The organism is Flexithrix dorotheae DSM 6795 (assembly GCF_000379765.1).
GTDB lineage: Bacteria > Bacteroidota > Bacteroidia > Cytophagales > Flammeovirgaceae > Flexithrix > Flexithrix dorotheae.
Genome location: NZ_KB903449.1, coordinates 57,672 through 99,654, shown reverse-complemented (window position 1 = coordinate 99,654; position 41,983 = coordinate 57,672). Strand labels below are relative to the sequence as shown.

Sequence of the window (41,983 nt, the reverse complement as noted above, 5' to 3'; positions counted from 1 at the left end):
GGCACTTTCAAATCAGTTGATTCTCCATCAATGGTTAATGAATTTTGATCTCCAAGTACTAATCTAATTTGGGAAAGATTTCCTGCAGGAAGTTCTATTTCTCCTAAAAAAGCCTCTTCACCATTGGTTAATTTTAAAATATCGAAAATTCCGGTCTCGGCATTTTCCAAGGACTGCCATCCTTCTTCTTCATCTCCTACATTAATATTAACTTCCTGAATATCAATGAGTACTTCTTCGTAATCGGCTGGGGCATCCACCAGTGTTACCTGGATTTTTGCCATGTTATTATCATCTTCACTACAAGCAGAAATGACCACAAGTATCAACCCTAAATACCAAATTTTTTTTAAGTAAGCCAACATAAATTATAATTTTAAAATGTTTAACAGGGGCATCTAAATTTAAAATAACCCACATGTACCAATGTATTAAATAACTGTTAATGATTTTACAATTATTATTCCATTACTTAATTAATTCTTCTAGGAGATACCGGGAGAGTGGATGTGAATTGTTCTAATCAGATTATTCAATAACAACTAATTTTTCTCTTACAATCTGTTGATTAGTAATTAATTCTACCAAATAATGATTTTGACTTAATTTTGGATTAAATTGTAGTAACCCGGATGAAGATTGATTCTGAATTATTTGAGAACTAATTAAATTTCCATTGGAAAGTTTATAAATATTGACTTGAATATCACCTTCATGTTTTTCGGAAAGGTCGATAAAGAATTTTCCGCCATCTTTATTTAAAGTGGGATAAATTTTAATTTCCTTTTGTTTTTCTAATTGGATAAAAATGACCTGGCTAAACGTAAAGTTTCCATCTTTATCCGCACTTTTTAATCTATAATAATTCTGGCTACCTCCTGGAGTATAATGGGTATAGGTAAATTGGTTTATATTATGGTTATGCTCAGATATATTAGTTATGGTTTTAAAATTAAGTCCATCCTTGGAATGAAGTAGCTCAAAATTGTGGAATTTACTTTCCGTACTTGTTTTCCATTCAAGCAAGACATTAGTTCCTAATTTTTCTGCTGAAAATTCTGCTAATTCAAGGGGTAATAATATTGAACTTACCCCATTTTCATCAAGGGAAACTACTCCCGTTAATCCAGTTCCATTCATACAATATGGAGGAGCATCCCCTACACTTGGCGGGTTATTAGTATTGCAACCTCCTCCGCCTTTTGCAATAGTATTTCCACAAATTCTCAATTGATTACTGGAGCTATTTCCTTTAATATATCCACCTGAAGCAATAATTATATAATTACCACAACCACTACCACCATCAGTTAAATCGAGTTTATTACTACTAGAAGGAAATTCCAAAATTCCTCCACTTTCAATTTTTAAACTACCATCAAATTTCTCATTGGAATCAGTAACCTGAACGGTCACCCCATCAGTAATAGTGATTAAATCTCCATCTTGTGGAGCTGAACCTGTTTCATCACAAACCATGTTATCCCAATCAATTGAACAAGGAGATGATCCCACACACGAAATCGTACAATTTTGTGCCGAGGCAAAGTTTTGAAAGATTGATATTGAAATAAAAAGGGCTAAGGTCATTAACGTTTTCATGTGTTGATAATTTATAAAGATAAAATTGTTAGTTTAGCCATGATGGCATTGAAAACTTATTGACAAAGGGTGTGCTTAATTTAAAATTGACAATAATTGATAAAAATCCAGCTAAAAAAACCCTTCTATCTGGATTAAGAGGGTTATTTCTAAATACAGGACAAAATTCCATATATTAGAAATAATCCCAAAAAAGGATTTGATTCTAAAAATGAGATAAAATCTCAAATATGGATTAGTTTTGAACTGCAATAAATTTGACTCAGGAATTACCATAACTTCATCAAACTAACCTATAGAAAATAATGAAATATGGCCAAAACGATTTAAATTTTTTCCATGATCCTACGGTTTACCCCTCCTAATTAAGAAGGATTATTTGTGTTTTAAAAATCTGGTAAAAAGCTTCACCATGGTTTCCAACTTTTCCATAGGATCTTCTATTGATGGATTTGTTAGGTTGATGTCAAATTCGCCAAAAATTTCTGTTTGCATTGGATAGACTAATATAAAATTAGTTTTAGTAAAATTTTGATGTAAATACTTAGGGATTGATAACATATAGGGTTGGTAAGAGGGTTGATCTTTTCTGGCTAATATAACCATTAGATTATCATTTGGTTTTAATTCTTTTTTAAGCGTAACTAAATTGTCCCAATCAAAGAATTCTATCGTGGGACAATCTATTTGATGTTCTGATTGGATTTTGGAAATATAATTCAACGCATTTGGATGCCCGTAAAACAGCATTTTTCCTTTAGTGTTGAGGGCCATGTTCCACATTTTAATAAGCCATAAGGGAAACCCTATCTCTTTTTCGGCATTTTCCGGAATTACTACCAAATGTCTTTTTATTGTACTGAGTGTTTGATAGGATTTATAAATAAAAATATTGGCATTGCATTTAGTGAGAATTCCTTCGGTAAGTTCGCCCAGGAAGGTATCTGAAATTCCTTTCTTAATATGAAAACCCAAAACCAGATCTGTCACTTTTTGCTCTCTTGCCACACTTACAATTCCATTTATAATATTTATATCGAATCGGATTTGTTCTTGTAAATAGTTATCAGTTTCCGAAGCCTTTAGGGTCGCTTGAAGAAGAAGTTTCCTGGCCTGTTTTTCCGATAGTTCATCCAGGCTATTGGTATCCACAATATTCAGCGCCATTAAACCATTTTTGTTCTCTTTGGATTTCAGTGCAATACTCAGGTTTATTAGTTCATCAATGGTATCCATGTTGCTCAGGGAAATTAAAATCCTTTCAGGTTTTCCTGTATGATCGGATTTTACGATTGAGGTGATTTCCTGCAAGGCAATATTTTTTGCCCCTTTTTGTGTGACGAATGAGGCTATAGTACAGGTTATTAATATCATTAATATTGTCCCATTTAATACATTTTGGTTGAGTAACCTCAAAGGTTCACCATCAGCAGTTTCTCCAATAACAATATTATAACCTACTAATACAGCGGCTAAAGTAGCTGCAGCCTGTGCATTACTCAATCCAAAAAAAATTCGTCTTTCATTTACCGAAAATCGAAATGTCTTTTGGGTTAGCCAGGCAGCTAAATACTTTGCGCTTGTAGCAATAATTACCATTACTGAGGCCACTTTTAAGGTATTTAAATCTTTAAAAAACACTTCATAATCAATCAACATTCCGACACTCAACAAGAAAAATGGGATAAAAATGGCATTCCCTACAAAATTGATTCGATTCATTAATGGAGAGGTATGAGAAATAAGTGGGTTGAGGGATAAACCTGCTAAAAATGCTCCGATAATAGCTTCTATCCCGGCAAACTCGGCTAAAACTGCTCCTGTAAAAACCATTACCAAAACGAAAATATATTGGGAAATGCTATCATCATTTTTTTTGAAAAACCAATAAGCAATCTTTGGAAATAAAAACATGACTATCAAACCAAAAACAGTAATTGAAAAAATCAACCTTACCCAAAATTCAGTATTTACTTGTCCTTTAACCATGCCCACAATCACAGCCAATACCAATAATGCCAGTACATCCGTAATAATTGTCCCTCCAATAGTGATGTTTACCGCTCTATTATTTGTAATGCCAAATTTGCTCACAATGGGATAGGCAATCAATGTATGGGAGGCAAACATGCTCGCCAGTAAAATTGAGGTAATAACCGAAAAGTTTAAAATGTAGGAACCCGCTATAAAACCTAAACCCATGGGAATGGAAAAAGTATACATACCAAAAACTATACTTTTAAACCTATTCTTTTTTAATTCGGGAAGATCTATTTCCAAGCCGGCTAAAAACATAATGTACAGTAATCCGGCTGTACCCGAAAGGATAATACTACTATCTCGTTCTATTAAATTAAAGCCATGATTTCCTACTATTGCACCAGCTATTATCAAACCTAAAAGATGTGGAATTTTTAGCTTATTAAATAAAATAGGTGCGAATAAAATAATTAATAAGATGAGCAAAAATTTGGGCACTGGATTTACCAAAGGAAAGGTAAAATCGATTGAACTGAACACTATCATTAAAAAAAGTTTAAAAAATGATATTTGTGATGTTCTGCTACTTATTCCACCCCTCACCTGAAGTTCACCAAAGTTTTAACCATTTTGTAATTAATGTCTAAAATCTCTTTAGAAAAGAAACCGGGCATTAGCTACTAGAAAATGGTCACTTTTAGACGACTTCCTAATCAAAGCTAATTTAAATATTTGACAGGAGGAATTTTTTTATTTAAAAGGAAATAAAACAAGTTTAATTTCCAGCCCTGCTCTTTCTACTAACTAATAGATTTTTAAAAAATAAACTGTCTGGTATTTAGTGACTTAACCATTGTTTACCGTCATATTTTTACATACAAAAATGAGTATAAAATAGAGGAAAACCAGTAATATCCCTTGTTAAAACTGGCTAAAATTAAACTGGCTATATAATAGACTTCGCCTTTAATTACCTGTTTACAAAACTTATTTCCTGAAATGTTTAAACTACTACTTTTACCTGTTATTCTAGTGGGATTAAGTACCCTGGAATTGTATTCCTTTGAAAATATTCCGGATAAAAAAGAAGCAAAAATAAACGCTTTTTTGCCTAGCAGTGATTTTAAGGATGAATTGGTTACATCGGGATTAGAACAACCTACAGACATCAAATTTTTACCCGATGGCAAAGCGCTGATTTCCCAAAAAAATGGGGAAATATATTTTATAGATCCTTATACAACCTCCCCAAAGCTTTCCTTATTTTTAAAGCTTCAAAACATCAATGCACAGTTTGAAAGAGGCTTGTTAACCATGGCCATTGACCCGAGTTTTTCCTCCAATAAATACTTGTATGTTTATTATTCTACTGCGGATGGAAGGCTACGCCTTTCCCGGTTTACCTCTTCGGGTAGTACTGCTTCTTTGTCTAGTGAATTTATCGTTTGGCAAACAGCCACAAATTATCTCAATTTGGCCGTGCATATCTACCACATTGGAGGAGCTATGGATATTTCCGATGATGGCAAGATATTTTTGGTAATTGGTGATTTACTTGAACAGGACAAGGCACAGGATTTAAAAAGATATAATGGCAAATTATTAAGGATAAATAAGGATGGAAGTGTTCCCACTGACAACCCATTTTACAATGGAGGTGCTTCTACAGGACCCAATGGGGAACTGAAAGAGATTTATGCCTGGGGATTGAGAAACCCATTTAAAGGTCATTTCGATAAGGTTAGCAAAAAGTTTGTAATGGGAGAAGTTGGAGGCAACGACCATTCAAAATCCTGGGAAAATATAAGGTATGGCATTAAAGGCGCTAATTACGGCTGGCCTCACTGTGGTGATGCAAACAGAGACAGCAATGGCAACTGTACTGATCCCAAATATGTAGACCCAGTATTTGCTTACAAACATATTCCCAACAGGGGTAATTCAATTACCGGGGGATTTGTCTATAGAGGGGGAAATTATCCCTCAAATTTTCAAGGTGTCTATTTTTTTGCAGATTATGCTCAAAGCTGGATCAGGTATTTGGAGATGGATAATAATCTGAATATTACTGCCGCAGGGACTGGAGAGAACAGGGCTAAAGAATTTCTTTCCCCTAAAGGCACTTTTGGAATGGTTGACATAGAGCAAGGACCTAGAGGAGAAATCTTTTACTTAATGTTTAACAGAAACAGTGTCAATACAGGAGAATTTCGCAAAATCTACTATACCAAAGGAAATGTCTCTCCTATTATTACCAAGGCAATTGCAGATAAAACTACCGGAAAAGCTCCGCTTACGGTAAAATTTACCGGAGAAGTATCTTATTCGGGAAGTGCAGCTTTAACCTATAAATGGGATTTTGGGGATGGAACGAATGCGAATTCACTTGTAGCTACTCATATTTACTCTAAATCAGGTACCTATAAAGCAAGATTTAGCGTAAGTGTACCCGGTATAACCGTGCAATCTGAGGAGATAACCATAAAAACCGGGCAGCCTCCTATAGTTAAAATTACTTCTCCTGTAAATAAGAGTAAATTTATAGCAGGGCAAAAAATAGTATTTGAGGGCACTGCCACAGATGATGGTCCTTTATCCGAAAGTAATTATATCTGGCAGGTTTTATTTCTTCATAATGATCATACTCATCCTTTTATCAATAGTTATGCTGGGAAAAAAGGGGAATTTACCATTCCTAAAAGTGGGCATAGTTTTCAAAGCTCCACCGGGTATATTATAGTACTTACCGTAAAGGACAGTGAAAATTTAACCACTTCGGAAGCCGATACACTTTACCCTCAAAAAAGCAATGTGTCATTTGAAACAGTGCCTGTTGGCTTGCAGGTTAATTTAGATGGTTTACCAAAGTCCACTCCATTTGTTTTGGATGAATTAGTTGGTTTTGAAAGTCAGGTTAATGTGGCATCTCCCCAGGTTTTAAATGGGAAAAATTATCAATTTGTAAGCTGGTCTGACAATGGCGCAAAAACCCATAATATATCCATACCATCAAGCCATACGAAACTTACAGCATATTTTGAAGAAACTAGCTTACCGGTCGCTTCTTTTATAGAAGCTGAAGATGTTTTTCAAAAAAAGACAGATATGGGAAATAATCCCATAGGTAAAGTCTATGCCAGCATTTTAAGTAAGCAATCGGGTGTTTCGATATTTGATAAAAATGACAAGGTGGGTTTGAGTTTTAACATTTCGACCGCCTCCAAATATCAACTAAAGGTACGTTTACGATCAGGCTATAATGGAAATAATAAGGCTTACTGGCCTGGTGGATATAGCTTTAACCTGGACGGTAATTCCATCACCTTTACCGGAATTGAGAGTACAATTTCCAGTTTTTCAGGTGAACTGGGAGGCATTTATCTGGGTATTATGTCATCCCCAGAGGTTCACTTAAGTCAGGGAGCTCACTCGCTTGAAATAATGGCCAATAGCAGTTGGGGTTTCATAGATTATTTAGAACTCATAAACCTGGGAAGTACAGAAAAGAGCGATCCAATTGCAAATGCTGGAATAGATAAAACGGTATTTCTTCCTCAGAACTCTGTATCCATTGTTGGAAATGGAAGTGATCCGGACGGAGGCCTTGTTAGCTTTAACTGGACTCAGGAATCAGGACCTGGTTTAGCCACACTTACTGGTAAAAATGCCAGTACCCTTATTGTTGGTAGTTTGATTGAAGGCGTTTATAAATTCCGCCTTACTGTAAAAGATGATGAAAATGTATCCGCGTTCGATGAAATGCTGGTTACAGTAAAATCCAGTCCATCTGGTGGAGAAGTAATTCAAAGTCTAACCTTAATAAATACCATAAACAATCAGCCAGTTTCGGGATATGATCCTATTGCTACGAATGCAGTTATCAATTTGCAAACACTTCCTAGTCAAAATATCAGCATAAGGGCCAACACGGCAAGAAGTGTAGGCAGTATCAAATTTAATCTGTCGGGTTTTAATGGAGGATTAAACCATACCCAAATTGAAAGTAATGCACCATATGCTTTATTTGGGGATAATGCAGGAAATTTCCATCCCTGGCTTCCTCAAAAACCAGCCGCAGGCCACCAGTATGATTTACTGGTTAATGCCTATGACCAGGCGGGAGCAAAGGGAAATATCATTGGTGCTTATGCCATCAAAATTTCCTTTACAAGCCAAAACCAAAGTACAGATGGTGGAGTAATTCAGGGAGTTTCCCTGATAAATGCTGCGAATAACCAACCCATCGCAGGTTTTGACCCTATTGCGCAAAATGCCGTGATTAACTTAAATGTTTTGCCATCTCAACAACTCAATATCCGGGCAAATACAAATTCAACTGGTATTGGTAGCCTAAAATTTGAGTTAAAAGGATCCGGTGGCGGAACAGATCATCAGAAAATAGAAAGTGCTGCACCTTATGCATTATTTGGAGATAATGCAGGTAATTACAATCCTTGGTCGCCATCTGCTCCTAAGAGTGGTTTTAATTATAATTTGTCCATAAAAGCCTATAATCAATCAGGTGCAAATGGAAGTGAAATAGGAAATTTTACCATTAGTTTCTCCTTTAGTAACGGCAGTTCAAGTGCCAGGTTTGTAGCTTCAAAAGAAGAAGGAAATTTATTCCAGGAAGAAGTGGTAATCTACCCCAACCCAAGTTCAGGGGAATTTTTTCTCAATCTGAACGTGTTGGAATTTGACCAAATTGAAATTACAATTTACAACGCTATTGGACAACAGTTTTTCTTTGGCAGTTATACCGGACCACAACAAACTAAAATAAACCTGCAAGAAAAGGGAGCTGTAAAAGGTATTTATTTTGCCAGAGTAACTAAAAACCAGCAATTATTAAATAACTCAAAAATTCTAGTTCAATAATTCCGGATAGAGGCTATAACATAGCCATGTGGAAGCAATGATTAATTCAAAGGCCTTCTGTTAGGTTAACAGGAGGCCACCTTCCACAGTCCTTAAATTCAAATGATATTTCTTTTTTTATAATTCACTTCTAGAGCACTTTAATTAATTGCTCATCTCCTCCCTCCCCTACTCTGCTAAATTGATAGCAAATCATTTGTGAAACTCAAAGACCGATCAAAAACACCTTATAACAATGAAAAGCATCGGATTGCATTAAAATTTATTACCTTAGTAATTATAACTGGTTTTCATTCATAGCCTGATTGTTTTGTTTGGAGAACAAGTTGAACAAAATTGGAAGATTTTAGAACAACAATTATCTCTTCCGTTTCCCTAAGCCTGTAAAAATTTTTTTGAACTGTTTTATGATAAAAAACTATCTAAAAACCTCGCTCCGAAATATCCTTCGACACAAGTTATACACTTTCATTAATATCCTTGGATTAGCCGTAGGAATTACTGCAAGTATTTTCATACTTCTTTGGGTAACAGATGAATTATCATACGACCGATTTCATGAAAATTCCGATCGCATTTTCAGTGTTCTAATCAATAATTCTTACCCTGATGGTAGAATCGAAACGTTTCCTGCAACACCGGCTAAATTGAAAGAAGTTATAGAAAGTGAGATTCCAGAAGTGGAAATGGCCGCTCAATATAGCTATGATACCAGGATGTTAATTCAGTATGAAACCAGCAGTTTCAACGAGACCGGATTATATGCTGACCCCAGTTTATTTCATATATTTAGTTTTCCCATTGTAAGGGGTAACCCTGCCAAACCCATCTCTGATATTAATTCCATAGCTATTTCTCAGAAATTGGCCAAAAAGTTATTCCCACAAGAGAATCCTCTGGGTAAAACACTGTCAATCGGTAATGTGCACGATCTCACTATTTCGAGCGTCTTTGCAGATATCCCTAAGAATTCAAGCCTTCAATTTGAATTTATTATTCCTTTTGAGCTTTTTGTAAAAGAAAATCCCTGGACCCAAAATTGGGGTAGTGGTGGTAATCGGACAGTGGTTATGCTGAATACCGATAGTAAGGAGGCAAACCCTAAATTTTCAAATCTCATTAAAAAGAACTGTCCTGAATGTACCACAACGCCTTTTCTTTTCCAATTCCAAAAGTCAAGGCTATATTCAGATTTTGAAAATGGAATAAATGTAGGTGGACGAATTCAACAGATTTATCTGTTTGTGGGAATTGCCATCCTTATTCTCATAATGGCTTGTATTAATTTCATGAACCTCTCCACAGCCCGATCAGCCAGTCGAAGTAGAGAAGTGGGTATCAGAAAATCAATTGGTGCTCAAAAAACAGGATTGATAATACAGTTTATTACAGAATCAGTGCTTTTATCATTTATTGCACTTTTGTTCGCCTTATCCTTTGTGCAATTGTTGCTTCCTTTCTTTAATGATATTACCGGCAAATCCATTCAATTAGACTTTACCCATCCCATATTCCTTTCAGGAGCCTTTATCATTACCTTAATTTGTGGATTGCTGGCAGGAAGTTATCCCTCCTATGTTTTATCAAGATTTAACCCTGTGAAGGTATTGAAGGGGGATCACCAGTCAGGCCTTACAGGTAGTAAATTACGTAAAACGCTTATTGTCGTTCAGTTTGCCACCTCAGTAATACTTGTAATTGGAAGCATTGCTTTGTACAAACAAATAACCTATATCGGCAACAGGAATCTTGGATTTGACAAAGACAATGTTATGGTTCTTGACCAAAATGAGGGAATAATTAATAATTATGAAGTGATCAAGAATGATTTATTACAGCTTCCTAATGTTAAGCACATTGCTTTTGGTGGAAATAATATTTTTACAGTCCCTATCACTACTACCGATCCCATTTGGCCTGGCAAAGTTGAAAACTCCTCTATTAGATTTAAAATTTATCGGTGTGACCAAGCATTTATTCCCACGCTTAATATTAAACTACAAAAAGGGCGAAATTTCATTGAAGATCAGGATGCGTCCAATTATATTATAAACAAAAAGGCGGCTGAAGTGATGGGATTAAGTTTAGAAGATGCAGTCGGTTCAGAATTGGAAATGTGGAATGGAAAAGGGCGAATTGTGGGTATTACTGAAGATTTTCATAATGATAATCTCAAGTTCGGAATAGAACCTATGATTTTTATGTATTCTGAAAATATTGGTGCACATTACTTCATCAAGTTATCGGGACAGGCTCCAATAACTAAGCAGGTCGCCCAAATAAAAAGTGTTTTCAGGAAACATAACCCCGATTATCCATTTGAGTATACTTTTCTCGATGATGTTTTTAATATGGAATACCAAACTGAAAGGGTTATCGGGAAACTCTCTTTAAGTTTTACTTTCATAGCCATCCTGATTTCATGTTTGGGGTTATTTGGTCTGGCCTCATTTACAGCAGAAAGAAGAAAGAAAGAAATCGGGATAAGGAAAGTATTGGGCGCTTCAATTGGAAACTTAACCTTTATGGTCTGCAGTGACTTTGCATACCTTGTATTTGTGAGTTTATTTATTGGTTATCCAATCGCCTGGTTATTCACCAATCAATTCATGGCTGGTTATTTTTATCATACAGAAATAAGTTTCGCCACATATGCATTAACAGGATGCTTTATGCTACTGGTGACCATATTTTCTGTGGGATATCAATCCATTAGCGTGGCCACATCAAATCCAATTGACTCTTTACAATCTGAAGGTTGACCTGAATGCGGCCATGGGATTCTATGAATTTAACAAGGCTATTGGGCTGACATTTAGGGTGACACAAATTTGGATTTGCCAATGGTCCTCCAACCAATAATTGGACTTTTCCCTTATGCTTGTATCTTTTCTTAACTCTAAATTTTTCTACGTGTTGAGCAGGATTCCATCCTAAATTGTTCCCACAAACAAATGGAAAAGCAATTAGGGTCCGTAAAGCATTAAAAGAAATTTTTCAATAATTCAAAGTCTTGGCAACCACATACCCATTGTAGCCGAAAAGGTACCTACAGCTATACAGCAGGTGAGAATTAAAATGAAAATAGATATTATAAGTCTTGGCTTACCTGATTGAGATTGTTTCGCTTTAAAGTAAAAAGTTGCCAATATGACGGGCAAGATATAACTAAAAGTATATAACATATTAAGAGCAGGACCTTGAAATGTATTCATATCAAAACCTACAGGGGCCTGATGAATAGTGAGCCACAACATTAAAAACACCCTAAAAAACCAAACCCCACTCATCGCCAGGAATAAACATATTGCCCATTTTCTATGAACCTTAAGGTTTCTTTCAATGGCAAATTTTGCCGTGTAGAAAGCACATACAATAATCAGGACTCCATTAATGGTGATAAAGATACCCCCCGGCAATCCGCCAACAGCATCTCGAATCCATGTCAGATATAAACCGGCAATACTTATCAAAAAAGCTGTACCTATATAAATACGACCATTTATCCTATGAAACTTTGGGAACCTGGAACGCACTTTTTTTATAAGCTGGAGTGGGCCCCCAATAGTAATTATAGCTGCTAAGGCTATGTGTATGCCAAAAACAATGTTCCCTAAAATGTCTTTTTCAACATAACCGTGAGCACTAGCTTCATTCCACCGCTCGAAGTCACCCGCAATACCACTCACACCATAAAGCCCAAGAATGTAAAGCGCAAAAAGGAACTGTCCGAATACCACAACAGTAAACCAAATGTTGACAGATATTTTAAGAAATTTTGAGTTTTCAGTTTTCGAAATTAGGATTGTAGATTCCATCTAAATAATTTTTGATGATATACAAACCTAAAGTTTATATGATCTAAACTACTTCACAAATGTGAAGAAATTAAGATTGTCTTCATCGGCTCAAATCCTTTCTAATTCGGCTCAAACTACCTGGATTGATTCCTAAATAAGAAGCTATATATTTTAAAGGAACGTTTTGAATGATAGTAGGATGGTTTTTTTGCAGTTTCAAATACCGTTGTTCAGCCGAAAGGGTAGTAAGGTCCACAGCTCGTTGTTTGTTAATTTCCAGTTGCTGTTGTAAAATTTGTATGGTGTAATCCCTTTGTGTTACGCCCAGTTTTGCAGTAATATCCACATCGTTTCTTTTAATTCGGAGTAGTTCACAATCGGTAATGCAATGTAAATTTTCATTTGATGGTGTTTTATTAATAAAATGATCATAGGAAGTGAAGAATCGGGGTCCATCATTGATATCAGTAGTAATTTCCTGACCATTTTCGTCTAAATAAAAATTTCGCATATAACCAGAAACAATAAAGTTATGATATTCTGGCACTTTTCCTGAGGGCTCAATTATGGTATCTTTCGTAACGAAAGCAGGCTTAAAATACTTTCGGCATATTTCCTGATCAATCGGAGGAATATCTATCAGCAAACTTATATAGTCAAAAAGTATTTCAAAATTAGCCTCCATTGGTATTTAGATTTTAGATTTTCAAAAAGTAGATTGATGTTAGCTTTTTATTTGTCAAATAGAAATTCTAATGGAATATTAAGCCTTTTATTCCAAGCATTTTCACTATGATTTTCTCCGGGGAAATATTTAGTAAGCCAATTACTTTGGTCATATCCCTTTTCTATCATTATCTGGTCTACTTTCTTTTGGATTTCCGGGTAAAAACTATCTAATGTTTCATCGCCACAATCAAAGTAGATTTGATGGTTTATGGGATTCGGTAGATTCTGCTTTAAATATTTCAGGAATGCATCAGGTATTGGATTATTTTCAGCAGTAAATGTCCCAATCCAATGTGTAGACAAACAAGCTGCCCCGCCAAACAATTTAGGATACTCGCAAATGGCATACATTGAAATCAGTCCTCCCATGCTGCTGCCTGCTACATAGGTATTTTTTCTATTTGTATAAACCGAATATTTTTGGTCGATATAGGGTTTTAATTCTTCAGCCATAAATTTTAAATAGTTATCAGACTGGGGACTAAAAATTCCCGATATATCCATGGAAGCCCTTTTTAATTGTGCGGTGACTGTGTCCTTTTCAATTTTCGATAATGATAAAAATGGCTTCTGTGGGAAATAATCCGGGTGTCTTGTTTCTCCTCCATTCCAAATACCCACAACAATAAATTTCTGGAGCTTATCGGTTGTAAATAATTCAGCGGCTACATCATCTATATTCCATGCTTGTTTATTCCAGGAGCTTTCAGGGTCATACAGCATTTGTCCATCATGCATATACAACACAGGATATTTTTCCGATGCTGCATAGCCTTCTGGAAGCCAGATATCAATATTTCTTGGAGTTACATATTTTGATTCAAAATTTTCAATACGTTCAATTTTACCACTAGCTACCTTAGGAAGAGGATTCTGTGCGGTTGCAGAAAGGGTTAAAGCTAAAATAAATAAGGTCCCAATTATTTTTTTCATTTTCCAATAGGTTAAATATCAAAAAACTATTTACCAGTAGTATATCTGCTTACAGTTAAGATAAAGACTGGGTAACCATAAGGGTGGTGAAATTAAACATGGAGTCTATTTCTGATTGACCAACCCTAAAGATAAAAAAATTGGGTTAAAACTGAATTGGGAAATAATTATAAAAAGTTGTTACCATCAAAATCCCCCACCCCACTGGAATCTGATCACAAATTATTAGGCTTTTTAAACCATATTATTACTCCATTTAATCCCTTTATCTTAATGGTCATCACTTTTAGTATTTCTGCTCATACCATCTGATCAGTAATATTAGCCTGTAGAGGATGCTGAAAATCCATTCCCAACCACCAAACTAAAAAGTTTTATTGTTGAGAATAACTACTAATGGCAATTTTCTTTTCTGAATATTTTTGGGTGCTCCAAATATGGAGTTTACCCTTTTTATCCACCTGTAAGCCTGCTGCACCATTGAAATCCACATTATTTTTACAATGAAAAGCTTTGGAATCGACTTTTTCCATTATGGCTTTAAATTCCCCAAGCTTACTTACTAAAATCAGGTCAGCAAATCCCCTTTTCTCTTTTTGATAAAAGCCAATAGCATAAATTGCTTCCTGGTCTTTAATAAGATTGATCGATTGATAACTTCCCCAATCTTTTGGGGCTTCAAAACTATGTACCATTTTATGCTTATCCTGATCGGGATCAATCTGATAAAAATCCCAATTTCGGCAATCCCAATTTCCAACCACTGCCAGGAATTCGTTTTCCATTTTTAATAAACCCAATGCACCGGCTGTATATCTTTTCTCTTCCCCGAACCGATCTATTTTTATTATTGGATTACTGTTTTCAAAGCTTTTATCATGGATATTGTACAAACAAACCTTTGAGGTAGTTTTAGCAAAATTATCTTCAATGCCAACTGCTAAAAATGTATCACTGGCCTGTATTCCGCCTGCGTGTCTGTAAGGGTCCTCCATCAGCACAATAATTTTTTCTGACTTTTGGGACTCAAAGTCCACCTGTAAAAGGTACGATTTGGAAAGTGAACTTCCTGAAATTAGTAATTTTTTCCTCCCATCTTGTTCAATTAATTGAACCCCCTGAAAGTGACCCGATTTGGTGGGTACCTTGATTTCATTTTCAATCATGAAAACCTCTGGTTCCGAATGAAGTGCTTTAAAAGCACTGGGAATATCTTTAACATACTGCCCGGATACTATGATTGGAAAATGCAATTGAATCACAAGCACGAATAAGATGACAGCCAAAAAGTTTCTTTGCATTTGGGTTGTTTTTTTGATGAAAAATTAGTCCCTAAAGTTGAATAATTATTTCACCTAAAAAAAGGAGCGGATTGTAAAATAAATAAGGCTGAGAAAGGAAAATGAATTCTACAAATCAAAATTCTACTTTATTCTTCAAAGTTTGACCCAAAAACCATGTAACCAAATATGAAAAAGTGTAACCATTTCGTGAATTTTAGGCTCTATTCGGAAATGGTTACACTTTTTTAATCTTTTTTATTTAAGGATTTCCCCTTATCGGATGTCGGAATGTCAACCCCTTTGGTTAACTAATCTTTTATAAAAGAGAATAAAAGACATTTATCGGGTTTTCATTAACCTGATTAACATTTGCCAGTTCCATCCCTTGATAACCATACCTAGATTTTAGATTATCTCATTCCTGCTTTCCCACAAAACTCACTAGTGTCTTGCCCATTTTTAATCTTCTTCCCCTGGATTGACTTTAAATATTGACCAATCTGGGGTTTTCCATATTAGTAATATTTTACTGATTTTTTGGGAATGGGTACCTCTTTGGTACCCACAATGGGACCCATAAAACCGCTCTAATTGGCTGTAAATGCTATTGTGGTACCCATTTTCATCAAAAAGTGGGTACCAAAATGGGTCCCAAAAATCAAATAAGTTGTTGATTACCAATAACTTACAAAAATAAAGGCTCGGGGGCTGCCCGATCCCATCTTGCTTACCTTTTCCCCCCGCCCGAATTGGCCAAATCTCAAGGAAAAAATAACCTCTTTTTCTTCTCCTTAGAAAAAGCGCATAAGGAAAAAGAAACCAGGAAAAATAAATGTAAGGGAATTAAACTTCTGGTAAACCAAAGTTTTTGCTGAAATTTTAAGGTTTTAAGCGCTTTTGATAACTCCAATTAGTTTTAATTACTCATAAGGTTAAAAAACAACAAAACCTCTTAGAGCGCTTTAAATTGATTAAGTTTCGTTTATGGGAGGAATCTCAGAAAATTGGGAAAGCTCAATAAAGGTTTTCATAATTGGAGAAAACCTTCAAATAGCGTAATAAATGCGTAGCGTTTCTATACCAGATATTTACTGGTACTCTATTATTCAATTTTTTTTCCGCCCTTCTTCCCTTTCAATTTTTTCAAATCTTTTTCTGCAGGTAAGTCTTCAGGTTTCATTCCTGTCTTTTCACTCAGCAAGTTTCGGACTCCCTCATTATTTTTGGAGTGATTATCATTAACCTCCTGTTTCCCTTTCAGGTCATGTTGTGTGGAATTGATGTTGGTCATCTCTGTGGCAAAACCCTTTCCGTGTAATAAAAGGGCATGCATAAATTCATCAATGCTTTCGTCCTCCCCTATTCCATACTTCTTCTTCATGTCAGTGTTATTGAACAAAGCATCATCCCCATTCCTAATAATTTCATCAAACTCTTCTTCGCTCACTCCCCTACCCTTAATATTTTCGTATAATCTGCTTTGGGATTCTTTCAACTTTCGGAATGCAGCCAGTCTTTTATTGGTTTTTTCATCGATAGCTCTTCCTCCTACTTCTGCCAGCCAGATCTTGAAAGGCTCCGCATTTTTGGATGGTACCGACTGGATGATTCGTAATAATCCTTCGTTATCCGCACAATCAGTCTTGTACAATTTTTTGTCTGAAAGAGACGGCAATTTCAGTTGTCGCCAAACTGGCGACAACTGAAGATCGGTAAAGGCTTTTTTCTTTAATTTTGACCAGTATTTCCGTGGCTCAGGGCTTTCTGTTAAAATAGCAATTACATCCACCACAGCGTAATAGCGATTCCCATCCACCATTAAAGTCCTTATTTCCTTGTCATAAAAAAGTTTTATTTCCTCCATAATTTTCCAAATCCAAAAAATGCTTTTTTATCAACTCTCGATTTAGTTAAAAAGAAGCCCTTTCAGTTCGCTTAAAGATTGAATAGATTCTTCCAGAGCCTTTTTGTCTTTCTTATTTATCGCCTTTTCAATATTGTTGAATATTTCTTTTTTCAGTTTTTGTATATTGGGAGAAGTTTGAGTTTTCTCTGATTGAACACCAACCTTTTCCACAGCCTCCTGCCAGGTTTTCCCTTTCTTTATAATATTACCCACTTTTTTAGCCCCAGCCGGATTGGCTTCTACTAATTTGGTTAACTGCGTCTTGGGAATTTTAATTTCCTTTTTCAGGATCTTTTTCCTTAGCTCCAAATCATCGCCAACCAGCGTATCTACAGCATCCACAAATTTTTCATCACGTTGGATAGTGCTACTTGAAACGTTATGTTGCTCTGCCAAAATCTGAACTGTTCTTTTCGGTTTTTTCCCCCCTTTATTTTCAGCAACCAGGTCCTTTTGTCCAACCTGCCAGCCCTGCTTTTTCTTTTCCCTTTTATACTGAAGTCCCCTCAACCAGGATTTAGTTTCTTCGGTAACATTTCTCCTGCCCAACTGGTTGTTTATCATCCAGTCTTTGGCTACTTCCACATCCTCAAAATCCTTTACAAAAATCTTAAAATCAATGCGGTGCTTTTGACAAATTTTATAACGGTTATGGCCATCTATTAAAGCATATTTGTCTTCTTCTTGCTTCCACAAAACAAGTGGTTCGCGACAACCTTCATTTATAATATTCTCTTCAAGCTGAATAAATTCCTCTTCCGATAAAGGGAAAATCAATTTTTCAAATTCCTCAAGGATTACAATATTTTCCTTTATCTGAGTATCACTATTTTGTCCCTGCTCCTTTGCCTTTTGGATGATATCTGAAATACCACCTTTATTTAAAAATTTCTTTTTCGCCATTTTGTATTTTCCAGATTCCTTTCTACGAATAATTGCTTATGCATTCGCTAATATTTCTTTACATAAATTTAAATAATCCTCAGCACCATGGCTGTTAGCATCATAATCAAAAATGTCAGCCCCTGCAGCGCTCGCTTCTTCAAGTGCTACGTTTTGCCTGATACAAGTGTTAAATACTTTATCGGAGTAAACATCTCTAACGGTATCAGCCATTTCCCTCCTCAAAACTGTTCTGTTTAATTTGGTCAGCAAAAGCCCTTCGGTTCTCAATTCCGGGTTCAGTTCTTCTCTCACATCATCCACTACATCAATTATGGTCTGTAGTCCCTTCACCGACAAGTAAGCTGATTCCACCACTACCAAAATACTATTTGCAGCAATCAGGGCATTAAGTGTCAAAATTCCCAAACTTGGTGGGCAATCAATGAGGATATAATCGTAGGATTTTGCAAATTTATTGAGCGCCTTCTTCAGCTTAAAATACCCGTTAATCTCCGATTGCAATTTTTGCTCAGCATTCATATAAGAAAGTTCTGAGGGCACAAGATCCAGATTCTCTGATATTTTAATAACAGGTAAATCTTTATTCTCGCACATGGTATCATAAATGGATGTTTCTACATTTTTTATACCGGTGGAAACGGTCAGGTTTGCCTGGGGGTCATTATCTACCATCAAAACTTTTTTCCCATTTATAGCCAGGGCTTTTGATAAATTTTGTACAGTAGTGGTTTTCCCCACTCCTCCTTTATGATTAACTATTGTGATGACTCTCATCAATAAATTTGTTTGTTTCTATTTATGATTAATTTTTCAAACTTATGAGATTTTAATATGTATTCAAATTGAATACATATTAATTTTAAGAATAAATTTCTTTATTTGATTTTTCCATTTCTCAAAAATCGAATAAAGAAAATAAATTATTTATAATGGATAAATTATTTAAATTATATGGGTGAAAAAATTTATATAAGCATCTGTATATCAACGTTTTAAACGTAACATTATTTGCAGACTATCGCCAACTATGTTACACTTTATAGCCAACCATGCTACAGATTATCGCCTGAGCTGCTACAAATCAAGGACAACCCAGCTACAAACTATCACCAACCCTATAAATGAGGTGAAATTTTTATAAACTTACACACTATCGCCAACCGCCCTGGAAATAAAAATTCTTACTGATTAGCGAATAAGAATAAGGGAAACAAAGAAGTTTTACAAATTTTTGTTACAGATTATCGCCAACTAAGCTACAAATAGGGACACACTTAGTATGAGTTAGTTTTTGTTACCAACTATCGCCACCCTCAATTCTTTTTGTGGCTTTAAATTCTTCTATTTGCTACAAACTATCGCCAACTCCAGTTTCAAGTACCAGCCCTCAGCCTATTTATGAGACCCTTTTCTATGTTACTAACCATCGCCAACCTTAAATGTTACCAACCATAGCCAACCTCCGGAAGATTTTTTTAAATTATGCACAAAGTATTTCAACTTTTTATAAAACTAAGCTACAGATTATCGCCAACTTTTAGAAATTAAAGCATTAAGTATCTCATGGTTTTTGAAGTAAATGACTGAGAATTAGAGGATAAGAATTAATAACCATTTTGTTACTAACTATCGCCAACTTTAAAAATTAATATGCTACAAAAGAGGACTGGAAATTTGAAATAACATCTGTTTTTGAAATTATCAGTAACTCTTGTTTTTTGGGGATGCTACCAACTATCGCCAACCAAAAGATTTCATGATTTTTTATGCGCACTAGAAGGGCATTTAGGATTAATAAGTTACAAACTATCGCCAACCATGATATTCAAAAAAATTCCCTTGGCAATCTTAATTGAAAGTTGGAACAAGTCGGGGAGAAGATGGTTTCAATGCAGATGCTAACTAAATCTTATCTGGTTTGGAATATGAGACTGGTATTTTAAGTTTCAGAGTTTCTAACATAGGAAAAGAGTTCATTTGTTACCAATTATCGCCAACCATTAAAATTTTGCTAATCTTTGTGCAATGAGCTGAGTAAAAAGAAACCTGGGTGTTACCAATTATCGCCAACCTTGTAGAAACAACTATTCAGAGAGTTAAAAAAAGAAAAATATGCTACCAACTATCGCCAACTTCTATCCTTAAAGTAGCTGTCATTAATATGAAAAATATATTTCTGTTCCCCCCAGTTATTTACCGTCTCTTCATATTTGGTAATTATCCCCAATTCGATAGCACATTGGAAAGCCTGATTAAATCGATCGAGAATTCTGGATTTCTGCCTGGACTCCACATATTTCTCCAACCGCATTACAGAAATCATGGTATCATATTTCATCTCAATTTTTTCATTGGTATTTTTCTGAGCATAAGCCAATAAGTTTACAATGAAAAACTGAATAGCAGGGGAGACCCTTTTCCCCCCAAGAGCTTTCACAATATCCTTATTCAGGTATTTGGGTACATTAAAGTAATTCCGTTGAAGGCCTTTTAAAAACACACCATCAATCACTACTTTCAGACTATCCGATACTTTCGTTTTATTGGTTGATTTATTGTATTCCTCTGTTTTTTCAATATTCTTAATATCAATTAACCTTCGGATTCGGATGCCCCTAATGGTTTTTCTGACATTCTTATTTTCAGTACGGTATTCATATGGCAGTACGAATTCCCTGTTATGCAATTCTAATAATGCTTTCTTAGCTTGTTCACGGGCTCTTCCCCCATATCTCATTTTGCCATCCTTTTCCTTCTTTTTGGTTAAGCCGAATAAATCATAATACTCGGATAAAGTAAAATTCATAATGGCCGAATCCAGCTCGTCCACATATTTAATACTATTTTCCGAAACTGCTTTGTTCACAATGCCATTGACTGCCTGAAGCGCTTTTAATTCATTGATAGAAAAATCCCGGGTAATGAGCTGCAGGGTATCATCCGGAATTCTTTCTTCAATAAAGGTGGGCAGATCTAAAGATTGCTTGGGATTATTGGGATCCTGAACTTTATTGTTTTCAAGAATCTGGGTAATTTTCTTATTGAATAAATCCAGATCTTTTTGTTTTTCAATGGTATCCTTCTCAGAAAAAATGGAGAGTTGTTTATCATTCAAATGTCTTCTGGTCATTACCTTTAATAATTCATGACCATGACGAATCACATTTTTAGAAGGATCTTCCTTTAATTCCTCCTCCGAAAATTGTTTTTTAAAAGCTATTGCCAGAATATGGGCAAGTGATTTTATATAATCCTCTTTATCCGATTTTTCCTTTTCTCCGTTAAGTTTTAGCGCATCACTATTGGCAAACTTTTCCAGTTCTGGTTCCAGAGGCCCCATCTTTCGCATTACCTCCAAAAACCTCTTATATGCCCCAACAGCCTCGGTTACATCTTCCATTTTAGATACGGAAATTCCATTATCTAAAACTTCAAGTACTTGTTTGGTAATAGTGGTAGAGTACCCATTTTCCTTTAAAAAATCCCCAATGTTAGTCTTAAAACTTTTATCCATTCTAGCGTAAAATTCAACTGAGTACTTGTTTTTATTACTATAGAGTAAAAAAACTTTTTACTTTAAAGTAAATATAGATAATAATTAAAATAGATGATAATAATAATTTACTGCAATTTTAATAAATTGTGGGAGTATGGTTCACTATGGCTATTAAAGTTTTTATGTATATCAGGAATTTTTTTCTATATGTATTCAAATTGATTACATATGAAATCAGGTTAATAAAGGTGAGGTTTGGCCCTTTGATTAACTTTCAGGCACGATTCCATCCATTATGTAATCAGGATAGGTTGTCTTTCATTTTTTGGATTACTTATTTGCCTGAGCTAAATTCACCATGCAAGGCAAACCCCCTTGGTAAATATTCAAAGCTATACAAAGCTCAAAACACAGGGCTTTGTCAGGTTTACCAAACAGCTCAATACAGCCTATTCAGGAAATGAGAAATATCCTTAAAACATTATTTTTTAGTTTAACTGTAATCGCTTGTCAAAGCGAGAAGAATGTGGGTGTTTTAATTACGGAACATTTGCCAAATACTAAAGCTGAATATCAACAGACAATAGTTGGCCAATTATCAGGAAAATACACATTGGGGAATAATACAGTAATTAAGAGTCGTTGGGCTAATGCGGAACGTGAAATAGCAAAAAAATATCTCAAAGAACTCATCACCACTTTGGGCACTGAGGCTAATGAACATCAGTACACCTCACCAAATCTCAATCCGGCAATTGATTTAATTCTTGATCCTTTTAAAGGAACTAATATTTATGGAATTCTTCCTTCTACAAATAAAAGCTCAGAATATGTTGTACTTGGAGGACACTACGACAGCGGAAAACGAAATGCACCAGGGGCTATTGACAATGCTACCGGAATCGCACTGATTTATAGTGTTGCCAAAGAACTTTCGGCACTTCAAAATAGAAATAAAAACATAATTATCGTTTTCTTCGACCAGGAAGAGGAAGAATTAATAGGCAGTAAGGCCTTCGCCAAACTATTAAAGCAAAGACAGTGGGATATACACTCTGTTCATTGCTTTGATATGGTTGGTTGGGATGCGGACAAGGATAGGGCAATGGAAATTTTTTCCGGTTCGGCATCTCTGATAGAAATTTACAAAACTGTGGCTGATCAAAGAAAAATTCCCTTAAAAGATATACTTATTGATCCGGTTGGTTACCATAATAATTCAACTGATTTTGATGCATTTGTCCCTTTAGGTTTCAACGTAATAGGTGCTGGGGAGTGTTTCTATCACCGGGACTCAACTCCTTACAAAGATAGTCCGGATGATACCTTTGATACCGTTGACTTCGAGTACTTGTTATCTTGTTCGAATTTAATAGAAAACATCATAAAAAAGATAATTTCAGAATGAATGAGGTACAACATAAAATCTTGAGTATTTTTAAAGCGCATTTATTTTACGGAATTGTATTAGCTTTCTCGTTATTTTTCTTCTTTTACAAAGGCTTTTCTTATTTAGTTATAGGTAGTTATGTTCCACTGATTTTAATATCAGCAATAATGGCACTGTTTATTTTCAGTTCACGTAAATCAGAAAAATCATTTAGGAAAACAATTGGTCTTTGGGCAATTTTAGTTATCATTTGGTCTTCGATCAGGCTATTATTGGGTCTGGTAAATCAATTTATAAAACCAGTTCCTGAAAGTCATGTAGCGGAACAACTTGGCCTTTTTGGCTCTTTATTTAGTTTGCTATTTCTATTCGGAGCTATTTATTTATGGAGGTATAAAAATAGATTATTTGAAAAAAAAACTGACAATTGTAGTAGTGGTTATGATTCCAGAGGGTCATGGGTATCCCATTGAATTTTCCTGAGTGTTAAAAAAACTATTGAGAATTAGGCTTGGGAAAAGTCAGGTTTATTTTAATTGAGAACATATAATAACCTGGTTTTGCTTTAGAAAAAGCTAAGGTTAATAAATATGGTAGGGTAGGGGAAGCACCCTTTATTTTTGTAATAATTGTTATTTTTTTGATTTTATTAAGACATAGAAAGCCTCAATAAACAAGAAATAATAGTCTTTGACAATTTTCTACCAAGTATTTCCCATTTCAAAATATGGCTTCTTGGTTCCATTAGTGATTATATCCCCGGTGAAAAGTTCGTCTTTTACTATGTTATTAGGGGTAATCGAATCACAAGATAATCGCTATTATGCTGAAATAATATCAAGGGGTTATCCTTTACCGATTGAACCATAAAAGAAAATGTTCCTGCCCTTTACATTAATTCGTACAAAATTTTAATCCCCTAATCTGATGGGTTATTGGTCTTTAAAAATTAATTGCAACAGAGTTGCATTAATAAGCTAAATTATCTATTCTTGCAACCATGTTGCATTTGAATACAGCTTTTAATTTTTCAAAAACTGCAACAAATAAAGTTAAAGAAATAAGCCAAACTTCACTATGCTTGAAGCAATGTTGCCGCTTTTTTTTGCAGTTTTCATAGGAATACTATTTCATAAAAGTGATGTCCTGGTAAGCGGTATTGCGGTGGCAGGTTTTACGGCAACCTATCTATATTATTTTATCATATTGATCTATTTCATCGAATGGGAGTTTTCCAAAGCTTTTTCAGGGGGATTTATTTACAGCCAAAAAATTGTAGTCTTTAAATGAATCGTGAAAGCCTTATGTTGATTTTGAAGTTGTTCATAAAAATTGCCTCATGGAACTCCTATCTGCATCCACAAACTAAAAAATAAATAAAGGACTACAAAAGCATAGTCTGAAAACTGGAAGGTTAGATACAATGATGAGTAGCCTGTTTAGATATGAAAGAAATCGCTGGAAAGCTTACCAATTAAAAAATACACCTGAGTTTTATTACCTTAAATCGATTAATCAATGAGTGCCCAAAAAGCTATTAAATTGTTGAAGGAAAAAAAGAAACGCGTAACAGAGCCACGAGTAGCCTTATTGAATTTTCTAATGAGTCGTCCAAAAGCTTACCCCTTGAATGATATAGTTGATGCATTGTGTGTGCCAGTGGACAGAGTGACCATATACCGCGCTCTTCATACATTTGAAGAAATTGATTTAGTAGTGAGAATGGTGGATTTCAAAGGGGTTTGCCATTATATGTTCAAGCATGATATCCATCTGGATGGGGGTGCTCATCCCCACCTCCGGTGTCGAGGATGTGGGACTATAATCTGCCTACCTGACCTTCCAAACGAATACCTTGAAAAGCTTGAGCGATTTAAAATTGAAGATATTTACTTTCTCATGGAAGGCCTGTGCCCTAATTGTTTACCCTCTTGCTAAGTTTTTAATAATTAAAGATTAAACAAGATGGGACCCCTAATAGGGGAAATAATGCTATTCCTTTCCCTTTAGGAAGGCTTTATAAGATTGATCTTCCCCTATAATATTATTTTGAATGACATTCCCCCTTGGTATTTTCCCAGAGCTTTTTGCCCCGATTAAAGAGGAAAAAGGAAATCAATTCTTCTTTGGCAGAACTTTATGAGATTTAGCCCAATCCTCCCATTTTTGTTCCAGTTCCTCGACCAATTCCGGGTATTGATCAGCCAGATTTTTACTTTCTATTCTGTCTTCTTCCAAATTAAATAATTTCCAGGTTGACGCAGTGGCATCCATTGAAGCTTTCCACTTTCCTTTCCTAATGGCTTTATTATTTTGATGTTCCCAATACATGAATTCGTGAGGGTGCGTTTCTTTGCCTTTAAATATCGGGAGAAGACTATTTCCTTTCAATGAAGGAATTTCATTGCCTTGATGAAAAGTTCTTGGATAGTTAAATCCGGCAATTTCATAAAGTGTTGGAGCAATGTCAATTAAATAGCCAGGTTGATGGTTAATTTTTCCTTCCTGATTTATGATGCCTTCTGGCCAATGGGCAATAAGTGGGGTGGAAATCCCGCCTTCATCAATTTTTACTTTGTAATTATAGAATGGGGTATTGGAAGCATTTGCCCATCCTATTCCATAAGAAACAGCGCCCGAATAATTTTTTTTGTTGATATATGATTGAGGTTTACTTCCAAATTCATCATACATTTCCGCACATCCTCCATTATCGGATAAGAATAAAATCAGGGTGTTTTCATACTGGTCTTCAGCTTTTAACTTTTCCACTAATTTACCAATATTATAGTCCACACTGTAAATTTGTGCAGCATAAACAGCCATTCTATAATCACTTAAAACCTTTTGAGAGTCAGAAACTTCTACCCATGGCCTTACCCGATGGTCTCTTTCGGAAAGTATGGTTTCAGGATCTAATAATCCCATTTCTATTTGTTTTTCCAAACGTTTTTTTCGAACCTCATCCCAGCCGTGCATGTATTTACCTATGAATTTTTTAATGTCTTCCTTTTTAGCGTGAAGGGGCCAGTGTGGCGCATTATAGGCAAGATATAAAAAGAAAGGGCTATCATCCTGCTGCTCATCTATAAACTGAATGGCATAGTCTGTAAAAGCATCAGTGGTATAATATGTGGTGGAATCGGGTGGGGGAAGGTGTTCATTCATAAAAGAGACCGGACGATTGCCATTTGGCCAAAAATAACTACAGGCACCCGGGATACTTCCGTAAAATTTTTCAAAACCTCTCTGTAAAGGCCATCTCGATTCTTCATGGTAGCCCAGGTGCCACTTTCCTGTCATGTAGGTGTGATACCCGGCTTCTTTTAGTCCCTCAGCAAGGGTAAGGCAATTCCTGTTTAAATATCCCTGATATCCTTCGCTATTCCAGTCCGAATATCGGTCTGGTGCATTTGGGGGATTAGTCATGTGTCCAATTCCGGTTTGATGGGGGAATAATCCTGTGAGCAAAGAAGCCCTGGTTGGGCAACAACGAGCGGTATTATAAAATTGGGAAAATCGAATGCCATTTTTGGCTAATTGATCAATATTTGGTGTGGGTATTTCACCGCCATAACATCCGATATCAGCATATCCCATATCATCCACCATGATGAGGATGATGTTAGGTTTTTTTACTTGTGCTTTACTTGCTGTAAAACTCAGGAATCCAATTATGATGAATAGGGTTAATTTTTTCATTTCATTACTTTTTGTTCAACTTGTTTAATCAGTTTGGTCCATTTCCCGGGAATTGATTCGGCCATTGTGGTTGGTAGTTGTTTTCTGAATTTGGAAATCACACCCCGATATTTAGGGTTATCTGCCATATTGTATAATTCCCAATGATCCGTTTTATGGTTGTAAAGCTCTTCTGTGCCATCCGGGTATTGGAGGTACCTGAATTGTTCACTTCGAATACTGATCCAGCCTTTTCCAAAATAGGTCATGGAATTGTGCTCCCAAGCTGCATCGGGATTTTCTAATAAGGGTCTTATGCTGTGGCCATCAATTGGTTTAATGGGAGAAGTTCCTTTCCCGCAATAGTCCACAAAGGTGGGGTAAAGATCCTGCAGGTTCACGGGTTTTGTACAAATTTTCCCGCCAAATTTAGATCCAGGAATCCTGATTGCCATGGGTGTGATGGCAGACAGTTCCCACAAGGAATTTTTGTCGAATCGGTTTTTTTCACCCATGTGAAAACCATTGTCCGAAGTAATCACGACAATGGTATTTTCTGCATATTCACTTTTATCTAATGCATCCAGTACTCTTCCAATATTGTAATCGGCAAAAGTGTAGCAGGCATAGTAGCCTCTAAGATAGGCTTTCCACTGTTGTTCGGTAATGGTAATGGAATTGAAATCTTTGGATTTGGTTTTGATGAATTCCTTTGCCATGGGAGGTAAATCCTCCATATCATTTTCCAAATAACCTGCTGGAATTTGGATTTCATCAAGATCGTACATGTCATAAAACCGCTGTGGACAGGTATATGGGCTATGAGGCCGCCAAAGGCCATACATTAAAAAGAAAGGCTTTTGTCCACCTGTTTTCAGCAGTTCAATAATCTCATTGGCATTCTTCACATCAGGAAAGTCTTCATCTGGAAATGCCTGTATTCCCTTGAATCGACTTTGTGAAGAATTGTACATGGAATCAGGAAGCGATTTTAAGTCTTCCATACCTTCAAAAGACAACTGATGTAATGAATCCGGGAAAGGTCCAAATCCTGCTTTTCCCGTTCCTCCATCAAAGTTCTGCGCAACCCGATCCTTTGATATTTGAGAATGAAAAAGTTTTCCTTTCCCATAAGAATGATAACCAATTCGCTTAAACCATTCTGGCATTGTTTCCTGTTGTTGCATATAAATTTTATCCCATTCTTTACTTCCATTGTAATATTTGCCCGACTTATGTGGAGACATCCCACTTAAGAAAGCAGTGCGAGAAGGACTACAGGAGGGTGCTGCACAATAGGTGTAGGGAAATGAAATGGCCGTTTTCCTGAAATTTTCGATATTTGGGGCTTTTACAATAGGGTTGCTGTTGAAAAAACCATAATCATTCATGTCATCTGCTACAATCAGAATTACATTATATTCCTTTTCATTTTTTGGAGTGCAACTGCCAAACCCGAGGAAAGTAAAAATTGAAATAAGTTGAATTTTTAAAAGTATTTCAGTTTTCATGCATCGTATCAATTGGATTGCTTTAAATTTTTTAAGCTATCTATGGTATGTTTATTTGGTTTTGGTTTGGAAAGAAGGTAAGGGGAATGAAATAAAGTTTGTGAATCGCCCTGTTTTTTCATCCATTCCATAAGGGCATTTTTCATCCATTCAATATCTTTCTGGTAGGCTGGATTGCTGATTAAGTTAGCTCGTTCATCGGGATCATTTTCCAAATCAAAAAATTCCTCCGGAGGCCGCTGATAGTATTTTCTGATTATCGAAGCCGCAGTTGAATTCGTTTTTGCTTGCTGATCCCAGGAATTCCAATAGGCACCGGCTCCATTTTTTCGGAGTAAATCTGAATGGTTAGTATGATAATTTTCCGGATAGAGATTTCGGATGTACTTATATCTTTTTGTGCGTATACTCCTGATGGGATAAACGTTAAAAATTCCATCTCCAGAATGGGTGGTATAAATCACCTCTCTGAAATCTGGTTTATTATTTAGTAAAACATTGGCAAATGATTTCCCATCAATATGATCAGGGATTTTACTCTTCGTAATGTCCAAAATGGTGGGTAAAATATCTACCCAGCTTACCATTGCAGAAGTACGAAAACCGGCTTTTATTTTATCTTTCCATTTTACAATTAAAGGAGTCCTAATACCTGCATCATATAAATTCCATTTGCCAAATGGCCATTGTGCTCCATGATCACTGGAAAAAAGAAAAAGTGTGTTGGAACCAAGTAAATCCGCTGTAAATTTCATTATTTCACCCATAGTGGAATCAAATCCGGTTACATCGGAATAGTATCGGGCTCTATGATTTCGGGTTTCCTCAGTTTCAATAAAATTTGGGGGTAAATCTACCTCTTTTGGGTCATAGGAATACTTTTCTGTCCATAATACATGGGGTCTGCGGTCTCCAATCATTAGGCAAACTGGTCCATCAATTTCCTGTTGGTTTAGAAATTCCTTTACATTGTTGGCCAGATTTACCTGAGATTTGTTATAATAATTAAAACCACATGCATTATTCATTTTGCCATGTGCCACCTTTCCAAAGGCAAATATTTTATATCCTTTCTGTTGTAAATTCCTGGTTAAAATATCTACGTCACTTTTAGGATAAGTATGGTTGTTTTCAGCGCCATTTTTGGCTGGCATCAGCCCTGTAAGCAGAGCAGCCCTACTTGGCGCACAGGATGGGGATGCTACAAAGGCATTTTCGAAAACCATTCCCTCCTTTCCCAGCGCATCAATATTTGGTGTCCGAACAACAGCGGCCCCGTAAATGCCAGCATCCTTCACACCAAGATCATCAGCCAAGTAAATAATAATATGGGGGAGCTTTTGATCCTGGCCAAATGCAGCAAATGCATACAGGAAGGTTAATACTAGAAGAGGTGTTTTCATTTTTTGATTGGTGCTTTTGCGGGAGGATGAGTTCCAAGTATAGTTTTTAATTCTGCAATTATGTCAGGTTTTTCTTTTGCATAGTTTTTAGTTTCAAGTGGATCTTCTTGGTAATCGTATAGTTCATAAACTTTTTCTGTTTTGGGATTATACACATCAGTCCATTCCACCATTCTGTACCGGTCAGTTCTAATGGCACATCCTACCAATTGATTTCTATTTTTAGGGTAGGCATGGTACGCATGATTACGGATCCTTAATTGAGGATTTTTTAAAACAGGAAGCATATTCATCCCGTCAATTGGTTGTGGACAATCAGGAAGGTCAAAGCCTGCTAAAGCGGAAAGTGTAGGATAAATATCTACTGTTTCGAAGAGTTGTCCGGAAATGCTTTTTGGTTGGGTGACTCCTGGAGCGTAAATGAAAACCGGAATTCTGGTGGCCTGCTCAAAGTTGGAATGCTTAGTCCATGACCCGTGATCACCCAAATGCCAGCCGTGATCCCCCCAAAGCACAATAATGGTATTTTTGTCCAGATTCAATCTTTTTAATTCTTCAATAACTCTCCCTACCTGCGCATCCATATAGCTTATGCTGGCATAATATCCATGGATGAGGTTTCGCTTAAGTTCTTCTGAAAAAGGGGAATTGTTTTCAGGAACGGGCTTAAACTGGCAAATTTCCCCACCTTTTTTAACTGCCCATTTTGGAGTTCCTTCAGGGTCCTCCTCAAATTCTGGCAGCGGTAGTTTTTCAGGATCATAATAATCCCAGTATTTTTTTGGTGCGGAAAAAGGAAGATGGGGGCGTACAAATCCCACAGCCATGAAAAAAGGTTTGCTTGAATCTTTGGATAGTTTCCTTAATCTTTCAATTGCATGGCTGGCCACTCTTCCATCTGCGTAGGCTTCATCCAATACATCTGGAGCTTCCCAGGCGGCTCCTCTTTCCAACTCCTTATTTGGAGGAAGGTTTTTGTTATACTTTCTGGCATTGGTAAAAAAGGCTTCTTCCCTGGTCAGCTTTCTATTTGTGCTTTCAGGCAATAAATATTCAATAACTTTATCCTTATGATGTGGGATACTCCATGAAGCCTCATCATTGTCATTGCCATGCCCAATATGAAATACTTTTCCCATGGACTCCACCTGATATCCGTTGTTTTTAAAATGTTGTGGTAGTGTAGTGGCATTTGGGTAAACAGCTCTGAATTCCAACCCAAAATTGTAAAAGCCAGTACTGGTTGACCTTGAACCGAGCAATAAATTATACCTTGAAGCCATGCAAACAGCCTGATTACAATAAGCATTTTCAAAACGTACACCCATTTCTCCAAGCCGATCGAGGTTAGGACTTTTCACCACAGTGTCTCCATAAATCCCAAGACTTGGCTTAAGGTCGTCTACCAAAATCAATAAAACATTTAGTTTTTCTTTTTGGGCTAAAGTTTTAAAAGAAACAAGGGTGAAAAAAAGGAAAAACAAAAAAATGGTTCTGGACATAAAATATGAGTTTGGTAATTTTTAAGGATGAATTAAAGGCTAAATCCAAATTTGAGAAAAGGTAATTTAATTAAAAAAGGGTAAATCATATTTAGTAATAAAAAGCAAAAGGTTAGCATAATTGAGCAAAATTTGTGGATAATACTGGCCATTTAAGCCCTCTTATTACCTAAAGAAAGGAGTTTATTCCAATTTCCCCGAGACCTTTGCTTAAAGTATTCTTTTATAATAAAAACTAGGTTTTCCTTCTTTGAGGGCACTTTTTCACTAAAGGACAATCCAGCATTTTTAAAATCCAATTGAGCATAAGGAGTTGATTTCTTCATTCTAAATTAGTTGAATGAAAATACGCATGACTAACAAGTGAGACTAGCAGAAGGTCAGTCCTAAGGAAATACATGAGGTGTATCAGTGGGTTAACCAGCTGATTATTAGCGCTTAACTCCTGTTGCTTATTTAATGCCTTTGGAACTAGGTCTTCTTTCAGCGAAGCCTTAAATGTTTCACTTAAAGATTTTTTTAATGTTTTATTTAAATTAAAAATTATGAAGATGAAGAAAGTTTTTACTACCCTGATTATGCTGGCAATCAGTAGTATTTTAGCCTACTCCCAGGATAGCACCATTAAGGGAATAGTTACTTCTTCCGGAGATGGCGAGCCATTGCCGGGGGTGAGTATTGTGATTAAAGGAACCAGCAATGGCACTACAACAGACATCGATGGAAATTTTACCTTAAGCGTTCCTGTAGAGGGTGCTTTGGTTTTTAGCTACATTGGTTTTAAAACACAGGAAGTTAGCATTGGCAATCAGTCAGTTATAAATGTGGCTTTGGAATCGGATGTTTCTCAACTAGAGGAAATTATTGTAGTAGGTTATGGAACCTCCTCTAAAAAGGATTTAACCGGAGCCGTTGCAACTTTTGATAAAGAGGGAGTAGAACGCTCTCAGGCAACCACCGTTACCCAGGCTTTGCAAGGAAGGGTTTCCGGTGTTAATATCATTTCAAACGATGGTTCTCCAGGAGGGGGAGTGACCGTTAAAATCAGAGGGAATGGATCCTTAACCTCAGGAAGTTCTCCTTTATTCGTAATTGATGGAGTTCAAATTCCACCATCGGACGATCCTGACCAGAACCCCTTCAATTCCATAAATCCAAATGATATTGAAAGTCTAGAGATTTTGAAGGATGCTTCCGCAACATCAGTTTATGGTTCTCAGGGGGCTAATGGTGTGGTTATTATTACCACAAAGAGAGGAAAAGGAGCACCTAGTTTGGATGTAAGTTACAGAATGGGGTTGGCTGAAACTGCCAACAAAGTGAATTTCCTTTCAGCAGAAGAATATGCCAGAAGAAGCCAGTTCAATGCCATCCGACAAAATGCGATAGACGGGGTAAGTCAGACTTCTATTTGGGATTTGATTGTTCGGGATGAAATCTGGAATGATCCTAGAATTCAACCATGGGAAGACCAATTACTGCAAACAGCGGTAGAACAGCAGGCCTATCTGAGTTTAGGAGGAGGTTCAGATAACACCTCATACAATGTGTCAGTGGGTTACAATGATATTGATGGTATTGTAAAAAATTCCGGATATGAAAGGCTGACCTCCCGGTTGAATATCACCCAGGATATGTTTAATAAAAAGCTTAAAATTGGACTTAATGTGAGTACCAGCTCGGCCAAAACCCTGGGGCTAAGCCGTGATGGTGGTAATGGAGGGGTTTTTAACCGGGTACTTTATACGGATCCTTTCCTTCCTGTTAGGGCAAATCCCCAGGATTTTTTTGATGATATAAATGAAAATCCTGATTTGGAGCCTACTGAATCTGAACGAGAGGAAGCTTCCCGGGATAATCCTTTAAATTTTCTTACGGAACTGGATGTAGAAAAAAATGAGTCGGTGAACAGAGGTTTGTTATTCATGGACTTAAAGTTGCCAATTGAAGGCCTGGGATGGTACAATGGACTGGCCACTACCAACACAGATTTTGAAGACAAAAGATTCTATTCCAATAACTCCAATCAGGCCAGGGGGGTAAATGGCAGAATTTTATTTCAACATGACAGAGGACGATTCTGGACTTATGAATCGAGGTTGTATTATAATAAAAGAATAAATGACAATCACAGGATTAATGTGACTGCAGTGTTTGAAGCTAAGAAAAATGATATCAAGAGATCAGTTTCAGGGACTACAGATCTGGTGGATGATACCCAGGGAATCTACAGTTACAGTTTTGGGCAGGCGATTGATGCCGGCCAGGGATATTCCGATTTATTCGACAGGAATTTTTCCATGAATTCTTATTTGGGGCGGGCAACCTATGCATTTAAAGATCGCTATCTGATTACAGGTAATTACAGGTTAGATTATTCTTCTAAATTCTCCAATGGTAATGCAGGTGGAAACTTTGGCGGTTTGGCTTTAGGCTGGGTAATGTCTGAAGAAAGTTTTATGCAAAATGCCAATTGGCTGGATTTCCTTAAAATAAGGGGAAGTTATGGTATTGTAGGAAATGATCAGGTGCCTTCCGGACTTACGCTGGGAATCATGAATCAGGATTTAATTGCCGCAGGAGATGGAGAAGAAGCCAAAGTCTCCCGATGGCCTACACAACTTCCAAATCCAAATCTGACCTGGGAAACAGTGATTCAATTCAATGTGGGTTTTGACATGAACTTCTTCAATGAGCGATTCGATATGACCTTTGATTATTTCAATAAGTCAACGAAAGACATGTTGTTGAATATTACTTTGCCGGGTACAACCGGGTTTAATGAAGTATGGCAGAATCAGGGCTCTTTGGCCAACAGAGGCCTGGAATTGGGCATACATGGAGACATTGTAAGAGCAGGAGATTTCAAATGGAGAGCCGGAATTAACGGAACTTTAATTAGTACAGAAATTAAGGATCTTGGGCAGGGACTGTACGAAAGATTTTTTAACAGACGAGCATCTGACGGGACCAATGATGTCAGGATGGTAGTTGGAGGTGGAGTAGGAGAGTGGTATGGCCCTGTGATAGATGGGGTGTATAATACCTGGGCCGAATTTTTAAATTCTGGTGTTAGGGTTTCAGAATCCGGAGATGTAAGTGCCATTAACAATGAGGAAATCCATACTGTTGATCCCAACTCTTTTTTAGGACACCCTTATTTTGTGGACCTGGATGGTGACGGAATTATTGATAAAACCCTTCGTGATAAAACGACTATTGCCGTAACGGTACCCAATTTTTACGGTGGTTTTGAAAACACTTTTAGCTGGAAAGGATTCGATTTATATGGATTTTTCAGATGGAGTGCCGGGAATGATATTATCAATTCCAATATTCCCAAGTCCACATCTGTAGTCAGTAATGATAACATCCAAACAAGTGCCTGGAATTCAGCTTATAAAGATGATAATCCTTTCGGAGAATATTTAGCTTCTAATTACCAGGGAGCAGCTGGCTGGGAAAAACAAACCAGTAGTGTTTTTGTTGAATCGGGTTCTTTTTTCCGACTTCAGACACTTCAGTTGGGGTATACGCTAAGTCCTGATTTTGCTTCTAAACTAAAAATGCGAAGTGCCAGAATAGCAGTAACGACCAATAATGTTTTCACCATTACCAAATATTCATGGATGGATCCAGAGATAAATGCGGTGCAAAATAACCAGGACAATACTACTGTAAAAGTGGCTCCGGGTTTGGATAATGGAGTTTACCCTTATCAAAGAAATGTGCAGTTTTCCATTAACCTGGGCTTCTAATATGGAATTGCTCCTCCAATAAAACTGGTAAAATTTAAATATGACAAATATGAAAAAATTAACAATATTAATATTACTCACATTCTGGATGATCACATCATGTAGTGATGATTTTCTTCAGGAAGAAATTAATGGGAATCTGGAGATTTCCCAGTCTTTTAAAACTGCTGCTGATGCTGAAAAAGCGGTTTATGGCGCTTATGACCTTCTGGGAAGTTCCATGGTTTGGGGAGATGAGTGGGGAGTGAATTTTGGACATGACATGCGTTTCTCCAATCGGGGTAATGGGGATGCTCGTCAAATTTCCCAGTTAAATTACAATGCAGGTCTGGGAAGATTACAGGATTTCTGGTTGGCGAGATATCAGGTGATTGCGGTTACTAATCTTGCCTTTAACCGAATCTCAGATATAAATGAAGGAGAATTTTCGGAAAACAAAAAAGCGGAATATCTTGCAGAGTTGATAGTGATCCGGGCGCTGATGTATTTCGATCTGGTAAGGCTTTGGGGGAATGTGCCATTAGTAATTGATGAAATAAGAGATCTTGAAGATACGGATCAGATATTTGTTCCTAATGCCCCCATTACAGAAGTTTACAACCAAATTATCAGCGACATGGAGGAGTTTGTTTCTCAGCTACCTGAAGGTGGTCCTGGAGAAGCTTCTTATGAAGCGGGTAGAATTAACCGGGATGCGGGAAAAGCATTACTGGCGAGGGTTTATTTAGCCCGTGGCAGCCAATATGATATGCCGGAAGATTTTCAAAAGGTGTTGGCTTTATGCAAGGAAGTAATTGGGGCAAAGCGATTCAATTTAAATGGGTATTTCCCGGATATTTTTCATCCCAATGCCGAATTAATTCAAAGGGAAGGGTTATGGAAGCTTAAATCCAGCCCAGCAGTGGATGCTACCGACATTAAACTGGGAGATGAATGGAATGGGATTCCCGGGCTTGAGGATAACACTCAGGATTTTGGAGGAACCACGGGAGGAACACACAGAATGTCCAGATACAATTATCATATCTGGGATCCGGGGGATTCGGTTAGGATGTACTGGACAAATATCAGAGGGGGAATTTCCAATGGTACTTTTGTAAATGGTTTGGGTCAGGAAGCAAGTTTATATGCACCAGAATACCTGCAATATGTGAGGTTATCTGAAGTAGATGATGGCTCAGGAAATGTAGATTCAGTCAAATGGGAGAATGTAAGAAGGAGAACAAATGGCCGGGAAGGAAGATTATTTCTGGCCAAATATCGTCTTTATCCTGTACCAAATGGCTACCTTTCCGGCCTGAGGGGAATTGATTTACAGGTAATCCGTATGGCTGATGTTTACTTAATGTTTGCCGAAGCCTATAATGAAGTAAATGGTGGGCCAGGCACTTATACTCCAACCGGAGATAGAACTGTTGCGGACCTGGAAGGAAGCTTCGATGTTAATAGTGCCTCTGCGTGGGATGCTGTTAATTTGGTAAGAGCCAGAGCCAGAAATTCAGCGGAGGGTAGAGTAGTACATGATTATGATGCAGGATTGCCAGTTAAAACCACTTCTGAAGCTGTGCCCGACTGGAAGCCCGGTTTTTATGGTCAGGACAATAGTGGAACAGACATTACCCTGAATTGTGCTTCGTGTTTGCCTGTTAGAAATTATGGAAGTGAACAGGCGGCATTTAGAAATGAAATTCTTTATGAGCGTGCAAAAGAATTGGTGGGTGAGATGAATTCAAGGTGGTTTGATCTTGTCAGGAGAGATAAGTTTGTGGAAGCTTCGGAAGCAGCCGCTGTTTATACAAATGCCGATTATCCATCAGCACCTCTAAATATGACTCCTCGATTTTATGCGGGAAATTTTAATGCACAAAATCCTGCCGGAACTGAAGGTCAAATTGAAACCATTGCCAGGAATGCACCTACTTTTCAAAGCAGGGGATACCTGTTGCCAATTCCCCAGGGTCAGCTGGATGCCAATCCAAAACTCAGTCAAAATCCTGGTTATTAATTAGATATGGTTTAAAAACTAAATTAAATAAATATGGAAAATATAACTAAAAATATAAAATTGTGGTGGCTGATCTTGGCACTTGGACTATGTCTGGGGTCATGTAGGGAAGATGAAGCTATAGAACCATCGGCAAGTTTAAATATCGATCAGGTGTATAGAATTGAAGGAGGGCAATGGATTCCTTCCAATGGAATTATTTTGGCAGGAGATTGTGTGGTTTTTCGGATAAATCATGAAGCAGAGTTGCTTTCAATCTTTCCCGGTGACGAAAATCATGATTTTGATAAAAGTGCGCTCAATATGGTAGGCACAAATTCTGATGAAATTATTTACAGGCCAGTTCGCTCTTCTCATACCCAATTTGACATCGATTTCAGAAGGGCTGTAGCTGAACAAAAATCACCCAATGCTTTAACTTTTGAGGGAGTAATTGCTGAGCCCATTGATGATAAGGATCAGGTTACTTATGCCTATAAAATTAATGTGAATGCGGGTAGCCAGGCAAACATGGTAATCACTCCGGAGAATATTTTGGGTAATGCTGATGATGAAACCGATAGCAGAACGATTACCATAAACATGAGATTGGATCCCAATAATACATTCGATTTGGCTAATGTTTATTTTTTTCCGGAATTTAATGGGATAGGATTATCTGAAGGTGCATTGGCCAATATTGATAATTTTTTCACCATCAATAATCTGGATGGAACAGGAACTCCGAGTACCATAGCCAACACGGCTTATTTTAAAGCAACCATTGATTTGGGTATATTTTATGAGGAATGGGTAGCAGAAAATGGAAACCCTGAAGAGTGGAAACTGACTAAACTTACGACTGATTTTTCCTTTTCTGAAAGTCGTCCTGCTCCTTACGAGTCCTACTCAGGAGGCGTTTATTTTAAAACCTTAAAAGTAGGGCAAACCTATTATGGAAACTTCGATACAGGGTTTGGGATACCAATTACTAACAATGAAGGCGTAGAATTCTGGTCTTATATTTATGCTACGCCAGGGGTTTATGAAGCAACTGCAATAGCTACTAATGTGGGAGATAAAGTCTACAATGGCAGTTATGAAGAAAGTAGAGATATTGTCAACGAATATGATGTCAAGCGAATGTTTGGCAAATTACAGGTCACTATAGGAGAATAGCTATAGGCTTATTGGTAATTTAAAAGCCCTTCATATTGGAGGGCTTTTTTTTGAAAGGAAAGATACAAATCCTATCAGTAGGTGATAACCCCTTTAATTTTTTAATTATTCAGGCTATTTCAGGTTTTTAAACTACTTTTTCAAATGGAAACAAAACAGGTCCTGTTTCTTAAACTTATTAAGTATTAGTGCTCCACACCGGGTACTATTATTTCCGAGAAGAATTAATCTCTCTATCAGTCTTTTTTGGCAAAATAAGACACGATTATTTTTGAATTACTAAGTACCTTTACTTTTTTAATGGTGAGCAACTCTATCTCAGTATCAATTAGTTATGGCAAAGTATAAGATAATTATTTCTGTCCAAGCACTTACTTAACATGAATTTTTGGTAGAGAGTAGCCAACAAAGGGGATATGCAATGGGAATCCATATTTTTTTACCCCACAAAAATAAACTGAAAGTGCCTACCAAATTTATTGGCTGGTTTCCCTAACCAATTAGCGTAATTTCAGGGATTATAATTCAAATGGACTTTGGGAAAACCAATAAAGCTTCAGTTTAACTATCCAAAGACTTCTGGTTTTCCATCATTGATTTGGCATATTGGGCAGGGGTAATGCCAAATTCAGCCTTAAAGGATTTGGTAAAATAAGATTGACTTTGAATCCCAACCTGATACATTACTTCTGTAACGCTTACATCCTCACTAAGCAATATTTCAGAAGATTTTTTCATCCTCATTTTTTTTATAAATTGCCCGATTGATTCTCCGGTAATGGCTTTAATCTTATTGTAAAGTTTGGTTCTCCCCAGTCCAACCTCCCTGCATATTTTTTCAATATTTAGTTCTGTATCGCTTAATCGTTCTTCAATTATGGTCACAAGTTTGTCCATAAATTCCCTGTCTTTCTGGTTATTGGCCAGCTCTCTATATTCCAGCAATGAATTATTGACATATCGTTCTCTTAAAATTTCTCGTGATTTCAGAATGTTAGTCACCTTTGCTTTTAATATTTCCAGGTTAAAAGGTTTGGAAATATATTGATCTGCACCAGATGTAGTGCCCTCCAATTGACTATCCTCCGAAGATTTTGCTGTTAATAGAACTACCGGGATATGACAGGTATCCATATTTTCCTTAAGCATTTTACAAAGTTCTACCCCATTTCTATTTGGCATAATAATATCGCTGATAACCAAGTCTGGAAAATGTTCCAGGGCCTTTTTATATCCCACTAATCCATCCTCTGCTTCAATTACATTGTAGTCATGCTGAAAGCATTCTTTGAGGAAAAATCTTAACTCCTCGTTGTCTTCCACAATGAGTAGAGTAGGGGTTTCTCCTTTCAGGGTTGGTTCTGCTTCAAAATCCTCAGTTTTTAAGTCAATAGGTTCATCTTCCGAGACTGAAGAAGTGCTTAATTCCAAATTGCCTGGTTTGGTGATTTCCTGAATCTCCTCCTCACTCAGGTGGGCTTTTCCTTTCGGTAGTGCTATAAAAAAATCCGTACCTTTTTCTTTCTCACTGTAAACATGGATATCTCCTTTGTGTAAACCTACCAAGCTTTTTACTAGGGCCAGCCCCACACCAGAACCCAGGTGATTCTTCTTATCTCCTGTTATCCGATAATACCGGTCAAAAATAAGGGAAATAGCTTCTGGACTTATCCCGATTCCCGAATCAGACACTTTTATCCATACGTATGCATCTGCACGAAAATCTGAAGTGATGGTGTGACAATGAGCATAGTCACAGAGGCTTTTGGGTTGTTCGGAATAAACCCCAACAGTGATATTTCCTCCTGGTTCTGTATATCGAATGGCATTGTAAATGAGGTTCATAATGATTTTTTCCACCACTCCGGGATCGAACCAAATTTTTTCATCTTCCCAATTCGTTTCAATATTAAAATTTAATTGCTTTTGATTGATGATGTCTTCAAATCCAACAGCCGTATCATTCACAAATTTGTAGAGATCTCCTTCAATCGCTTTCAACTTTAATGTGCCTGTTTCTACCTTTCTGAAATCCATTAATTCGTTAATCAGGTTGAGCAGGCGACTGGCATTTTTATCAATGAGTTTGTAATATTTTATCCGATCTGCTTCAGAAACCTGGTTATGCATCAATTTCTGCAAAGGACCGGAAATTAAGGTTAGAGGTGTTTTAAATTCATGTGAAATATTAGTAAAAAACTGAAGACGCATTTGGTGCATTTCTTCCATTTTTCTTTCTTCTACCATTGAAATTTCGAAGTCCCTTTTTAAATGGTACCATTTTCTTTGAAACAGGAAAAGTCCGGAAATCAATAAAAGTCCGGCCAGGCCATAAATGATTTTAGCCATTGGTGTATTCCACCAGGGGGGGACAATACTGATGGCTACCGAAACTGGTTTATTATTCCAAAGTCCATCATTATTAGAACTTACCACCCAAAAGGTATAATCTCCATAATCTAGATTAGAATAAGTCGCTTCAGGATTGTAGGCATCTATCTCATGCCAGTTTTGGTCAAAGCCTTCCAGTTTATATCTGAATTTATTTCCCTGGGCATTTGTATAATCCAATGCAGCAAAGCGAAATCCAAAATTATTCTCATTATGATTTAATGCAATCCTTGAAGTATAATTGATATCATTTTCTAAAATTTCTATTTCGGAATTAAAAAATTCTCCTGGAATTACTCTCTTGCCGTTTACAAAAAAATCGGTAAAGACCGTAGTTGTTTTCTGTTGACTTATGATAATGGAATCAGGATGGAAATAGGACAGGCCTTTTGTTCCTCCAAAAAATAACATACCTGATTTGGATTTAAACTGAGAACCGATTTTAAAGCTGTTACCCTGCAAACCATCATCCACATCATATTTTGTAAATTCTTTTGATTTTGGGTCAAATTTGGCTAAACCTCTGCCACCAAGCCATAAATTTCCCTGGTCATCCATGAGCAGGCTTTCTATATCATTTGAAGGGGCTCCTTCATTCATTTTATAAGTTTCTGCCCGGTAATTGCCTGTTTCTCTGTCAATTTGGAGTTTATTTAATCCACCTCCCAGGGTGCCAACCCAGTAATTATTTTTATCCTCTTTCACAATTGGCCATATAAAAGCGGAACTTAACTGATCAGATTTGGCCGAATCCACCTGATAGTGAATGATTTTGTTGATCTGACCCTGCTCATTTAAAAGAATATGGTTCAACCCGTTTTTGGTACCCACCATCACTTCGGGTAATTCCTTATCTGCATAAATGAAAGTGATTTCGTTTGAAGATAACAGGCTGCCCAAGGTTTTGGAGGAGAGTTGCTGAATTTTATAATCCAGGTGGGAATTGTAATGAATAATATTCAGGCCATCGTGCCATGAACCAGCCCAAATCTGCCCAAACTTATCTATATCAAGGGCATAGATAACATTTTCAGAAATACTGTTGAGATCGTTTGCATCACTTTTAAGATGATGGAAATTATTAGAATTCTGGTTGTAAACACAAAGGCCATCAGTGGTGCCAATCCAGATATTGTCTTTATGGTCCTTAGCCAGACATCTGATTCTATCACTCACCAGACTGTTTTTATTCCCTTCCTCATGAAAGAGATAGGAATATTTTTTAGAATCATAATTGTAGATGTTTATTCCATGTTCTTTTGTACCAATCCATAAGTTACCTTTTTCATCCTCCAGAATTGCTCTTACAAAATGATCTGTTAGGGTATTGTCCTTATTTTCCAGATTTCTGGTAAGCAGATAAAATAGTTTTTCATTCAGGTTTAACACATTTACACCCCCTCCAAAGGTTCCTACCCATAGAGAGTTTCCCCGATCTATAAAAATGGAACTGATCTGGTCTGAAGACAAACTGGACAGGTCATAATCACTTGATTGAAATAAAAGGCTTTTTGACTTTGGGTCATCAATATTAAATTTTAGCAACCCAAGTGAAGTACCCAGCCAAAGAATATTATCCTTCCCGGAATAAACCTGATGGATTAATTTAGTAGATTCATTTCCATCATTTCCCAGCAATATTTCCCAGGAAATGGGGAAAAATTCAAATTC

At 36.7% G+C, this 41,983-nt stretch carries 24 protein-coding genes (1 of these 24 running past the window's edge); 8 read left to right on the top strand and 16 right to left on the bottom strand.

What is annotated here, in order from left to right:
• From A3EM_RS0120650 to A3EM_RS43125, 3 genes are all read right to left on the bottom strand, one after another.
• The coding region (locus tag A3EM_RS0120650; RefSeq protein ID WP_020530150.1) for a DUF4382 domain-containing protein at nucleotides 1–365 on the bottom strand (365 nt) is incomplete at its 3' end.
• Between the two features lie 163 nt (nucleotides 366–528).
• Nucleotides 529–1,602: a hypothetical protein gene (locus A3EM_RS0120645; RefSeq protein WP_157638000.1), complete on the bottom strand. Its 1,074-nt coding sequence runs from the start codon at nucleotides 1,600–1,602 to the stop codon at nucleotides 529–531.
• Nucleotides 1,603–1,977: 375 nt separating this feature from the next.
• Complete coding sequence (locus tag A3EM_RS43125) at nucleotides 1,978–4,128, bottom strand: cation:proton antiporter (protein WP_020530147.1); 2,151 nt, start codon at nucleotides 4,126–4,128, stop codon at nucleotides 1,978–1,980.
• A gap of 453 nt (nucleotides 4,129–4,581) precedes the next feature.
• Between A3EM_RS43125 and A3EM_RS0120630 the strand changes: the two genes are divergently transcribed.
• On the top strand, nucleotides 4,582–8,460 hold the full coding sequence (locus tag A3EM_RS0120630) for a PQQ-dependent sugar dehydrogenase (RefSeq protein WP_020530146.1): 3,879 nt from the start codon (nucleotides 4,582–4,584) through the stop codon (nucleotides 8,458–8,460).
• Between the two features lie 407 nt (nucleotides 8,461–8,867).
• Nucleotides 8,868–11,222 carry an ABC transporter permease gene (locus A3EM_RS0120625; RefSeq protein WP_020530145.1) on the top strand — a complete coding sequence of 785 codons (2,355 nt, stop codon included), beginning with the start codon at nucleotides 8,868–8,870 and terminating at the stop codon, nucleotides 11,220–11,222.
• Between the two features lie 243 nt (nucleotides 11,223–11,465).
• On the opposite strand, the gene A3EM_RS0120620 is transcribed toward A3EM_RS0120625, so the two are convergent.
• The 8 genes from A3EM_RS0120620 to A3EM_RS0120575 all read right to left on the bottom strand — a co-directional run bounded on the left by A3EM_RS0120620 (nucleotide 11,466) and on the right by A3EM_RS0120575 (nucleotide 21,531).
• A complete protein-coding gene (locus A3EM_RS0120620; RefSeq protein ID WP_020530144.1) occupies nucleotides 11,466–12,278 on the bottom strand; it encodes a DUF2306 domain-containing protein in 813 nt (270 codons plus the stop codon).
• A gap of 82 nt (nucleotides 12,279–12,360) precedes the next feature.
• Complete coding sequence (locus tag A3EM_RS0120615; protein ID WP_020530143.1) at nucleotides 12,361–12,945, bottom strand: Crp/Fnr family transcriptional regulator; 585 nt, start codon at nucleotides 12,943–12,945, stop codon at nucleotides 12,361–12,363.
• A gap of 47 nt (nucleotides 12,946–12,992) precedes the next feature.
• On the bottom strand, nucleotides 12,993–13,922 hold the full coding sequence (locus A3EM_RS0120610) for an alpha/beta hydrolase (protein WP_020530142.1): 930 nt from the start codon (nucleotides 13,920–13,922) through the stop codon (nucleotides 12,993–12,995).
• 374 nt (nucleotides 13,923–14,296) lie between these two features.
• A complete protein-coding gene (locus A3EM_RS0120605) occupies nucleotides 14,297–15,223 on the bottom strand; it encodes a hypothetical protein (RefSeq protein ID WP_020530141.1) in 927 nt (308 codons plus the stop codon).
• A gap of 1,084 nt (nucleotides 15,224–16,307) precedes the next feature.
• A complete protein-coding gene (locus tag A3EM_RS46060; RefSeq protein ID WP_020530138.1) occupies nucleotides 16,308–17,069 on the bottom strand; it encodes a BRO family protein in 762 nt (253 codons plus the stop codon).
• A 42-nt stretch (nucleotides 17,070–17,111) separates the two neighbouring features.
• Entirely contained in the window at nucleotides 17,112–18,014 is a 903-nt protein-coding gene (locus tag A3EM_RS0120585; RefSeq protein ID WP_020530137.1) for a ParB N-terminal domain-containing protein, read from the bottom strand.
• Between the two features lie 36 nt (nucleotides 18,015–18,050).
• Nucleotides 18,051–18,791: a ParA family protein gene (locus A3EM_RS0120580; RefSeq protein WP_020530136.1), complete on the bottom strand. Its 741-nt coding sequence runs from the start codon at nucleotides 18,789–18,791 to the stop codon at nucleotides 18,051–18,053.
• 1,348 nt (nucleotides 18,792–20,139) lie between these two features.
• Nucleotides 20,140–21,531 carry a hypothetical protein gene (locus tag A3EM_RS0120575; RefSeq protein ID WP_020530135.1) on the bottom strand — a complete coding sequence of 464 codons (1,392 nt, stop codon included), beginning with the start codon at nucleotides 21,529–21,531 and terminating at the stop codon, nucleotides 20,140–20,142.
• 442 nt (nucleotides 21,532–21,973) lie between these two features.
• Between A3EM_RS0120575 and A3EM_RS0120565 the strand changes: the two genes are divergently transcribed.
• From A3EM_RS0120565 to A3EM_RS46055, 3 genes are all read left to right on the top strand, one after another.
• Complete coding sequence (locus A3EM_RS0120565; protein WP_020530133.1) at nucleotides 21,974–22,921, top strand: M28 family metallopeptidase; 948 nt, start codon at nucleotides 21,974–21,976, stop codon at nucleotides 22,919–22,921.
• Nucleotides 22,918–23,376 (top strand): hypothetical protein, encoded by a 459-nt coding sequence (locus tag A3EM_RS0120560; RefSeq protein ID WP_020530132.1) that lies wholly within the window; start codon nucleotides 22,918–22,920, stop codon nucleotides 23,374–23,376. The genes A3EM_RS0120565 and A3EM_RS0120560 overlap by 4 nt, the downstream gene beginning before the upstream one ends.
• 1,045 nt (nucleotides 23,377–24,421) lie before the next feature.
• Nucleotides 24,422–24,841: a Fur family transcriptional regulator gene (locus tag A3EM_RS46055; RefSeq protein WP_020530130.1), complete on the top strand. Its 420-nt coding sequence runs from the start codon at nucleotides 24,422–24,424 to the stop codon at nucleotides 24,839–24,841.
• Between the two features lie 177 nt (nucleotides 24,842–25,018).
• Here A3EM_RS46055 and A3EM_RS0120545 read toward each other — a convergent pair whose 3' ends face one another.
• The 4 genes from A3EM_RS0120545 to A3EM_RS0120530 are packed head-to-tail and all read right to left on the bottom strand — an operon-like array spanning nucleotide 25,019 to nucleotide 31,000.
• The gene (locus A3EM_RS0120545; protein ID WP_020530129.1) at nucleotides 25,019–26,605 is read right to left on the bottom strand and encodes an arylsulfatase; all 1,587 of its coding nucleotides are present in this window, start codon (nucleotides 26,603–26,605) and stop codon (nucleotides 25,019–25,021) included.
• Nucleotides 26,602–28,095, bottom strand: a complete 1,494-nt coding sequence (locus tag A3EM_RS0120540) for a sulfatase (RefSeq protein ID WP_020530128.1) — start codon at nucleotides 28,093–28,095, stop codon at nucleotides 26,602–26,604. The genes A3EM_RS0120545 and A3EM_RS0120540 overlap by 4 nt, the downstream gene beginning before the upstream one ends.
• A gap of 8 nt (nucleotides 28,096–28,103) precedes the next feature.
• Nucleotides 28,104–29,498 carry a sulfatase family protein gene (locus A3EM_RS43110; protein WP_020530127.1) on the bottom strand — a complete coding sequence of 465 codons (1,395 nt, stop codon included), beginning with the start codon at nucleotides 29,496–29,498 and terminating at the stop codon, nucleotides 28,104–28,106.
• Nucleotides 29,495–31,000 carry a sulfatase gene (locus A3EM_RS0120530; protein ID WP_020530126.1) on the bottom strand — a complete coding sequence of 502 codons (1,506 nt, stop codon included), beginning with the start codon at nucleotides 30,998–31,000 and terminating at the stop codon, nucleotides 29,495–29,497. Before A3EM_RS0120530 ends, A3EM_RS43110 begins: the two co-directional genes overlap by 4 nt.
• Nucleotides 31,001–31,545: 545 nt before the next feature.
• On the opposite strand from A3EM_RS0120530, the gene A3EM_RS0120520 reads away from it, so the two are divergent.
• From A3EM_RS0120520 to A3EM_RS0120510, 3 genes are read left to right on the top strand one after another with little or no spacing between them, the layout of a single operon-like run.
• A complete protein-coding gene (locus tag A3EM_RS0120520) occupies nucleotides 31,546–34,758 on the top strand; it encodes a SusC/RagA family TonB-linked outer membrane protein (RefSeq protein WP_083925283.1) in 3,213 nt (1,070 codons plus the stop codon).
• Between the two features lie 49 nt (nucleotides 34,759–34,807).
• Complete coding sequence (locus tag A3EM_RS0120515) at nucleotides 34,808–36,763, top strand: RagB/SusD family nutrient uptake outer membrane protein (protein WP_026210456.1); 1,956 nt, start codon at nucleotides 34,808–34,810, stop codon at nucleotides 36,761–36,763.
• A gap of 33 nt (nucleotides 36,764–36,796) precedes the next feature.
• Nucleotides 36,797–37,921: a hypothetical protein gene (locus tag A3EM_RS0120510; RefSeq protein ID WP_020530122.1), complete on the top strand. Its 1,125-nt coding sequence runs from the start codon at nucleotides 36,797–36,799 to the stop codon at nucleotides 37,919–37,921.
• Nucleotides 37,922–38,482: 561 nt separating this feature from the next.
• Here the strand turns inward: A3EM_RS0120510 and A3EM_RS0120505 are convergent.
• Nucleotides 38,483–41,983: the 3' portion of a hybrid sensor histidine kinase/response regulator transcription factor gene (locus tag A3EM_RS0120505; protein ID WP_020530121.1), read on the bottom strand. It continues 798 nt past the right edge of the window; 3,501 of the gene's 4,299 nt are visible here — the last part of the coding sequence; its start codon lies off the right edge, out of view — the gene reads right to left on this strand; the stop codon is at nucleotides 38,483–38,485.

What these genes read in the sequence shown, in the direction of transcription:
- A3EM_RS0120645 (WP_157638000.1), bottom strand. Translation starts at nt 1,602, where the DNA reads ATGAAAACGTTAATGACCTTAGCCCTTTTTATTTCAATATCAATCTTT.
- A3EM_RS43125 (WP_020530147.1), bottom strand. Translation starts at nt 4,128, where the DNA reads ATGATAGTGTTCAGTTCAATCGATTTTACCTTTCCTTTGGTAAATCCA.
- A3EM_RS0120630 (WP_020530146.1), top strand. Translation starts at nt 4,582, where the DNA reads ATGTTTAAACTACTACTTTTACCTGTTATTCTAGTGGGATTAAGTACC.
- A3EM_RS0120625 (WP_020530145.1), top strand. Translation starts at nt 8,868, where the DNA reads ATGATAAAAAACTATCTAAAAACCTCGCTCCGAAATATCCTTCGACAC.
- A3EM_RS0120620 (WP_020530144.1), bottom strand. Translation starts at nt 12,278, where the DNA reads ATGGAATCTACAATCCTAATTTCGAAAACTGAAAACTCAAAATTTCTT.
- A3EM_RS0120615 (WP_020530143.1), bottom strand. Translation starts at nt 12,945, where the DNA reads ATGGAGGCTAATTTTGAAATACTTTTTGACTATATAAGTTTGCTGATA.
- A3EM_RS0120610 (WP_020530142.1), bottom strand. Translation starts at nt 13,922, where the DNA reads ATGAAAAAAATAATTGGGACCTTATTTATTTTAGCTTTAACCCTTTCT.
- A3EM_RS0120605 (WP_020530141.1), bottom strand. Translation starts at nt 15,223, where the DNA reads ATGCAAAGAAACTTTTTGGCTGTCATCTTATTCGTGCTTGTGATTCAA.
- A3EM_RS46060 (WP_020530138.1), bottom strand. Translation starts at nt 17,069, where the DNA reads ATGGAGGAAATAAAACTTTTTTATGACAAGGAAATAAGGACTTTAATG.
- A3EM_RS0120585 (WP_020530137.1), bottom strand. Translation starts at nt 18,014, where the DNA reads ATGGCGAAAAAGAAATTTTTAAATAAAGGTGGTATTTCAGATATCATC.
- A3EM_RS0120580 (WP_020530136.1), bottom strand. Translation starts at nt 18,791, where the DNA reads ATGAGAGTCATCACAATAGTTAATCATAAAGGAGGAGTGGGGAAAACC.
- A3EM_RS0120575 (WP_020530135.1), bottom strand. Translation starts at nt 21,531, where the DNA reads ATGGATAAAAGTTTTAAGACTAACATTGGGGATTTTTTAAAGGAAAAT.
- A3EM_RS0120565 (WP_020530133.1), top strand. Translation starts at nt 21,974, where the DNA reads ATGAGAAATATCCTTAAAACATTATTTTTTAGTTTAACTGTAATCGCT.
- A3EM_RS0120560 (WP_020530132.1), top strand. Translation starts at nt 22,918, where the DNA reads ATGAATGAGGTACAACATAAAATCTTGAGTATTTTTAAAGCGCATTTA.
- A3EM_RS46055 (WP_020530130.1), top strand. Translation starts at nt 24,422, where the DNA reads ATGAGTGCCCAAAAAGCTATTAAATTGTTGAAGGAAAAAAAGAAACGC.
- A3EM_RS0120545 (WP_020530129.1), bottom strand. Translation starts at nt 26,605, where the DNA reads ATGAAAAAATTAACCCTATTCATCATAATTGGATTCCTGAGTTTTACA.
- A3EM_RS0120540 (WP_020530128.1), bottom strand. Translation starts at nt 28,095, where the DNA reads ATGAAAACTGAAATACTTTTAAAAATTCAACTTATTTCAATTTTTACT.
- A3EM_RS43110 (WP_020530127.1), bottom strand. Translation starts at nt 29,498, where the DNA reads ATGAAAACACCTCTTCTAGTATTAACCTTCCTGTATGCATTTGCTGCA.
- A3EM_RS0120530 (WP_020530126.1), bottom strand. Translation starts at nt 31,000, where the DNA reads ATGTCCAGAACCATTTTTTTGTTTTTCCTTTTTTTCACCCTTGTTTCT.
- A3EM_RS0120520 (WP_083925283.1), top strand. Translation starts at nt 31,546, where the DNA reads ATGAAGATGAAGAAAGTTTTTACTACCCTGATTATGCTGGCAATCAGT.
- A3EM_RS0120515 (WP_026210456.1), top strand. Translation starts at nt 34,808, where the DNA reads ATGAAAAAATTAACAATATTAATATTACTCACATTCTGGATGATCACA.
- A3EM_RS0120510 (WP_020530122.1), top strand. Translation starts at nt 36,797, where the DNA reads ATGGAAAATATAACTAAAAATATAAAATTGTGGTGGCTGATCTTGGCA.